54 protein-coding genes (1 of these 54 cut by a window edge) are annotated in these 54,595 nt (G+C 74.4%); 26 read left to right on the top strand and 28 right to left on the bottom strand.

The genetic code is table 11. The annotated features are described in order from the left end of the window. Positions 1–286 carry the end of a hypothetical protein gene (locus tag ACZ4V6_RS11025; protein WP_467825060.1) on the top strand. 1,673 nt of this gene lie to the left of the window's left edge, so 286 of the gene's 1,959 nt are visible here — the last part of the coding sequence; its start codon lies off the left edge, out of view; its stop codon occupies positions 284–286. 44 nt (positions 287–330) lie between these two features. On the opposite strand, the gene ACZ4V6_RS11020 is transcribed toward ACZ4V6_RS11025, so the two are convergent. The 4 genes from ACZ4V6_RS11020 to ACZ4V6_RS11005 all read right to left on the bottom strand — a co-directional run bounded on the left by ACZ4V6_RS11020 (position 331) and on the right by ACZ4V6_RS11005 (position 5,371). After that, positions 331–2,280 (bottom strand): SMI1/KNR4 family protein, encoded by a 1,950-nt coding sequence (locus ACZ4V6_RS11020; RefSeq protein WP_467825058.1) that lies wholly within the window; start codon positions 2,278–2,280, stop codon positions 331–333. A gap of 70 nt (positions 2,281–2,350) precedes the next feature. After that, the gene (locus tag ACZ4V6_RS11015) at positions 2,351–3,850 is read right to left on the bottom strand and encodes a tripartite tricarboxylate transporter permease (RefSeq protein ID WP_467825055.1); all 1,500 of its coding nucleotides are present in this window, start codon (positions 3,848–3,850) and stop codon (positions 2,351–2,353) included. 1 nt (position 3,851) lies between these two features. After that, a complete protein-coding gene (locus tag ACZ4V6_RS11010) occupies positions 3,852–4,388 on the bottom strand; it encodes a tripartite tricarboxylate transporter TctB family protein (protein ID WP_467825052.1) in 537 nt (178 codons plus the stop codon). Further along, complete coding sequence (locus ACZ4V6_RS11005) at positions 4,385–5,371, bottom strand: Bug family tripartite tricarboxylate transporter substrate binding protein (RefSeq protein ID WP_467825620.1); 987 nt, start codon at positions 5,369–5,371, stop codon at positions 4,385–4,387. Before ACZ4V6_RS11005 ends, ACZ4V6_RS11010 begins: the two co-directional genes overlap by 4 nt. A gap of 290 nt (positions 5,372–5,661) precedes the next feature. Here ACZ4V6_RS11005 and ACZ4V6_RS11000 point away from each other — a divergent pair, with 290 nt between their 5' ends. Both ACZ4V6_RS11000 and ACZ4V6_RS10995 read left to right on the top strand, forming a co-directional pair. After that, a complete protein-coding gene (locus tag ACZ4V6_RS11000) occupies positions 5,662–7,323 on the top strand; it encodes a sensor histidine kinase (protein ID WP_467825049.1) in 1,662 nt (553 codons plus the stop codon). Next, the gene (locus ACZ4V6_RS10995) at positions 7,320–8,081 is read left to right on the top strand and encodes a response regulator (protein ID WP_467825047.1); all 762 of its coding nucleotides are present in this window, start codon (positions 7,320–7,322) and stop codon (positions 8,079–8,081) included. Before ACZ4V6_RS11000 ends, ACZ4V6_RS10995 begins: the two co-directional genes overlap by 4 nt. On the opposite strand, the gene ACZ4V6_RS10990 is transcribed toward ACZ4V6_RS10995, so the two are convergent. Beyond that, entirely contained in the window at positions 8,044–8,634 is a 591-nt protein-coding gene (locus ACZ4V6_RS10990) for a TetR/AcrR family transcriptional regulator (RefSeq protein ID WP_467825044.1), read from the bottom strand. The genes ACZ4V6_RS10995 and ACZ4V6_RS10990 overlap by 38 nt on opposite strands. 210 nt (positions 8,635–8,844) lie before the next feature. On the opposite strand from ACZ4V6_RS10990, the gene ACZ4V6_RS10985 reads away from it, so the two are divergent. Genes ACZ4V6_RS10985 through ACZ4V6_RS10970 form a run of 4 tightly spaced genes read left to right on the top strand, consistent with a single transcriptional unit; the run spans position 8,845 to position 13,679 of the window. Beyond that, complete coding sequence (locus ACZ4V6_RS10985) at positions 8,845–9,423, top strand: 2Fe-2S iron-sulfur cluster-binding protein (RefSeq protein WP_467825041.1); 579 nt, start codon at positions 8,845–8,847, stop codon at positions 9,421–9,423. Continuing rightward, positions 9,420–10,412 carry an FAD binding domain-containing protein gene (locus tag ACZ4V6_RS10980; protein ID WP_467825039.1) on the top strand — a complete coding sequence of 331 codons (993 nt, stop codon included), beginning with the start codon at positions 9,420–9,422 and terminating at the stop codon, positions 10,410–10,412. Before ACZ4V6_RS10985 ends, ACZ4V6_RS10980 begins: the two co-directional genes overlap by 4 nt. Next, positions 10,409–12,556 carry a xanthine dehydrogenase family protein molybdopterin-binding subunit gene (locus tag ACZ4V6_RS10975; protein WP_467825036.1) on the top strand — a complete coding sequence of 716 codons (2,148 nt, stop codon included), beginning with the start codon at positions 10,409–10,411 and terminating at the stop codon, positions 12,554–12,556. Before ACZ4V6_RS10980 ends, ACZ4V6_RS10975 begins: the two co-directional genes overlap by 4 nt. Then, the gene (locus tag ACZ4V6_RS10970) at positions 12,549–13,679 is read left to right on the top strand and encodes an XdhC family protein (protein WP_467825034.1); all 1,131 of its coding nucleotides are present in this window, start codon (positions 12,549–12,551) and stop codon (positions 13,677–13,679) included. The genes ACZ4V6_RS10975 and ACZ4V6_RS10970 overlap by 8 nt, the downstream gene beginning before the upstream one ends. Positions 13,680–13,779: 100 nt before the next feature. Here the strand turns inward: ACZ4V6_RS10970 and ACZ4V6_RS10965 are convergent, their stop codons facing one another. The 4 genes from ACZ4V6_RS10965 to ACZ4V6_RS10950 all read right to left on the bottom strand — a co-directional run bounded on the left by ACZ4V6_RS10965 (position 13,780) and on the right by ACZ4V6_RS10950 (position 18,461). After that, entirely contained in the window at positions 13,780–15,555 is a 1,776-nt protein-coding gene (locus ACZ4V6_RS10965) for a glycoside hydrolase family 15 protein (RefSeq protein ID WP_467825031.1), read from the bottom strand. Positions 15,556–15,638: 83 nt separating this feature from the next. Beyond that, positions 15,639–16,427, bottom strand: a complete 789-nt coding sequence (locus tag ACZ4V6_RS10960; protein WP_467825029.1) for a polysaccharide deacetylase family protein — start codon at positions 16,425–16,427, stop codon at positions 15,639–15,641. 239 nt (positions 16,428–16,666) lie between these two features. Beyond that, positions 16,667–17,593, bottom strand: a complete 927-nt coding sequence (locus ACZ4V6_RS10955; protein ID WP_467825026.1) for a DMT family transporter — start codon at positions 17,591–17,593, stop codon at positions 16,667–16,669. Positions 17,594–17,609: 16 nt separating this feature from the next. Continuing rightward, complete coding sequence (locus ACZ4V6_RS10950; RefSeq protein ID WP_467825023.1) at positions 17,610–18,461, bottom strand: SDR family NAD(P)-dependent oxidoreductase; 852 nt, start codon at positions 18,459–18,461, stop codon at positions 17,610–17,612. A 255-nt stretch (positions 18,462–18,716) separates the two neighbouring features. On the opposite strand from ACZ4V6_RS10950, the gene ACZ4V6_RS10945 reads away from it, so the two are divergent. From ACZ4V6_RS10945 to ACZ4V6_RS10935, 3 genes are all read left to right on the top strand, one after another. Further along, complete coding sequence (locus tag ACZ4V6_RS10945; protein WP_467825618.1) at positions 18,717–19,787, top strand: MGDG synthase family glycosyltransferase; 1,071 nt, start codon at positions 18,717–18,719, stop codon at positions 19,785–19,787. Between the two features lie 93 nt (positions 19,788–19,880). After that, complete coding sequence (locus ACZ4V6_RS10940) at positions 19,881–20,267, top strand: DUF2267 domain-containing protein (protein WP_467825020.1); 387 nt, start codon at positions 19,881–19,883, stop codon at positions 20,265–20,267. 126 nt (positions 20,268–20,393) lie between these two features. Continuing rightward, on the top strand, positions 20,394–20,885 hold the full coding sequence (locus tag ACZ4V6_RS10935) for a DUF1360 domain-containing protein (protein ID WP_467825018.1): 492 nt from the start codon (positions 20,394–20,396) through the stop codon (positions 20,883–20,885). Positions 20,886–20,911: 26 nt separating this feature from the next. Here the strand turns inward: ACZ4V6_RS10935 and ACZ4V6_RS10930 are convergent, their stop codons facing one another. After that, positions 20,912–21,310: a DUF5997 family protein gene (locus ACZ4V6_RS10930; RefSeq protein WP_077800918.1), complete on the bottom strand. Its 399-nt coding sequence runs from the start codon at positions 21,308–21,310 to the stop codon at positions 20,912–20,914. 58 nt (positions 21,311–21,368) lie between these two features. On the opposite strand from ACZ4V6_RS10930, the gene ACZ4V6_RS10925 reads away from it, so the two are divergent. Beyond that, a complete protein-coding gene (locus tag ACZ4V6_RS10925; protein WP_467825016.1) occupies positions 21,369–22,145 on the top strand; it encodes a LysR family substrate-binding domain-containing protein in 777 nt (258 codons plus the stop codon). A gap of 24 nt (positions 22,146–22,169) precedes the next feature. Here ACZ4V6_RS10925 and ACZ4V6_RS10920 read toward each other — a convergent pair whose 3' ends face one another. From ACZ4V6_RS10920 to ACZ4V6_RS10910, 3 genes are all read right to left on the bottom strand, one after another. After that, positions 22,170–22,910, bottom strand: a complete 741-nt coding sequence (locus tag ACZ4V6_RS10920; protein ID WP_467825015.1) for a DUF4142 domain-containing protein — start codon at positions 22,908–22,910, stop codon at positions 22,170–22,172. 559 nt (positions 22,911–23,469) lie between these two features. After that, positions 23,470–24,165: an HAD family hydrolase gene (locus tag ACZ4V6_RS10915; protein WP_467825013.1), complete on the bottom strand. Its 696-nt coding sequence runs from the start codon at positions 24,163–24,165 to the stop codon at positions 23,470–23,472. Positions 24,166–24,184: 19 nt separating this feature from the next. Beyond that, entirely contained in the window at positions 24,185–24,661 is a 477-nt protein-coding gene (locus tag ACZ4V6_RS10910) for an Lrp/AsnC family transcriptional regulator (RefSeq protein ID WP_467825010.1), read from the bottom strand. Between the two features lie 207 nt (positions 24,662–24,868). Between ACZ4V6_RS10910 and ACZ4V6_RS10905 the strand changes: the two genes are divergently transcribed. After that, positions 24,869–26,359: an FUSC family protein gene (locus tag ACZ4V6_RS10905; RefSeq protein ID WP_467825007.1), complete on the top strand. Its 1,491-nt coding sequence runs from the start codon at positions 24,869–24,871 to the stop codon at positions 26,357–26,359. Positions 26,360–26,486: 127 nt separating this feature from the next. Further along, positions 26,487–27,521, top strand: a complete 1,035-nt coding sequence (locus tag ACZ4V6_RS10900) for a lactonase family protein (RefSeq protein WP_467825005.1) — start codon at positions 26,487–26,489, stop codon at positions 27,519–27,521. Positions 27,522–27,617: 96 nt separating this feature from the next. On the opposite strand, the gene ACZ4V6_RS10895 is transcribed toward ACZ4V6_RS10900, so the two are convergent. Together ACZ4V6_RS10895 and ACZ4V6_RS10890 are read right to left on the bottom strand one after the other, a co-directional pair. Further along, positions 27,618–28,541 (bottom strand): sirohydrochlorin chelatase, encoded by a 924-nt coding sequence (locus ACZ4V6_RS10895; RefSeq protein ID WP_467825002.1) that lies wholly within the window; start codon positions 28,539–28,541, stop codon positions 27,618–27,620. A gap of 137 nt (positions 28,542–28,678) precedes the next feature. Further along, complete coding sequence (locus tag ACZ4V6_RS10890) at positions 28,679–29,683, bottom strand: N-acetylglucosamine kinase (protein WP_467824999.1); 1,005 nt, start codon at positions 29,681–29,683, stop codon at positions 28,679–28,681. Positions 29,684–29,836: 153 nt separating this feature from the next. Here ACZ4V6_RS10890 and ACZ4V6_RS10885 point away from each other — a divergent pair, with 153 nt between their 5' ends. Next, a complete protein-coding gene (locus ACZ4V6_RS10885) occupies positions 29,837–30,514 on the top strand; it encodes a uracil-DNA glycosylase (protein ID WP_189231322.1) in 678 nt (225 codons plus the stop codon). Positions 30,515–30,750: 236 nt separating this feature from the next. Here ACZ4V6_RS10885 and ACZ4V6_RS10880 read toward each other — a convergent pair whose 3' ends face one another. Further along, complete coding sequence (locus tag ACZ4V6_RS10880) at positions 30,751–31,905, bottom strand: WD40/YVTN/BNR-like repeat-containing protein (RefSeq protein ID WP_467824996.1); 1,155 nt, start codon at positions 31,903–31,905, stop codon at positions 30,751–30,753. A gap of 81 nt (positions 31,906–31,986) precedes the next feature. After that, entirely contained in the window at positions 31,987–33,675 is a 1,689-nt protein-coding gene (locus ACZ4V6_RS10875; protein WP_467824994.1) for an acyl-CoA dehydrogenase family protein, read from the bottom strand. A 74-nt stretch (positions 33,676–33,749) separates the two neighbouring features. Here ACZ4V6_RS10875 and ACZ4V6_RS10870 point away from each other — a divergent pair, with 74 nt between their 5' ends. Beyond that, positions 33,750–34,508, top strand: a complete 759-nt coding sequence (locus ACZ4V6_RS10870; protein WP_467824992.1) for a PaaX family transcriptional regulator C-terminal domain-containing protein — start codon at positions 33,750–33,752, stop codon at positions 34,506–34,508. A gap of 46 nt (positions 34,509–34,554) precedes the next feature. Here ACZ4V6_RS10870 and ACZ4V6_RS10865 read toward each other — a convergent pair whose 3' ends face one another. Continuing rightward, a complete protein-coding gene (locus ACZ4V6_RS10865; protein WP_467824989.1) occupies positions 34,555–35,634 on the bottom strand; it encodes an NADH:flavin oxidoreductase/NADH oxidase in 1,080 nt (359 codons plus the stop codon). A 152-nt stretch (positions 35,635–35,786) separates the two neighbouring features. Here ACZ4V6_RS10865 and ACZ4V6_RS10860 point away from each other — a divergent pair, with 152 nt between their 5' ends. Further along, a complete protein-coding gene (locus ACZ4V6_RS10860; RefSeq protein WP_467824987.1) occupies positions 35,787–36,146 on the top strand; it encodes an ArsR/SmtB family transcription factor in 360 nt (119 codons plus the stop codon). Positions 36,147–36,303: 157 nt separating this feature from the next. Then, a complete protein-coding gene (locus ACZ4V6_RS10855) occupies positions 36,304–36,759 on the top strand; it encodes a DUF6214 family protein (RefSeq protein ID WP_467824984.1) in 456 nt (151 codons plus the stop codon). 22 nt (positions 36,760–36,781) lie between these two features. Here ACZ4V6_RS10855 and ACZ4V6_RS10850 read toward each other — a convergent pair whose 3' ends face one another. Next, positions 36,782–37,438, bottom strand: a complete 657-nt coding sequence (locus ACZ4V6_RS10850; RefSeq protein WP_467824981.1) for a DUF305 domain-containing protein — start codon at positions 37,436–37,438, stop codon at positions 36,782–36,784. Positions 37,439–37,644: 206 nt separating this feature from the next. Between ACZ4V6_RS10850 and ACZ4V6_RS10845 the strand changes: the two genes are divergently transcribed. Next, on the top strand, positions 37,645–39,147 hold the full coding sequence (locus ACZ4V6_RS10845; RefSeq protein WP_467824978.1) for an LVIVD repeat-containing protein: 1,503 nt from the start codon (positions 37,645–37,647) through the stop codon (positions 39,145–39,147). Here the strand turns inward: ACZ4V6_RS10845 and ACZ4V6_RS10840 are convergent. Both ACZ4V6_RS10840 and ACZ4V6_RS10835 read right to left on the bottom strand, forming a co-directional pair. Beyond that, entirely contained in the window at positions 39,135–39,851 is a 717-nt protein-coding gene (locus ACZ4V6_RS10840) for a TetR/AcrR family transcriptional regulator (protein ID WP_467824976.1), read from the bottom strand. The genes ACZ4V6_RS10845 and ACZ4V6_RS10840 overlap by 13 nt on opposite strands. Positions 39,852–40,039: 188 nt before the next feature. Continuing rightward, on the bottom strand, positions 40,040–41,242 hold the full coding sequence (locus tag ACZ4V6_RS10835; protein WP_467824973.1) for an erythromycin esterase family protein: 1,203 nt from the start codon (positions 41,240–41,242) through the stop codon (positions 40,040–40,042). A 58-nt stretch (positions 41,243–41,300) separates the two neighbouring features. On the opposite strand from ACZ4V6_RS10835, the gene ACZ4V6_RS10830 reads away from it, so the two are divergent. Next, positions 41,301–42,032 carry a TioE family transcriptional regulator gene (locus ACZ4V6_RS10830; RefSeq protein ID WP_467824971.1) on the top strand — a complete coding sequence of 244 codons (732 nt, stop codon included), beginning with the start codon at positions 41,301–41,303 and terminating at the stop codon, positions 42,030–42,032. Between the two features lie 13 nt (positions 42,033–42,045). Here the strand turns inward: ACZ4V6_RS10830 and ACZ4V6_RS10825 are convergent, their stop codons facing one another. From ACZ4V6_RS10825 to ACZ4V6_RS10815, 3 genes are all read right to left on the bottom strand, one after another. Further along, positions 42,046–42,672, bottom strand: coding sequence for an HAD-IA family hydrolase (locus ACZ4V6_RS10825; RefSeq protein ID WP_467825616.1), 627 nt, complete (start codon positions 42,670–42,672; stop codon positions 42,046–42,048). A gap of 110 nt (positions 42,673–42,782) precedes the next feature. After that, entirely contained in the window at positions 42,783–43,454 is a 672-nt protein-coding gene (locus tag ACZ4V6_RS10820) for a phosphatase PAP2 family protein (protein WP_467824969.1), read from the bottom strand. Between the two features lie 369 nt (positions 43,455–43,823). Beyond that, positions 43,824–44,384 (bottom strand): DUF5134 domain-containing protein, encoded by a 561-nt coding sequence (locus ACZ4V6_RS10815; protein WP_467824966.1) that lies wholly within the window; start codon positions 44,382–44,384, stop codon positions 43,824–43,826. Between the two features lie 187 nt (positions 44,385–44,571). On the opposite strand from ACZ4V6_RS10815, the gene ACZ4V6_RS10810 reads away from it, so the two are divergent. Together ACZ4V6_RS10810 and ACZ4V6_RS10805 are read left to right on the top strand one after the other, a co-directional pair. Continuing rightward, on the top strand, positions 44,572–46,269 hold the full coding sequence (locus ACZ4V6_RS10810; RefSeq protein WP_467824963.1) for an FUSC family protein: 1,698 nt from the start codon (positions 44,572–44,574) through the stop codon (positions 46,267–46,269). Then, positions 46,266–46,841, top strand: coding sequence for a MarR family winged helix-turn-helix transcriptional regulator (locus ACZ4V6_RS10805; protein WP_467824961.1), 576 nt, complete (start codon positions 46,266–46,268; stop codon positions 46,839–46,841). Before ACZ4V6_RS10810 ends, ACZ4V6_RS10805 begins: the two co-directional genes overlap by 4 nt. Positions 46,842–46,870: 29 nt before the next feature. On the opposite strand, the gene ACZ4V6_RS10800 is transcribed toward ACZ4V6_RS10805, so the two are convergent. Next, complete coding sequence (locus tag ACZ4V6_RS10800) at positions 46,871–47,635, bottom strand: VOC family protein (RefSeq protein WP_467824958.1); 765 nt, start codon at positions 47,633–47,635, stop codon at positions 46,871–46,873. Positions 47,636–47,735: 100 nt separating this feature from the next. Next, positions 47,736–48,128 carry a VOC family protein gene (locus tag ACZ4V6_RS10795; protein WP_467824955.1) on the bottom strand — a complete coding sequence of 131 codons (393 nt, stop codon included), beginning with the start codon at positions 48,126–48,128 and terminating at the stop codon, positions 47,736–47,738. Between the two features lie 76 nt (positions 48,129–48,204). On the opposite strand from ACZ4V6_RS10795, the gene ACZ4V6_RS10790 reads away from it, so the two are divergent. Next, positions 48,205–48,744: a GNAT family N-acetyltransferase gene (locus ACZ4V6_RS10790; protein WP_467824952.1), complete on the top strand. Its 540-nt coding sequence runs from the start codon at positions 48,205–48,207 to the stop codon at positions 48,742–48,744. A 31-nt stretch (positions 48,745–48,775) separates the two neighbouring features. Here the strand turns inward: ACZ4V6_RS10790 and ACZ4V6_RS10785 are convergent, their stop codons facing one another. Further along, positions 48,776–49,459 (bottom strand): glycerophosphodiester phosphodiesterase, encoded by a 684-nt coding sequence (locus tag ACZ4V6_RS10785; protein WP_467824949.1) that lies wholly within the window; start codon positions 49,457–49,459, stop codon positions 48,776–48,778. A 228-nt stretch (positions 49,460–49,687) separates the two neighbouring features. Here ACZ4V6_RS10785 and ACZ4V6_RS10780 point away from each other — a divergent pair, with 228 nt between their 5' ends. From ACZ4V6_RS10780 to ACZ4V6_RS10765, 4 genes are all read left to right on the top strand, one after another. Beyond that, positions 49,688–51,085 (top strand): DUF6421 family protein, encoded by a 1,398-nt coding sequence (locus tag ACZ4V6_RS10780; protein ID WP_467824947.1) that lies wholly within the window; start codon positions 49,688–49,690, stop codon positions 51,083–51,085. A 59-nt stretch (positions 51,086–51,144) separates the two neighbouring features. Continuing rightward, entirely contained in the window at positions 51,145–51,891 is a 747-nt protein-coding gene (locus tag ACZ4V6_RS10775; protein ID WP_467824945.1) for an SDR family NAD(P)-dependent oxidoreductase, read from the top strand. Next, positions 51,888–52,958 carry a threonine aldolase family protein gene (locus ACZ4V6_RS10770; RefSeq protein ID WP_467824943.1) on the top strand — a complete coding sequence of 357 codons (1,071 nt, stop codon included), beginning with the start codon at positions 51,888–51,890 and terminating at the stop codon, positions 52,956–52,958. Before ACZ4V6_RS10775 ends, ACZ4V6_RS10770 begins: the two co-directional genes overlap by 4 nt. Positions 52,959–53,042: 84 nt before the next feature. Further along, complete coding sequence (locus tag ACZ4V6_RS10765) at positions 53,043–53,615, top strand: transglutaminase-like domain-containing protein (RefSeq protein ID WP_467824940.1); 573 nt, start codon at positions 53,043–53,045, stop codon at positions 53,613–53,615. Between the two features lie 10 nt (positions 53,616–53,625). Here ACZ4V6_RS10765 and ACZ4V6_RS10760 read toward each other — a convergent pair whose 3' ends face one another. Next, on the bottom strand, positions 53,626–54,354 hold the full coding sequence (locus ACZ4V6_RS10760) for a lysophospholipid acyltransferase family protein (protein ID WP_467824937.1): 729 nt from the start codon (positions 54,352–54,354) through the stop codon (positions 53,626–53,628). Positions 54,355–54,595 lie beyond the last annotated feature (241 nt).

Below are 54,595 nucleotides of genomic sequence, written 5' to 3'. Positions count from 1 at the left end.
GGACGACCCCCTCGCCACCGCCCTGGAACAGGCCCTCGCCGCCCTCGCCGAGGCCGCCCACCACGGTCTGAAGAACCTGACCGCCACCGACCACGACGTCCTCGAATCAGCAGCCGCCCTCCTGCACCGAACCGGCTTCCACACCACCGCGGACGAGGTCTCCGCTGTGACGACCACCCTCCGCGCCCACGGCCCGGCCCCCGCCACTTCTCACTGGCACACCGCCGTCATCCGCCTCGCCACAACCCTGGAACTCCACCGGACCGGCCCGTACGCATCGCCGTGACGGGAGACGACGGTCCGGCGGTGAGGCGGCCGTCGTCGCGGTGATCACGTCGTGGTCGCGGGACCCGCGCCCCGTCCGGCGGATTCACCGGGCCGCGTGCGCGGTCCGACGCGGACCGTGGCGTACGCGTACGCCTCGCCCTGTCGCGGCGCGCGGTTCCAGGAGCGGGTGGTCAGTTCGGGCAGGACCCCCTCGGCCAGGGCGAGCCGGGGGAGGGCGAGGCCGAACTCGGCCTCCACGGCGGCCAGCAGGCGCTGTTCGTGTGCGTCCTCGCCGACGCCGTCGAGGATCCGTCGCGGATCGAGCGTCCCGGGGACCGGTCCCGAGCGCTCGACGTCGGCGCCCCGCAGCGTGAACGCGTACAGCTCCTCGCCGTGCCGGGCGACCGACAGGTGGAACACCGACAGGCCGCCGGGCCGGGCCCTGCGCGCCCACAGCACCACCGCGCGCCCGCCGCGCGAGGCGGCCGCGGCCGGGGAGACGAAGAAGTTCCCGACGGGCGACGTGCGCGGAGCCGTGTCGAAGCCGAACGCCCACCCGGTGCCCGTCCGGCCCACCGACACCACGGCCCGGTCCTCCCACGGCGCCAGGTCCTTTCGCGGCCGGGCGCCGTGCGGGGCCCACGGGTCCCTGCGGCCGGGCGGAGCGGTCAGGCCCGCGCACCCGTCCTCCCCGATCAGGGAGGGCAGCGCCTCCGGTTCCGCGCCCTCCACCCACAGGCACCGGTAGGAGTCGTGCGGCGGGTTCCACCGGGGCGTGTCCGCGAGCCAGCGCAGTCCGGGCGGGTCCAGGTCCGGCACCGGGTCCGGCAGGGTGCCCGACCGGCCGGCGCGGGGCGTGGCCAGCAGTTCCCTGCCGCGCTCCGGTGTCACCACCGGCCCCAGCACGGGATCCGCGAGCAGTCCGAGCGGCGCCAGCAGGTCCGGTCCCGGCGGCGACCACGACGGCAGTGCGGCGCGGATCACCCGCCAGGCTCCGTCCGTGTCCCCCCACCTCGCCGCCTCCCGTGCCTCGGCCACCGCGCGGCCGAAGTCCCCGTCCGGCGCGTAGCGGAAGGAGCGGTCGCGCACCTGGGCGAGGACCGCGTCGGCGGCGGCCTGTACGGCCGCGTCGGCCTCGGTGCCCAGCACCAGCCGGTCGGCGAAGGTACCGTGACGGTGCTGTGCCAGGTGGGCGGTGGCCATCACCGGCACCAGCTCGTCCGTGTAGCGCGGATCGGCCACGAGGGTGCCGAAGCCGTGACCGTGGCCCCCGCGCGAGAGTGTCTCGATCTGCCGCGACAGGCCCCACGCGGACGGCCGCCCGTAACGCGACGCCTCGGTCAGCAGCTCGAGGGCGCTTTCCCACCGCCCGCCCAGGGCTTCCTGCCGGGCGCGCTCGACATCGGCGTCCAGGGCGCGTGTGGTGGCGTTCACGAAGTCCGGACGGCCCGCGCGGTCCGCGTGGAAGTCCCGGTACGCCTCTTCCATGTAGGCGCGGAACGACGGGTACCGGTCCGGGAGCTCGCCGCTCCACCCCTTGTACACGTACAGCGCCCACTCGCCGTCCTCGTCGGTGTCGCCCGGGTCCAGCAGGGCGTACGACATGTCCGAGTCGGTCTCCAGCCGGAGCGCTCGTTCCCACATCCCGGCCAGCGTCACCTCCCGTTCGGTCGAACGCTCGGTCAGGGACCGGCGGTAGATCTCGGTCATGCCGAACGGATCCCCGAACCAGCCGATCTCGTGGACCTTGCCCAGCCGGTGGATCGACGCCGTGCCGTCGACGCGCCAGCCGTTGCTGACCTCGAGGAAGCCCCGGTAGGACGGAGGCAACCGGGTGCCCAGGCGTTCCTCGGCCGCGGCGATCTCCTCCCGCGACGCGGGCGGTGCGGCGAGGGCCATGTCGGCGAGGGCGACACCGCCCTCCTCCATGTCCTCCAGGTCGTCCTCGCCGGGTATCCACTCCTCTTGCCAACGGCCCAGGAACTCATGCCAGTCGAAGCGGCTCTCGTTCATGGGCCGAGTGTGGCACCCGCCTCTGACAAGGGGCCCGCACCCGCCTGCGGCAGCGGGCCGGCCGACGCCGTCAGGCCTCGGCCCGCTCCCGCTTGCGCACCACTACCCGCCGCAGCAGCGGCCACGCCAGCAGCAGCACGATCACCCCGTACACCGTCACCGCGAACGGCGTGTTCACCAGTCCCGTGGCGCTGCCGTCGCTGATCTGCAGGGCACGGCGCAGCTGCTGCTCGGCGTTGGGGCCGAGGATGACGCCGATCACGGCCGGCAGGACCGGCAGCCCGTAGCGCCGCATGCCGAAGCCGACCAGGCCGATGACCAGCAGGATCACCAGGTCGACGACCTCGCCCCCGACGGCGTACGCGCCGACCGCCGCGAAGAACATGATCCCCGCGTAGAGGTAGGGCCGCGGGATGCGCAGCAGCTTGGCCCACACCGGTGCCAGCGGCAGGTTGAGCGCGAGCAGGAGCACCATGCCGACGAAGAGGGAGGCGATCAGGCCCCACACCAGCTCGGGCTCGCGCTCGAAGAGGAGCGGGCCGGGCTGGATGCCGTACTGCTGGAAGGCGGCCAGCATGACCGCGGCGACGGCCGTGGTCGGCAGCCCCAGGGTCAGCATGGACACCAGCGTGCCCGCCGCCGAGGCCGACGCCGCCGACTCGGGGCCGGCCACGCCCTCGATGGCGCCCTTGCCCCACTCGTCCTTGTGCCTGGACAGGCGCTTCTCCGTCACGTACGACAGGAACGTGGGGATCTCCGCGCCGCCCGCCGGGATCGCGCCGAACGGGAAGCCGATGAACGGGCCGCGCAGCCACGACTTCCACGTGCGCCGCACGTCGCCGCGACCGAGCCAGGGCCGTCCCACCGGGATCGGCTCCGCCGCCCCGCGCCGCAGATGCGCCGCCACCCACAGCGCCTCGCCGATCGCGAAGAGACCGACCGCGACGATCACCACGTCGATGCCGTCGGCGAGTTGCAGCGAACCGAAGGTCAGCCGCTGCTGGCCGGTCATCTGGTCCAGGCCCACCAGACCGATCGTCAGTCCGATCAGCAGGGACGCCAGGCCCCTGATCCGGGACGAGCCCAGCACCGAGGTCACCGCGATGAACGCCAGCACCATGATGGCGAAGTAGTCCGGCGCGCCGATGTCCACCGCCAGGTCGGCCACCGTCGGCGCCAGCGCCACCAGCAGGGTCGTGCCGATCATGCCGCCCGCGAAGTGACCGATGGCGGCGGCGGCCAGCGCCTGGGCGCCCCGCCCCGCCTTGGCCATGGGGTTGCCCTCCATGGCCGCGACCACCGCGGCGCTCTCGCCGGGGGTGTTGAGCAGGATGGAGGTCGTCGAACCGCCGAACATCGCGCCGTAGTAGATGCCCGCGAACATGATGAACGCGGCGACCGGGTCGAGGCCGTACGTCACCGGCAGCAGCAGTGCCACGGCCATCGCGGGGCCGATGCCGGGCAGTACGCCGATGGCCGTGCCGAGCAGGACGCCCAGGGCGGCCCACAGCAGGTTGACCGGGGTGAGGGCCGTGCCGAAGCCGTCCAGGAGGGAGTCGAGGGCGTTCATGTCACAGCACTCCCATCAGCGGACCGCCGGGCAGCGGCACTCCGAGAAGCTTGTCGAAGACGACGTAGGTGATCAGGGACAGCACCGCGGCGATCAGCGGATCGCGGTCGACGCGCCGGCTGCCGAGCGCGAAGGCGGCGCCCCAGAACAGCAGCGCGCCCGCGACGGGGAAGCCGGCCGGCTCGATCAGCACGGCCGCGCCGAGGAAGATCCCGGCGAGCAGCAGCACCGTGCGCCAGTCGGCCGGTTCGGACAGGTCGACGTCCTCGCCGCCCTCCGCCTCGCCCCGGCCGCCGCGCAGGACGTCCACGGCGAGCAGCGCGGCGATCACCAGCAGGCCCGCGCCGACGACGACGGGGACCGTCCTCGGGCCGACCGGCCCCCGCTGGGTGAGGTCGACGTCCATGGTCAGCGCGTCGGTCAGCACCAAGGCGCCGAGCGCCAGCAGCAGCGCGCACACGCCCAGTTCGGAGTGGTCGCGCAGCCACGAACGCCGCTCGGCGGCCGGCTCGGTGGACGCTTCGGTCCGCGTCGTCACAGTCCCAGCTCCTTCAGCACCGACACCACGCGCTTGTCCTGGGCGTCCAGGAACGCGCCGAACTCCTCTCCCGTCAGGAAGGCGTCGTCCCAGCCGTTCTGCTCCAGGGACTTCTTCCACTCGGGGGAGCCGTGCAGTTCCTCGACCAGGCGGGTCAGCTTGCTCCGCTCCGCGTCGGTCAGGCCGGGCGGGGCCACGATGCCGCGCCAGTTGGTGAAGTCCACGTCGTAGCCGGACTCCTTCAGCGTCGGGGCGTCCTCGAGGTCGTCCACCCGCTCGGGGCCCGTCACCGCGAGCACCCTCAGCTCGCCCGCCTTGATCTGGTCCAGGTACTCGCCGACGCCGGAGACCCCGAAACCGACCTTGTTGCCGAGGATCGAGGCGAGCAGCTCACCGCCCCCGTCGAAGGGGATGTAGTTGACCGACCTGGGGGAGATCCCGGCGGCCCGCGCCATCAGCATCGGCGCGAGGTGGTCGGGCCCGCCCGGGGAGGAGCCACCACCGACGGGGATCTTGCCCGGGTCCTTCTTCCAGGCGGTGATCAGCTCGTCGATCGTCCGGTACGGGGAGTCCTTGCCGACCACGACGACGTCCTGCTCCTCGGTGAGCCGTGCGATCGGCGTGGTGTCGGCGAGGGTCTTCGGCGCGTGGTTGGAGCGGGCGGCGCCCACGACGCCGAGGCCCATGGACATGGCGAGCTTGCCGTTGCCGTGCTCGCTCACCAGCCGGCTCAGACCCACGGTGCCGCCCGCGCCGGGCAGGTTGAACACCTCGATGTTGTGGGTGAGTCCGGCGTCCTCGGCGTTCTTCGCGGCGGTGCGGGCGGTGATGTCGTAGCCGCCGCCCGGCGTGTTGGGGACCATGAAGCGCAGGCCGGGGATCTGGGTGCCGGTCCCGGACTCGCTGCCCGTCGAGAGCAGCGGGGGACCGGCGAGGACGAGCACGGCGGCCCCGAGCAGAGCGAGGGGGGTGCGCAGGCGCACGAATGCCACCACCTGTCGGTTGGGTAGGTCGGTACGGGGAGCCCTGTGGGGGAGGGTGACGTGGGCCACATGGTGCCCGCGGTCCGGCGGTGTGTCCTCCTTGCGGAACCAAGGGAGGTTGTGGTCTTTGCGGTCGCCGGGGCGCGGCGACGGCCCGCGTCACCGGGACATCGCCGGTTCGTTGCGAAGACGGCACACCCCTTTCCTTCACCGCAGGTGGACGCCATGATGGCGACCCGGCACCCCGCCCCCGACGCCCCCTGCCCCCGCCAGCCGAGATCGAGTACGCCGTGGCCCCCACCTTCCGCCGTCACACCCTCGCGGGCGAGATGCTGGTCCTCCAGCTCGCCATCGTCGTGGTGGTGCTGCTCGCGGTGGCCGCCGTCTCGCTCGCCCAGTCGAAGGCCACGTTCAACCGGGTCGAGGGCCGTCGCGTCGCCGCCCTGGCCGAGCAACTGGCCGCCACCCCGCTGGTGCGCAGCCGGCTGCTGCGCCCCGTGCCGCAGGAGGCCCTCGCCCCGCTGGTGAACTCCACGCGGACCCAGTCCGGCGTCACCTCGGTCACGGTGGCCGACGCCGGCGGCCGCATCGTCAGCTCCACCGACCCGACGGTGGTCGGCGCCCGGTTGCCGCTCGCCGACGACGCCGTCGGGGGACGCGGCTGGTCGGGGGCGCTGACGCTGGGCGGCAGCCGGGAACTCGTCGCGCAGGTGCCGGTGCTCGGCGACACCCCGGAAACCCTCGGCCTGCACCTCGGCACGGTGATGGTCGGCGAGGCCGACCCCACGGTGTGGCAGCGGCTCGGCGGCGCCTCCTCCTACCTCCTGGCCTACCTCGGTGTCGCCAGCGGCCTCGGCGTGGCCGGCTCCTGGCTGCTCGCCCGGCGCGTCAAACGGCAGACCCTCGGCCTGGAGCCCCGCGAGATCGCCGGGCTCGCCGAACACCGCGAGGCGATGCTCTACGGCATCGCCGAGGGCGTGGTCGCCCTCGATCCGCAGCACCGGCTCACCCTGGTCAACGAGACGGGCCGGCGCCTGCTCGGCCTGCCCGAGGACTGCGTGGGCCGGAGCCTGGACGGCCTGGGCGTCGACGGGCGCCTGCTGGACGTCCTGACCGGTGCCGCGGCGGACGCGGCCGGACGGCACGACGCGGACGTGCGGCGTGACGAGGTCGTCGTCCGCCACGGCCGGATCCTGGTGATGAACCGCATGACCGTCACCAAGGACGGCCGCCCGCTCGGCTCGGTCACCACCCTGCGCGACCGCACCGAACTGGCCCGCCTGGAAAGGGAGATCGGCGCCTTCCGCAGCACCTCCGAGCTGCTGCGCGCCCAGGCCCACGAGTTCGCCAACCAGCTGCACACCATCTCCGGGCTGATCCAGATCGGCGAGCAGGACGAGGTGGTGCGCTACATCCGGGCGCTCAACCGGCGCCGCCAGTGCCTCGACGTCACCCTCAGCCGCCGGGTCCGCGACACCGCCGTCGCCGCACTGCTGACGGCGAAGTCCTCCCTGGCGGCCGAGCGGAAGGTCGCCCTGCGCGTCTCCGAGCGCACCGCCCTGGGCCGGCTCGCTCCCGAGGACGCCGCCGACGTGGCGACCGTGGTCGGCAACCTCGTCGACAACGCGGTGGACGCCGCCGCGTCGCACGGCGACGACGCCGCCTGGGTCGAGGTCGAACTCAGGCAGGACGCCACCGGCGTGGAGATCGTGGTCCGCGACTCGGGGCCCGGAGTGGCCCCCGCGCTGGCCCGCGAGGTCTTCTCGCACGGCTTCACCACCAAGGCCGCCCGGCAGGGCGAGCGCGGCATCGGCCTGGCGCTGACCCGGCTCGTCTGCGAACGGCACGGCGGCGAGATCTCGGTGACCAACACCTGCGAAGGGGCCGTGTTCACGGCACGCATGACGGTCGGCCACCTCACCGACGCGGTGGCGGAAGGAGCAGCACCATGAAGGGGACGGGCGGCACCGGCGGAGCGGGGGCCACGACCGGCGCGATCGGGGTGCTCGTCGTCGACGACGACTTCATGGTGGCCCGGGTCCACCGCGCCTTCGTCGAACGCGTCGAGCACTTCCGGGTCGTCGGAGTCGCCGGTACCGGCGAACAGGCCCTCGCCGCCGTCGACGAACTCCGCCCCGACCTGGTCCTGCTCGATCTGTACCTGCCCGACCTCTTCGGCCTGGACGTCGTCGCCCGGCTGCGCGCGGCGGGCCACGACTGCGACGTCATGGTCATCAGCGCGGCCCGGGAGGCGGACGCGGTGCGCGGCGCGGTCCGCCAGGGCGTCGTCGACTACCTGCTCAAGCCGTTCGACTTCGAGGACCTGCGGGTCCGGCTGGAGCGCTACGCCGGCCGGCGGGGCCGGCTGCTCGGCACCGTCGTGCGCAGCCAGGCCGACGTCGACCGCGCGCTGGCCGGGGCGGCGGCACCGGCCGCCGCGGTCCCGGCGCTGCCCAAGGGCATGAGCGCGGAGACCGCCGAACTGGTCGAACGCACGCTCCGCGAGGCCGACGGCACGCTGTCCGCCAGCGAGTGCGCGGCGCTGACCGGCGTCTCCCGGGTCAGTGCCCGCCGCTACCTGGAGTACTTCCACACCGTCGGCAGCGCGGACGTCTCGCTGCGCTACGGCGTGGCCGGCCGCCCCGAGCGCCGCTACCGCTTCCGGGACGCGGTCACCGGCGTGGCGCTCCCGCGCGCAGCCCGTCCATGACGAAGTCCAGGAACCGGGTGGCCCGCGGCTGCCAGTCCTCGCCGGGGTCGATCAGCCACAGACCGCCGATGACGAGGAAGAAGTCGTCCGCGGAGAAGCCGGGCCGGATGGTGCCGGCCTCCTCGTTGGCGCGGAGCAGGAGGCCGGCCGCGTCCATGACGGGGGTGGGATGCGGCTTCTGCGGGCTCCCGGGCGCGCTGGTGACCAGCCGGATCGCGTCCGCCAGGCCGGCCTTGGTCATGGCGAACCCGGCGAGACGGTCCATCCACTCGCGCAGGGCCCGGTCGGGCTCGCGGGTGGCCAGCAGTCGGGGCGCGGCATCGGCCACCTGCTGCATCTCGTAGCGGTAGACCTCCAGGACGAGCGCCTCGCGGTTGGGGAAGTTGCGGTAGAAGGTGCCCTGTCCGACGCCCGCCTTCTTCGCGATGGCGCTCAGCGGCGCGTCCGCGCAGCGCGTCAGTTCCTCCGTGGCCACGTGCAGGATCCGCTCGCGGTTGCGCTGGGCGTCCGAGCGCAGGGGAGCGTCCGGCCTGTCCCTCTTCGCCTGCGGCACCCGTCCTCCTCCCGGGTCCGTGGCCGAAACCCGTCCTTGATAAGCGGACAGCTGTCCGTTACGTTTTCGGTGAGCGGACAGGTGTCCGGTTACCTGCCCACTTTAGCGGCGGACGCGGCCTCGCGGGACCGGCCGGTGACCTCCGCCCATCGATGAATCCACGCCTACAGCCCGTTTTCCCTGTCACCAGACACCAAAGAAGGCTGACCAATGGCCCCAGCGCCCTCGTCGACGTCCAGTGCCATCACCCTGAACATCAACGGCGAGAAGCACCAGCTGACCGTCGACCACCGCACCACCCTGCTCGACGCCCTGCGCGAGCGCCTCGACCTGACCGGCACCAAGAAGGGCTGCGACCAGGGGCAGTGCGGCGCCTGCACCGTCCTGGTCGACGGGCGTCGCGCCGTCTCCTGCCTCAACCTCGCCGTCGCGGCCGAGGGGCGCGAGATCACCACCATCGAAGGCATGGCCGAGGGCGACCGGCTGCATCCGGTGCAGCAGGCATTCCTCGACCTCGACGGCTACCAGTGCGGCTACTGCACGCCCGGCCAGATCTGCTCGGCCGTCGCCGTCATCGAGGAGCACGCGGCCGGCTGGCCGAGCGCCGTCACCGGCGACGTGCGGCCCGAGGCCGGACCGCCACCCCTGTCGCCCGAGGAGATCCGCGAGCGGATGAGCGGCAACCTGTGCCGCTGCGGCGCCTACGTCTCGATCGTCCGGGCCGTCGCGCGCGCCGCCGAGGCCCACGGGAAGACCGCGGCCGAGAACGCCGAGGAGGCCGCCGCATGAGGGAATTCGGTTACCGGCGCGCCGACGACGTCCCCGGGGCCGTGGCGCTGCTCGCCGCCGACCCCGACGCCCGGTTCCTCGGCGGCGGCACCAACCTCGTCGACCTGATGAAGACCGGCGTCGAACGCCCCGCCCTGCTCGTCGACGTCCGCGAACTGCCCCTGGACGGCATCGAACCGACCGCCGACGGCGGCCTGCGCATCGGCGCCACCGTCACCAACAGCGACCTCGCCGCGCACCCCGAAGTCCGCCGCCGCTACCCGGCGTTGACCCAGGCCGTCCTGGCCGGCGCCTCCGGGCAGCTGCGCAACATGGCCACCGTCGGCGGGAACCTGCTCCAGCGCACCCGCTGCGGCTACTTCACCGACGTGAGCAAGCCCTGCAACAAGCGCGTCCCCGGCAGCGGTTGCCCGGCGATCACCGGCGAGCACCACAACCACGCCGTGCTGGGCGCCTCCGACCACTGCGTGGCCGTGCACCCCTCGGACATGGGCGTCGCCCTCACCGCCTTCGACGCGGTCGTCACCTACGAAACCGCCGACGGACCGGGAGAGTCGCCGCTCGTCGACTTCTACCTCCCCGTCGGCGACACCCCGCACCGCGAGACCGCCCTGCCGCCCGGCGCACTGATCACCGGCGTCACGCTGCCGCCCGCGCCCGTCGCCGCCCGCTCCCGCTACCGCAAGGTGCGCGAGCGTGCCTCGTACGCCTTCGCCGTCGGCTCGGTCGCCGCCGCGCTCGACGTCGAGGACGGCGTCGTCCGCGAGGCCCGGCTCGCCCTCGGCGCCGTCGCCTCCCGCCCCTGGCGGGCCCGCGCGGCCGAGGCCGTGCTGACCGGCGCGCCCGCCGGCGGGGACACCTTCGCCGCCGCCGCGGACGCCGAACTGGCCGCGGCGCGTCCCCTGCCCGACAACGCGTACAAGGTGACCCTCATGCGCAACCTCGTGGTCGCCGTGCTCACCGAACTCGCCGAGGAGGCCACCCGATGACCACCGCCACGACCGGCCGTACACCGGTGCGGGGCGCCGTCGGCACCGCCCACACGCGCGTCGAGGGACGGGACAAGGTCACCGGCGCGGCCCGCTACGCCGGCGAGATCCCCTTCGCCGGCCTCGCCCACGGCTGGCTGGTGCTCTCCACCGTCACACGCGGCCGCATCCGCTCCCTCGGCACGGACGCCGTCCTCGGCATGCCGGGCGTGCTGGCCGTCCTGCACCACGGCAACGCCCCGCGCCTCGACACCGAGTACGTCGGCATGCTGGGCGTCCCGGACCCGACCGCGGCCGTCTTCCAGCACGACCGGGTGCCGCACGCCGGATGGCCCGTCGCCCTCGTCGTCGCCGAGACGCCCGAACAGGCCAGGGAGGCCGCCGAGGCCCTCGCCGTGACCTACGACGAGGAACCGCACGACACCGTCCTGCGCGCCGACCACCCCGACGCCCACCCCGCGGACGGGCACATGCCGGCGGAGACGGAGAAGGGCGACCTGGACGCCGCCCTCGCCGCGTCCGCCGTCGTCCTGGACGCCGAGTACACCACCCCCGAAGAGCACCACAGCATGATGGAGCCGCACGCGGCGACCGCGCTCTGGGACGGCGGACGGCTCGAGGTCGTCGACTCCAACCAGGGCACCACCTGGGTGCAGAGCGAACTCGCGAAGATGTTCTCCCTCGACGAGTCCGCGGTGCGGGTGCGCTCCGAGCACGTCGGCGGCGGCTTCGGCAGCAAGGGCCTGCGTGCCCACCAGGTGTCCGCCGTGATGGCCGCGACCGTCCTCCGGCGCCCGGTGCGCGTCGTCATGACCCGGCGCCAGATGTTCTCGCTGGCCGGGTACCGCAGCCCCACCGCCCAGCGCGTCAGGCTCGGCGCCGACGCCGACGGCCGGCTCCGCGCCCTGGAGCACCGCTCGCTGAACCAGACGTCCACGGTGTACGAGTTCGTCGAGCCCGGCGCCGGCGTGGCCCGGGTGATGTACGACGCCGACGCCCACCGCACCGCCAACCACGTCGCACGCCTCGACGTGCCGTCCCCCACCTACATGCGGGCGCCGGGCGAGGCGCCGGGGTCGTTCGCGATCGAGTCGGCGCTCGACGAACTCGCCGAGCGCTGCGGCGTCGACCCGATCGAGCTGCGCCTGCGCAACGAGCCCGAGGCGGGGCCGGTCTCCGGGCACCCGTTCAGCAGCCGCAACCTCGCCGCCTGCTTCCGCGAGGGCGCCCGGAGGTTCGGTTGGGCCGACCGCGACCCGCGCCCCGGCGTGCGCCGTGACGGGCGCTGGCTGCTGGGCACCGGCACGGCCGCCGCCTCCTTCCCCGCCGGCGCCGGGCCCTCCACGGCCCTGGTGACCGCGGAGGCCGACGGCACCTTCACCGTGCGGATCGCCGCCGCCGACATCGGCACGGGCGCCCGCACCGCCCTCACCCTGATCGCCGCCGACGCGCTGGAGGTCGCGCCGGAGCGGGTCCGCGTCCGCATCGGGGACAGCGACTTCGGGCCGGCGATGATCGCCGGCGGTTCCATGGGCACCCGCTCCTGGGCCTGGGCGATCACGGCCGCCGTCGCGGAACTGCGCGAGCGGCTCGCCCTCGGCACCGACATCCCGCCCGAGGGCATCACCGTGCGCTCCGACACCACCGCCGCCCTCGGCGCCCTCGCGCAGAAGGAGCGGCACTCCTTCGGGGCGCAGTTCGCCGAGGTCGCCGTCGATCCCGCCACCGGCGAGGTACGGGTGCGGCGCATGCTCGGCATCTTCGCCGCGGGCCGGATCGTCAACCCGCTCACCGCCCGCAACCAGCTCGTCGGCGGCATGGTCTGGGGCCTCTCCATGGCCCTGCACGAGGAAGCGGTCCGGGACCGGTCCACCGGCGGCCTCTACAGCCCCGACCTCGCCGGCTACCACGTCGCCACGCACGCCGACGTCGCGGACATCGAGGCGGACTGGGTGGAGGACCCCGACCCCGACGACCCGGTCGGCATCAAGGGCGTCGGCGAGATCGGCATCGTGGGCGCCGCCGCGGCCGTCGCCAACGCCGTCTGGCACGCGACGGGCGTCCGCCACCGGCACCTGCCGATCCGGCCCGACCGCGTGCTGACGGGAGCGGCACCCGTGGACGGGGGAGCGGCGGATGCTTGACATCGCCGGCGAGCTGCACGGATGGATCGAGGAGGGCCGGGACTTCGCCGTCGCCACCGTCGTCTCCGTCGGCGGCAGCGCGCCGCGCGGTCCGGGCGCGGCCCTCGCCGTCGACAGCGAGGGCCGGGCGCTCGGCTCGGTCTCCGGTGGCTGTGTGGAGGGCGCGGTGTACGACCTGTGCGCCGAGGCCCTCCGCGACGGGGAGACGGTGCGCCAACGGTTCGGCTACAGCGACGAGGACGCCTTCGCGGTCGGCCTGACCTGCGGCGGGGTCATCGAGGTGATGGTCACACCGGTCACCGTCGGCTCGCCGTCACGGGCGGTGTTCCGGGCGGCGCTGTCGGCCGCCGTCCGGGACGAGCCCGTCGCCCTGACCCGGGTCGTCCAGGGTCCGGCCGCCTTCCTCGGACGGGCGCTGCTCGTCCGCACCGACGGCTCGCACGAGGGCGGGCTCGGCGGACGGCCCGAGCTGGACCGCACGGCGGTGACCGAGACCCGGGCGCTGCTGGACGCGGGACGCACCGGCACGGTCGCCCTGTCGGAGGACGGCTCGCACTGCCCCGGGGGACTCACCCTGCTCGTCGAGTCCCGGACGCCGCCGCCCCGCATGATCGTCTTCGGCGCGGTCGACTTCGCCGCGGCGCTGGTGCGCGCCGGCAAGTTCCTCGGCCACCACGTGACCGTGTGCGACGCCCGGCCCGTCTTCGCCACCCCGGCCCGCTTCCCGGAGGCCGACGAGGTCGTCGTCGACTGGCCGCACCGCTATCTGCGGAGCACCCCCACCGACGGGCGAACGGTGCTGTGCGTGCTCACCCACGACGCCAAGTTCGACGTGCCGCTGCTGACCCAGGCCCTGCGCATGCCGGTCGCGTACGTGGGCGCGATGGGCTCGCGGCGCACCCACGAGGACCGGGAACGGCGGCTGCGCGACGCCGGTCTGGGCGAACGCGAGCTGGCCCGGCTGCGGTCGCCCATCGGACTGGACCTCGGCGCCCGGACGCCCGAGGAGACGGCCCTGTCCATCGCGGCGGAGATCGTCGCCGCCCGGCGCGGCGGGACGGGCCTGCCGCTGACCGGCGGGGCGGCGCCCATCCACCGCGACCTGTCGGGGGCGGCCGCCTGAGGCGGTCGGGGACGGCTTCCCGGGCCCGGGGCCGGGGCGGCGTCCGAAGAGAGGAGAGGGGGCGCGGCCGACGCCCGGAGGACGAGCGCCGGCGTCCGGCTCAGGGCAGTGCCGACACATCGGCCAGGCGGACCGCCGACTCCAGCATCGTCGCGTGCACGAACGCCTGGGGGAGGTTGCCGCGCAGCTGACGTTGGCGCACGTCGTACTCCTCGGCGAACAGTCCGGGTGGTCCGCAGGCCGCCCGGGTCCGCTCGAACCAGCGGAACGCGCCGACGCGGTCACCGTACCGGTGGCAGGCGAGCGCCATGGCGAACCCGCACAGCAGGAAGGCGCCCTCCGCCTCGCCGAGCGGCACGCCCGGGTGCTCGAAGCGGTACAGGTACCCGTCCTCGGAGAGCCGTTCCTCGATGTACGCGCGGGTGGCCGCCCCGTCGTCGTCGCCGAAGGCGCAGCCGCGCGCCATCGGCACCAGCAGCGCGGCCTCCGGACCGTCGTCGTCCTCGGCCCGGCGCCAGCGGCCGTCGGTCCGCAGGCACCGGCGCCGGGTCTCGCGCAGCACGGCGTCCGCGAGATCGTCGCAGCGCCGCCCCGCGCCGCCGGGCAGCACCCGCGCCGTCCGCCGCAGCCCGCACACCACGCTCAGCCGGGAGTGGGTCCACCACCGGTCCTCCAGCTCCCACAGCCCGGCGTCCGGCCGCAGCCACTGCCGCTCCACGACGTCCACGGTGAGGGCCGCGGCGCGCTCCGCGTCCTCGGTCAACCGGTCGTGCGCGGCCGCCGCGGCGAAGAGCTGGAGCGCCTCCCCGAAGGTGTCCAGCTGGAACTGGACCCCCGCGTCGTTGCCGACGAGGTCGCTGCCGCCGGGGTAGCCCGGCAGCCGCAGGGAGCGTTCCCCGCCGACCGGCCTGCCGTCGACCGTGTAGGCGGGACGGGCCTTGTCGCCGTCCTCGAGGATGCGTTCGGCGACGAAGCGCACGGCGTCGTCGACCAGCGGGTGGGGTCCGTGCGCGGCGACGGCGAGACCGGCGTAGCACTGGTCGCGCAGCCACGCGAAGCGGTAGTCGTAGGTGCGCCCGCTGTTGGCCCGCTCCGGCAGGGAGGTGGTGGCGGCGGCGACCATGCCGCCGGAGACGCTGGTCAGCCCGCGCAGCACGGCGTACGCGTGCCGGGCGTCGCGCGGCGCGGCCAGCGGCGAGCAGTCCGGGACCGCACGCCGCCACTCCCGTTCCGTGGCCCGCCACAGCGCGTCCGCGTCGAGCGGTTGCGTCTCCGGCCCCTCGGACAGCTCCAGCACGAGGTCGTGCGACTCGCCCTCGCGCAGCGAGAACTCGCCGGCCAGCCCCTCGCCGGGCCGCCAGACGGCGTCCGGCGCACCAAAGAGCCGCATCCGCAGCGCCTCGGCCTCAGCCGCCCACACCCCGTCCTCCCGGCGGGGGTCCGCCATCCGGCCGGTACCGAAGCCCGGCCGCGCGTCCAGCACCAGGCGCAGCCGCGGCCGGCCCCGCACCGCCCGCATCCGGCGCAGCAGCACCAGACGGTCCGTGCGGGCGGGCATGGCCAGCGCCTCGCGGCACTCCACCACGCTGTCGGAGGTCACCCAGCGGCTGACCCGGATGAGCGTGCCCTCCTCGTAGGAGCCGCCCCAGACGTGCCGCGGGTCCACCGGTTCGACCGTGAAGTGCCCCGGACCGCCGATGAGCCCGGAGAACACCGCGTCGTCGTGCCAGCGCGGGGCGCACAGCCACACGATCCGGCCCTGCGGGTCCACGACCGCGCCCCGCTCGCCGTCGGCGATCACCGCGTACTCCCGCAGCGCCCACGGGGGACTGGACGGTCCCGGGGCCTGCTCGGCCCGGCCGGCACGGTGTTCCATGACGTTACGACTGTCCCGGAGCCGTGGACCGAAACGATGCCGCCGCCGAGGCCACCGGGACGCCGCGTCGGCGCACCGGCGGTTCACACGGGTGCCGCGGCGGGCACGCCACGGCGGTGCCGGGCCCCGCCCACCCCGTGCTCGGCCAGCGGCCCCACGGTCAGGCCCCGCGCACGGCAGTCGGCGACGAGGCCGGGAAGGGCGCCGAGGGCCGCCCGCCAGCTGCCGGGGGCGGAGGCGTGGTCGGTGTCGTGCAGGAGGACCGTGCCGCCGCCGCCCAGGTCCGCCGCGACGGCCGCCCGCACGGAGTCCGGCGTCGCGTCGTGCCGCCAGTCCTTGCCCCACGCCGTCCACAGGACCGGGCGCAGTCCCGCGTGCCGGGCGGCGGCCCAGCGGCCGGAGGTGAGGATGCCGTAGGGCGGCCGGTACCAGTGCGGTGCGCGGCCGGTGGCGTCGCCGATCGCGCCCGCCGCCCGCTCCAGCTCGCGGGCGTCGCGCCCCGGCGACGGCAGCCAGGGCCGGTCGTGGGACCAGCCGTGGACGGCGATCTCGTGGCCCCGCAGCACCAGCTCGCGAGCGGTCGCGGGGTACCGGGCGACGTTCTCGCCCAGGACGAAGAACGTCGCGCGCACCCCGAGCCCCTCCAGCGCGTCCAGGAAGCGGGGCGTGGACGCCGGGTCGGGACCGTCGTCGAAGGTGAGGGCGACGTGGCCGGGCCGGCCCAGTCCGGCCAGTGCGGGGAACCAGCGCCGGCGCAGCTTCGGCAGCCAGGTCGCGGCCGGACCGATGTGGGCCAGCGCGGCGACGGCCGGCACGGCGACCGCCGGCGCCACGGCGTACGCCATCCGCCCGGATCCGCCTCGTTCCCTCATCGGCCCCGCCTCCTGCTCCGCCGGAAAATCCCCGTCGCCCGTCGCCCGTCGTCGGGCGTCCGGGGTGCTCCGAGCCTCGCGCGACGTCGTCCGCCGCCCTTTCCGCCCGTCCTGTTCCTCGCCCGTCCGAATCCCCCGTGATCCCCGCCTGAGGCGCTGGGCGGTCTTCGGCCGCCCCTGCCGGTGAGCGGGGCCCTCCCACCGGACGTCCGGGTCATGGTGCGCCGCGGACCCGGTGGTCACGACTCCTGCCGCTCCTGTCGCCGGCGCCCTCCACCCGGCCCGTCGCGCGCCGCCGGCGCGGTGTCCCAGGCGCCCTGCACCGACGGCGCCCGGGCCAGTCCGACACTGCCGAGGCCGATCAGCGCCACGCCGATCAGCTCGGGCAGCACCCGCACCCCGAGGGCGATCTCCTCACCGAACAGGGCCCAGCCGATGGCGACGCTGGTCAGCGCGTCCCCGAGGGTGAGCGCGGGCTGCGACGCGGCGAGGGTCCCGGCCCGCAGCGCGCTCTGCAGGAGGAGGAAGCTGATCACGCCGACGACTCCCGTGGCGTACAGCGGCCACTGCGTCAGCACGGCGCCCAGCCCCTGGGAGAACCGCCCGGTGACCTCCTTCAGCAACGCCGCCGTCCCGCCGAACGCCACCGCGGAAGCCGACCCGAACAGGGCGGCGCGGGGCGCCCCGTGCACCAGCCGGCCGGCGACGGCGAAGCCCGTCACCACGCAGAACAGCGCCAGGAGTGCCCAGGGCCAGCGGCCCGGGACCGCGGTGGCGTCCCCCGCCGACGGGGACGCGGCCCCCAGGAACAGCGCCAGCCCCACGGCCAGGGCCACGAACGCCAGCCAGGTCCGCCGGTCGGGCCGCCGGTGGAAGACCATGCTGCCGACGACCAGGGTGAACATCAGCTCGCTGGCCATCAGCGGCTGGACGACGGCCAGGCTGCCCACCGCCAGCGCGGCCGCCTGCAGCACCGTCGTCAGGGCGAGCAGCGCCGCGCCGCCCACCCAGTACGGGTCGCGTATCAGCCGCAGCAGCGAGCGCACCACCGTGTGGCCGGCGCCGGCCCGGTGCTCGTCCTGTGCCGCGGCCCGGCGCTGCAGCACCGACGCCGCAGCGTTGGACAGCGCCGCGAACAGGGCGAGGACGACGGTGAGGACACTCACCGCGGCGGGCTCCCGCTCATCCGAACCGGGAGGCCATCCGCCGGTACAGCCCGGGCGCCGTGCCCCGGACCCGGCACGGCAACCGCAGCCAGCCGGGCACGTACACCTCGTCCCGGCCCCGGGCCACCGCCTTGCGCACCGCGTCGGCGACCCGCTCCGCCGGCACCGGCCGCGGCCTGGACCGCCGGTAGGGCGCGCCGCGGCGTTCGAAGAAGGGCGTGTCGACGACCCCGGGTATCACATGGGTCACTCCCACCCCGGTGCCCCGCACCTCGTACCGCAGCGCGTCGGCGAAGGCGCCCAGCGCGGCCTTGGCGGCGGAGTACACCGCCTCGCCGCGCACCCCCACGCAGCCCGCCAGCGACCCGATGAGCACCACGCGCCCCGAGCCCGCCTCGATCATGCCGGGCAGCACCAGCCGCACCAGCCGCAGCGTGGCCAGGACGTCGATGGCGAAGACCTCGTCGATGGTGTGCGGCGGCATGTCGCGGAACTCCCCGGCCAAACCCACCCCGGCACCGGCCACCAGGAGGTCCACCGGGCCCGCTGTGGCCAGGGCGAAGTCGGCGAGCTGCCGGTCGGCGCCGGGCAGGGTGAGGTCCGCGGCGAAGGCGGTGGCCGACGCGGCCCGGGCCACCTCGCGCAGCCGGGACGGGTCGCGCCCGCTGAGCACCAGCCGCCAGTCGCCCTCGTCGGCGAGCCGCCGGGCGACGGCCGCGCCGATGCCGGAGGAGGCCCCCGTCACCAGCGCCGTGCGCGTGCGCGTGCCCCGCTCGCCGACGGGCGGCCGGGACCTCGCCCGGTCCGCACCGGGTGCGGCACTCCGCGGTCCGGGGGCGGACCGGGTGCGGGAGAACGCATCGACCATGGGGACCACCTTGGCTCGGGGCGGACACCGGGAGGTGATCGACCGGGTGGCCGGGACCCCCGGCGTCCGACCGGACGGGCGGTCATGGAGTATCCCCGGAGGAAGATCCGAAACGCCCGTTCATGTCATGGTTTGGAACACTCTGGGTGGGCAACCTGAAGCGCCGTGCATCCTCCCAGCTCATCCGCGTCCCGCCGGACCGCACCCCCGCGCACCCCCCAGGACGCCGGACGTCTGCTGCTGGTCAGCGCGAGCATGGGCGCCGGGCACGACACGGTCGCCGCGGAACTGGCCCGCCGGATCCGGGAACGCGGGGGCGACGCACTGGTCGTCGACGTCCTCGCACTCCTGCCGTGCGGCCTCGGCCGCGCCCTGCGGCTCTTCTACCGGGGGTCGGTACGGCACTTCCCCTGGGCGTACGCCGCCCTGTACCGCCTGTTCCTGCGCCCCGGCGGCGGGCGCCGGCCCGGCGGGACGCCCCTGGCCCGGCTCGCCGGCTCCCGGCTGCGGGAGCTGGCCGGCCGCACGGGCGCGGACGTGGTGGTCCCCGTCTTCCACCTCGGCGCCCAGCTGACCGGTCATCTGCGCGCCCGCGGCCTGCTGCCCGTGCCCAGCGTCGTGCTCGTGACCGACTTCGTCGTCCACCGGCAGTGGCTCCACCCCGGCAACGACCACTGTCTGTGCCTCACGGACGACGCGGCGCGCCAGGTGCGGCGGACCACCGGCACACCCGCCGGGGCCTGCGGCCCGGTGGTGGCCCCCGAGTTCTTCGCCGACGCGCCCGGGGCGGACGGGTGGCGCCGGCTGTTCGACCGGCACGGCCCCGGGCGGCCCCCCGTCGTGCTGTCCGCCGGCGCCTGGGGGGTCGGCTCGCGTCTGGCCGCCACCGTGCGGCTGCTGTCGGAGCACGGCTTCCTCCCGGTCGTGCTCTGCGGGGACAACGGGGGGCTGCGCCGTGAGCTGTCCGGCGTTCCCGGTGCGCTCGTCCTCGGCTGGGTGACGGACATGCCCGGCCTGCTGCACGCCGCCCGGGCCCTGGTCGACAACGCCGCGGGGCAGACCGCCGTCCAGGCACTCGCCGCCGGACTGCCGGTCGTGGGGCACCGTCCGATACCGGGCCACGGCGCGGACGGCGTGCGCCGGATGGCCGAGCTGGGCGTCTCGGAGACGGCTGAGGACGACGCCGCGCTGCTCGGGGCGCTGCGACGGCTGACCGCCCCTGGTCCTGCCCGGCGGGAGCGGATCGCCGCCGGGCGCGCGCTGTTCCGGGACGACGCCCTGACCCGGGTGACCGCCGTCGCCGACGCGTTGCGCGCACGCCGGTGAACCGGACCGCGCCCGGTGGCCCCGCGTCCGTTTCCCCCGCCCCGGCAGGGGGCACCCGGGCCCGGGCGAGAACCGGCGGAAGGAGGCGGCGCCGTGCGGCTCGACGAGTTCCTGACCCGGGTCCGTGACCGCGGGGAGTACCACAGCGAGGAAGAGGCCGAGCAGGTCACCACGGCCGTGCTGTGGGTGATCGCGTCCCGGATCGCGCCGGAGGAGGCCGCAGCCCTGGCCGCGCACCTGCCGGCACCCCTGGACGACGCGCTGCGACTGGAACGGGGACGCCCCGAGGCCTTCGGCCGCGAGGAGTTCCTGCGACGCGTGGCCCAGCAGACCGGCGCCCGGCCGCGCACCGCGGAGTGGGACGCGGGCGCGGTGCTCTCCACGCTCGCCGAAGCGGTGCCCGGCGATCGCGCGGACCGCCTCCGCGGCGCGCTGCCCGCTGACTGCGCGGACCTCTTCGGCGGCCCCGGGACGGGCTGACCGCCGCACCCGCGTTCGCGTCGGGCGCGGCGGCCCGCGTCAGGCGTTGGAGCCGGCCGGAACGGGGCACCCGGCCACCGGTCGACGAGGCGGCCCCGATGGCGGGCGCCCGAAGGGAAGGCATCCATGACGGACGGTGAGCAGCGCTACGGCGCCGACGACGACACCCCCCTCGCGGGATACGCGACGCTCGCGACGACCTTCGCGACCGCTGTCGGAGCACTCGCCGCGGTGGCGTGGCGCCGTGGGGTCCGGCTGCCCGACACCGTCCCGCCCTGGGACGTGGCCCTGCTGGGGACGGCGACCTTCAAGGCGTCCCGGCTGCTGACCAAGGACAAGGTCACGAGCTTCGTGCGGGCGCCGTTCACCCGCCGGGACCGCGAGGGCGAGGCCAACGAGGTGATGGACGCCCCGCGTGGCGGCGGGCTGCGCCGCGCCGTCGGAGACCTGGTCTCCTGCCCGTTCTGCACCTCGGCCTGGGTGGCCGGCGGGCTGGTCGGCACCTACGCGGTCGCGCCCCGGGCCGGCCGCATGCTGAGCGCGGGCCTGAGCGCCGTCGCGCTGTCGGACTGGCTGCAGTACGCGTGGAGCCTGACGGAGCAGAAGGCCGAGGGCTGAACCCGGGGAACCGTGCCCCCGGACGGTCAGCCGCGCTCGGCGCGTGCGGCGCGCTCCGCGTGGAGCTGCTTCACGCGGGCGGCCTCCTTGCGGACGTCGGCCTGGACGGCCTGCTCCCGCTCCAGCCACTCGGGACGCTCCTGCTTCAACGCGTCGATCTGCGCCGTGGTCAGCGGTTCTTCGACCCCGCCGCGGCGCAGGCCCGCGATGGACACGCCCAGCTTGGCCGCCACCACCGGCCGCGGGTGCGGCCCGTCGCGCCGCAGCTCGCGCAGCCACTGCGGCGGGTCGGCCTGCAGCGCGTTCAGCTCGGCGCGCGTGACGACGCCCTCCCGGAACTCGGCGGGTGTGGCCTCGAGGTACACACCCAGCTTCTTCGCCGCGGTCGCGGGCTTCATGGTCTGGGTGTTCTGGTGCGACGTCATGGTGCCAAGGGTATCGAGCATGTGAACGGCTCCCGACCACGCCCGGTAACCTGGCCGGGTGACAGGCTCGGAAGACCCCCCCTCGTTCCGGCTCGCCTACGTCCCGGGGGTGACGCCCGACAAATGGGTGCGCATCTGGAACGAGCGGCTGCCGGACGTCCCGCTGTCCCTGACCCAGGTCTTTGCCGCCGAGGCGGGCGGGGTGCTGCTGGGCGGCGACGCGGACGCCGGACTGGTGCGGCTGCCCGTCGACCGGACCGTCCTCAGCGCGATCCCCCTCTACACCGAGACCACGGTCGTGGTGATCCCCAAGGACCACCTGGTGACCGCGGCCGACGAGGTGACCGTCGAGGACCTGGCCGACGAGATCGTGCTGCACCCCCTCGACGACGTGCTCGGCTGGGAGCGGCCGCCCGGCCGGCCCGCGCTCGAGCGCCCGGCCACCACCGCGGACGCCGTGGAACTGGTGGCGGCCGGCATCGGCGTCCTCGTCGTCCCCCTGTCGCTGGCCCGGCTGCACCACCGCAAGGACCTCACGTACCGGCCGGTCACCGACGCCCCCGGATCGGGCGTGGCCCTGTCGTGGCCCGAGGACGCGCACACCGACCTGGTGGAGGAGTTCATCGGGATCGTCCGGGGCCGGACCGTCAACAGCACCCGGGGCCGGCGCTCCGAACCGCCCGGCGCGAAGGACGAACGCACCGGCACGGCGTCTGCGCGGCGCAAACCGGCGGCGGCGAAGAAGCAGGCCGGCGGCAAGCAGGCCGGCGGCGCGCGGCGCGGCTCCGGCGGCGGTGCCAAGGGCGGGCGACGGGGCAGACCCCGCGGGCGGTGAGCCGCACCGCGGCGCCCGCCCACCTCAGCGGACCGTCGGCGCGGGCGTCGGAGCCGTCGTGCCGACGTCCAGCCCGGGCGGCTCGGTGAGGGACAGCACCGGCTCGCCCGGCTGCGGGGCCGGTGGGGTGAGCTGGACCTTCGGCAGGCCCGGCGGGGCCGACTGCTGGAAGTTGACCTGGTCGAAGTTGACCAGGCCGGTCCTCTCCAGCACGGTGATGTGATCGAGGACGGTGTCGTTGGCCTGGTCGGCCAGCTGCCGCACCAGGGAGTTCTTGGTGTTGGCGCGGATCTTGGCGATCACCGGGAAGATCTGGCCGTGCGTGATGCGCATGATGTTGACCGCGGTGGTGTCGAACTGCTTGCCCGTGGTCCCGCTCACGGTCGACACGAACTGCTGCTGTTGCGGGGACGCCAGGTTGGGCAGGGTGATGCCCAGTTCGGGAGCGATCCGGCGGCAGGTCGCGTCGAGCCGCGAGTGACCGGTGACCAGGTGCTCGCCGGCCTCCCTCATCTCCGGTGTCGTCCCCCGCTCCATGGCCAGCAGCCCGAGCGGGTGCTCCCACAGCCCGGCGGCGCGCACCTTCACCACGAAGTCCCGGTCGGCCTCGGTGAGCGGCCCGTACCGCGTCTCGGCGACGACGCGGGCCTGGTCGCCGCCCGCGTTCTGCACGCCGAGCACGGCCGGGTAGGCGAGCGCGGTGAGGGTGAGGACCAGGGCACCGGCCACGAAGGCCGTCCCCGCCGTGGTGCGCGTGATGCGCATCGTGCCTCCTGGGGCGACGACAGGCTCGGACACCGGGAGGTACGGATGCGGACCGCGCCCTGATCAGCGCCGCGGGCAAAACCCGCGCGCGACGGATGTGTTCTGCGTCTCGTCTGCCGCCGTCACCACACGTACGACGCCTTCCGCGCGGCCCCACCACCCGCTCGCCCTCGTCGCGTCCGAGCAGCCCGGCGCCCACCCAGGTGTCCGCCGTGCTCCGTACGTGGGCCACCGGGGCGCCCTTGCCGCCTCCAGCGCGAACGGCCGCACGGACCAGGCCTCCGGCGCCACGAGGGTGGCGGGCGCGGCCGGGGCCCGGGGCGCGGCGCCGGACCGGCCGCTCGCCGCGTGGGCCGTGCCGGGCGTCGCCGCGGCGAGCGCGGAGGCGAGCAGGAGGGTCCGCCGGGAGAGGGACGCTGCCATGTGCTCATCGTTTCTCCGGTCGTCACGGGGGGAGGACGCGCTGTCCGGGGTTGTTCGCTATGGCGGTCGACGTTCGAAAGATCGCCCGGAAGACGGACGAGGGGTACGGGAGCGTCAGCGGTACCGGCGAGTACGGTCAGGAGGGCCGTGCCTCGCGTGCGAGCCAGTCGTACGCCGCCCACGCCGTGAACTCCGCCTGCCCGCCCCGCAGCAACAGCCCGGCGGTGGCGAACTCCGGGGCATCGGCCTGTGCGGCGACGTACGGGAGGGCGATGCAGCGCATGCCGGCGGCGTGCGCGGCGGCGGCCCCCGGGGCGGCGTCCTCGAGGACCACGCAGTCGGCCGGGGAGGTCCCGAGCCGACGGGCCGCCTCCAGGAAGACGTCGGGGGCGGGCTTGCCGTGCGCGACCTCGTCGGCCGAGACGACGGTGTGCAGGTACGCGTCCAGTCCGGTGCACGACAGGATCGCCTCGATGGCCCGCGGCGAGGAACCCGAGGCCACGGCGAGCGGCACCCCCTCGCCCGCGAGCAGCTCGACGAACTTCCGCATCTCGGGGTAGGCGCGCGTGGAGGTGCGGGCCAGCTCCAGGTAGCGGCGGTTCTTGGCGGCGAGCAGCTCCTCGACCGGAGCGCGCAGCCCGTACCGCCGCTTCCAGTCGGCGACCGTCTCCCGGGTGCTGATGCCCACGTACTCCTCGTGGTCGGCCCAGGTGAAGTCCGGGACGCCGTGCTCGGCGAGGGTCTGCCGGCCCGCCTCGTAGTAGTTCGGCTCGCTGTCCACGAGGGTTCCGTCGAGATCGAAGACGACCGAGATGCCGCCGAGAGTGCTCATGGGTCCAGGATGCCAAGGCTCATTTCCGCGCCGTGCGCCCGATCGACTCCACCAGCGGCAGCAGCCGGTGCGGGACGCGCTCGCGCAGGGCGACCTCGCTGCGGGTGCGGACCACGCCGGGCAGGCTGATCAGCTTCTGGATCACGTCCTCCAGGTGCGCGTTGTCCCGGGCCACCACCCGGGTCAGCAGGTCGCCGCCGCCCGTGATGGAGAAGGCCTCGACGATCTCCGGCACGGCGGCCAGCGCCTCGCCCACCTCGTCCAGATGGCCCTGGGTGACCTCGATGTGCACGAACGCGAGCACGGGATGGCCCAGTGCGGCGGGGGAGAGGGACGGCGCGGTGCCGGTGATCACGCCGTCGCGCTCCAGCCGGTCCAGCCGGGCCTGGAGCGTCCCCCGGGCGACCCCGAGGAGGCGTGCGTACTCGCGCACGCTGGTGCGCGGCTGCTCCAGCAGCAGCCGCAGGATGCGGGTGTCGAGTGCGTCGACGGCCATGGTGACCCGGTTCCTCTCGTCGGCCAATGGTCCTTGAATGGCCGTGGAAAGACCCTGATCACTGTACCAATGGATCAATCCTCGGGGAGGCAGTTGAGCCACTGGTGGAAAGGATGCTGATATGGAGGGGTCGATGGCGCTGCGGATCCCGCGGCGCCTTTTTCATGCCGGTGATGTCCGGGCCAGTGTGCGAGGGGGCGGTAATCAGTGCTGAAGAGGGTGTTCGTGAGCCCGGACCCGGGGCGGGCGCGGCTGCGCTTCGCCGCGCGGGCCGTCGTCGGCATCGGCCTGGCCGTCGTCGTCTGCGGCCTGGCCGGCGTCTCCCTCGTGGGCGCCGTCGTCGGCGGGCTCGCCGCGCTGCTCGCCCTGTTCACCGTCACCGACGCCACCGTGCGCGGCCAGGCGGTCACCACCGCGCTGCTGCCGGTGGCGGGGCTGCCCGTGCTGACCGCCGCGGCCGGACTGCACGGCCACCCCGTGGCCCGCGACCTCGCCTTCCTCGCCGTGGTCGGCGCGGGCGTGTACGCCCGGCGCTGGGGCCCGCGCGGCCACAGCCTCGGCGTGTTCGCGTTCATGACCTTCTTCATCGCCCAGTTCCTGCACGCGACCCCGGACCGGCTCCCCGAGATGCACGCCGCCGTGCTGCTGTCCGTGGCGACCGCTGCGGCGGTCCGCTTCGGCCTGTGGTGCTACGAGCGCCGCCTGCCCCCGGCCGTCGTGCCCGCCCCGCCCGCCGGCACCGGTCTCGCCCGCATCACCACGCGCCAGGCCGTCCAGGCCACCGTCGGCGCGGGCTTCGCGCTGGTCGTGGGCCAGCTGGTGTCCGGCGACCGCTGGTACTGGGCCGTCGGCGCCACCTGGTGGGTCTTCGTCAACACCACCTCGCGCGGCGAGACCCTGGTCCGCGGCTTCCGGCGGGTGCTCGGCACGGTCGTCGGCATCGGCCTCGGCTTCCTCGTCGCCGTCCCCGTCGCCGGGTCCGCGGTGCCCACGGCCGTCCTCGCCGCCGCCTGTGTCTTCGGCATCTTCTACACCGCCGCGGTGTCCTACACCTGGATGATGCTCTGCGTGACGGTGCTCGCCGAGCTGCTCTACGGCCTCCTCGGCGTCCTCAGCCCGGGGCTGCTCGCCCTGCGGATCGCGGAGACCGGCGTCGGCGCGCTCGGCGCCGTGCTCGCGGTGCTCCTCGTCCTGCCCGTCACCACCCACGCCGTCACCGACGCCTGGATCCAGCGAGCCCTGCGCTGTGTCCACGCCTGCACCGCCGAGGCCGCGGCCCGTCTCGCCGGCACGGAGGGCGCCGACCCGGCGCCCCGCGTGGCCGAGCTGGAGCAGCTGCTCGGCCGGGTCCGGCTCTCGGTCGCCCCACTCGTGCACCCGCTCAATCCCATGCGCGGGCGCAAGCGCCGCGCCCGGCGCGTGCTCGCCCTGCTCGACGACTGCGCCCGGGAGATCCGCGGGCTGGTCGCCGTCGCCGCCGACCCGGAGGCCTCGCACGACGCCCGCCTGGCCGCCGCCTGCTGGCGTGTCGAGACCGCGGTCGAGGCGCTCACCGGCGGCGGGGCCGTCCCCGCCCACCAGGAATGGCCGCTCACCGCCGAACCGGCCCTGGCCCACCTCCACGGCCTGGAGCGCGCCCTGGCCGAACTCGCCGCCCCCCTGCGCGGCCCGTCCGGCTCCCCGCTGGTCGGCGCCTGACCCGACGCGATCCTGCCACCCATTTGGTCTAGACCGCGCGTGACCGACTGCTACCGTCGCTCCAGGGCGACGATCAGTCGGCGCCCGACGCGGTGCCCGACGGGGCACGGGACGAGAGGGGTCAGCGGTGGCGGACGGCGGCAGGCGGCAGCGGCGGGCGTTCATCGGGTCGTTCACGGCGGCCGGGGGTCCCGGGATCGTGACGGCGGCCGTCACCCCCGGCGAGGGCGCGCTGACGGTGCTGAACAGCGTCAACAGCGTTCCCGACCCCTCCTACCTGGCCCTCGCCCCCGACGGCGGCACGCTCTACGCGGTCAGCGAGACCGCCGAGGGGGCCGTGGCCGCGTACCGCGTCGGCGGGGACAAGCCCGATCCGGCCGGGCGGCCGGTGCCCGTCGGAGGCGACGGACCGACCCACCTCAGCCTGTTCGCCGGACACGTCCTGACCGCCAACTACGGATCCGGGAGCGTCAGCGCCGTGCCGGTCCGCTCCGACGGCACCCTCGCCCGGTCCGCGTCCGGCGTGCTCCGCCACACCGGCTCCGGCCCGCACGCCCAGCGCCAGCAGGGACCGCACGCCCACCAGGTGCAGCCCGACCCCAGCGGGCGGTGGGCCGTCAGCGTGGACCTCGGCACCGACTCGGTGCGCGTGTGCACCCTGACGGACGGCGCCCTCGCCGTCCACCGGGAGATCGCGCTGCGCCCCGGCTCGGGGCCCCGGCACCTGGCCTTCCACCCGGACGGCACCCACGCCTACGTGGCCAACGAACTCGCCCCGACCGTCACCGTCTGCCGCTGGGACGCCGCCGACGGCACGCTGCGGCCGCTCGCCGAGGTTCCGGCGCTCCCCGGCGTCCCGGCCGGCGACGCCTACCCGTCGGGCATCGTCGCCTCGCCCGACGGCCGCTTCGTGTGGACCGCGACCCGCGGGGAGGACGCGCTGTCGGTGTTCGCCGTCGAACCCGACGGGCTCCGGCTGACCGCCACCGTCCCGTGCGGCGGCCACTGGCCACGGGCGATCACCGTGTCGGACGGTTTCCTCTACGCGGCCAACGAGCGCTCCGGGGACGTCACCTGGTTCGCCCTCGACCCGGCGACGGGGCTGCCCCGCCGTGCCGGGTCCCTCGCGGTTCCGGCTGCCTCCTGCGTGGTCTTCGGCTGACGCCGCGCCGCCGCGGGGAACGGCGAAGGGCCCGCCCCCGTACCGGGGCGGGCCCTTCCGGCCGTACGGACCGTGGTCGTGCGGGTGCCGTCCGCCTCAGCGGACCGGCGCGCCCTGCGGCTGCTGCGGCGAGATGCCCAGCGCCGTCGTGTACTTCGCCAGCGTCAGCTTGCCGATCGCCGGGTAGGGGCCGAGCGGCTCGGCGGTGGAGCAGCCCGCCTCCTTCGCCGCCTCCTCCAGCAGGGCCGCGTCGATCTCCGGGCCGATCAGGTACGGCGCGAGCGCCAGCTGCTGCGAGCCCGCGGACCGCAGCTGCTCGGCCACGGACGCGATCGAGCCCTCCTGGTCCAGCGCCGCCGCCATCACCGGCACGGCGAGGCGCGCGGCCAGCAGCATGCCCGTGATCCCGGCCGCCTGCACGGCCTCGTCACCCCCGACGGACGCGAGGACGATGCCGTCCGCGGCCGTCGCCACGGTGAACAGACGGGCCCGGTCGGCGCGGGCCAGCCCGGCCTCGGAGAGCCGCACGTGCAGCGCCTCGGCCAGCAGCGGGTGCGGGCCGAGCACGTCGGTCAGCTCGGCCGCGATCCGGCTGTCCATGACCGCCTGCCGGATCCGGCGCAGCAGCGCGCCGTCCGGGCCGGCGAGCAACGGCACGACGACGGCGACGGGGCCCTCGGGCTCCTTCACCTCGAGACCGGCGGCGCGCGCCAGCTCGTAGCGGGCCGTGCGTTCCTCGCCGGACCGCACCAGCACCGCCGACAGCGACAGGAACTCCTCGTCGTCGCCGTCGAGGTAGCCGATGCGGGCGTCGACGCCGGGCAGCTCGGAGCGGGCGATGCTCACGATCTCCTCGGCGAGGCCCCGGGTGGCGCCACTGGGCGTGCCCGGCACCGCGAGGACGAGCGCGGGCGCGCCCTCGGGAGCCACCAGAGGCTCGGGTCGGCGGTGCCGCCCGGGCTGTCGGGGGCGCGGCATTCGTACTGGCAGGCCGGACGCGGGCCCAGTGGGGGAGCTCATGGCGCCGCATGTTACTGGTTTCCCGGGCCACCCTGTTCGGGGAGGGTGCGGGTGAGCGGTATCCGTCCGGTTTTGTCTGATGAGTGATGTACGGATCGGACGACATCGGTACGATTCCCCATCCCGAGGGGCTGTTGTCAGCCGTCCGGAACCGTCGTCACGAACAGCATGCGTTCATCACCCGGAAGGCTGAGGGAGCCCGCCGCCAGGTCGGTCGCGATGCGCACGGAACCGTGCAGCGGATCACCCTCGGCCGCCACCCGCCGCGCGTGCGGCAGCCGCTTCTCCAGCTCCTCCCCGAGCGGTACGACCAAGGGGTCGCCCATCTTCAGCAGGCCGCCGGTGACGGCGATCAGGGGCTCGCCCCGGGACGGGCAGACCGCGGCGGCCGAGTCGGCCATGTGCCGGGCGGCGGCGCGCAGGACGCCCCGGGCGACGGAGTCGCCGTCCGCGCAGGCCGCCACCTCGGGCGCGAAGGAGGCGAGCACGGCGGGACGGTCGGTGCGCGGATACAGCTTGCCGGGCAGTCCCGTGACCGGCCCGAACCGCTCCTCGGCGCGGGCCAGCAGCGGCGCGGAGCCGCCCTCCCGCCCGTCGTGGGCGCGCAACGCCGCCTCCAGGCCGGCCCGTCCGATCCAGGCGCCGCCGCCGCAGTCGCCGAGCAGATGCCCCCAGCCGTCCGCCCGGCGCCAGCGGGTCAGGTCGGTGCCGGTCGCGATCAGACCCGTGCCGGCGGCCACCACGGCTCCGGCGCGGGGGCCGAGGGCGCCCGCGTAGGCGGTGACGGCGTCGGCGACGAGCGCGACCGTGCGCACACCCAGCTCCCGGCCCAGGGCGCCGGGCAGTTCGGCGCGCAGGGCGTCGCCCAGGGTCGCGAGCCCGGCGGCCCCGACCACCACGGTGCCGATCCGGTCCACGCCGGCCTCTTCGGCCAGTGCCCGGGCCATGGGCACCAGCTGGTCCAGCAGGTGCCCGGGTTCGATGCCGCGCACCCCGGTGCGCACGGGCTCCCGCGACGCACGCCGCCCCAGCGGACCGCGTCCGCCCTCGCCGGCGGTGCCGACGACGACGCGGAGCCCGGAACCACCGGAGTCCACGGCCAGGAAACCGGAACCGGCCGCCGTGCCGGGCGCAGGACGCACCGCGTTCCTCCCTCTCCGATGACCGGCCGGGTGAGCCGTGCGACCGCCGGCCGACGCTGACGAGGAGGAAGAGTAGCGCCCGGTGACGCGGTGGACCCAGGGGGCCGGTCCGCCGGTCCGGACCGTCGGCGTCGGCCAGTAGAGTGAGGCAGCGTGGCACCACGACCGTTGCATGAACTTGTCGAAGCCGGCTGGGCGAAGGCCCTGGACCCGGTCGCCGGACGTATCGCGGGCATGGGCGACTTCCTGCGCGCCGAGGTGGCGGCGGGCCGGACGTATCTCCCGTCGGGGGCGAACGTCCTGCGGGCGTTCCAGCAGCCCTTCGACGACGTACGGGTCCTGATCGTCGGTCAGGACCCCTATCCGACGCCGGGGATGGCGATCGGCCTGAGCTTCGCGGTCTCGCCGGAGGTGCGGTCGCTGCCGGGCAGCCTGGAGAACATCTACCGGGAGATGCACACGGACCTGGGCCTGCCCCGGCCCTCCAACGGTGACCTGACCCCGTGGACCCGTCAGGGCGTGCTGCTGCTGAACCGGGCGCTGACCACGGCCCCGCGCAAGCCGGGGGCCCATCGCGGCAAGGGCTGGGAGGAGGTCACGGAGCAGGCCATCCGTGCCCTCGCCGCGCGCGGCAAGCCGCTGGTGTCCATCCTGTGGGGACGCGACGCACGCAATCTGCGCCCCCTGCTCGACGGCTATCCGGCGATCGAGTCGGCGCACCCCTCGCCGATGTCCGCGGACCGCGGATTCTTCGGCTCCCGCCCGTTCAGCCGGGCCAACGACCTCCTGGCGCAGCAGGGGGCCGAGCCGGTGGACTGGCGCCTGCCGTGACGGTCCGCGGTCAGGCGGGCCGTGGTCGGGCCGTCTCCGCGCCGTACGCGGGTCCGCTCGCCGCCGGGGCCGCGCCCACGGCCCCGGTTCGGACATGACGATCCGCAGGTCTCCGGTGGCCGGCGGAAGCGAGCGCTCGTACACGACGCCGCGGATCGCGGCCGGCAGGGGATGACCCGGCCCGGCCGGCCCGTCACCCGGACCTCCTCCCCGGCCGGAGCGCGGGGGCGGTGAGGTCACCCGACGACCGCGGCCCGCACGCACAGGACGTCCGGCAGGTGGGAGGCCAGCTGCCGCCAGCTGTCGCCGTCGTCCGCCGACGCGAACACCTCGCCGTTGCGGTTGCCGAAGTACACGCCGGCCTGCTCGGCGTCGTCGGTGCTCATCGCGTCGCGCAGCACCGTGCCGTAGTGGTCCTCCTGCGGCAGCCCCGCCGTCAGCGGCTCCCAGCTCCTGCCCGCGTCGGTCGTGCGGAACACCCGGCAGCGGCGATCGGCCGGGACGCGGTCCGCGTCGGCGTTGATCGGGAACACGTACGCGGTGTCGCCGCGGTGCGGGTGGGCGGCCACCGCGAAACCGAACGTGGACGGCAGCCCCTCGCCGATGTCCGTCCAGTGGGCGCCCGCGTCGTCGCTGCGGTACACGCCCCAGTGGTTCTGCAGGTAGAGCCGGTCCGGGGTGGCCGCGTCCCGCGCGACCTTGTGCACGCACTGGCCGAACTCCGGGTTCGGGTCGGGCAGGAACACCGCGGAGACGCCCGAGTTGGACGGAGTCCAGTTCGCGCCGCCGTCGGTGGTGCGGAAGACGCCCGCGGTCGAGACGGCGACCGTCACCGAGCCCGGGTCGCGCCGGTCGGTGAGGACGGTGTGCAGTCCCTCACCGCCGCCGCCCGGCACCCACCGCGACCGTGTGGGGTGTTCCCACAGGGGGCGGACCAGCTCGAAACTCTCCCCGCGGTCCTCCGACCGGTACAGCGCGGCCGGTTCCGTGCCCGCGTACACGACGTCCGGCTCCGCGGCGGACGGGTGCAGCTGCCACACGCGCTCCAGCGAAGCACCCGTGTCCTTGGGGAACCTGACGGCCGGCCGCGCCGGTTCCGTCCAGGTCCGGCCCAGGTCGTCGGAGTGGAACACCGACGGACCCCAGTGCGCGCTGTCGCCGCCGGCCAGCAGACGCGGGGTGCCGCCGCGTGTGTCGACGGCGACCGAGTAGACGGCCTGCGCGTTGAAGTGGGGACTCTCGTCGAACTCCCAGGCGCCGTTGTGCCGGCGCCCGATGAACAGGCCCTTGCGGGTGCCCACGGCGAGCAGTACCTCGGTCATGCCGATCACCTCCGCGGCGTCACCGTCGACGCCTTCGTCCCGGACACCGGCCAGTCTGCACCCGGCCACTGACAGTCACCCCTGGAAAGGGCGTCGCCGCAGGTCGCAGCGGTGGTGTCGGGACCGGCGAGGAGTCCGGAGGCGCGCCGCTCAGTCCTCGCCCGGCAGCGCCCGCCCCAGGATGCCTCCGAGGTCGGCCCCGTCCGGCAGCGTGCCGAAGGCGTGTCCCCAGTCGCCGCCCAGCCGGCTCGCGCAGAAGGCGTCGGCGACGGCGGACGGGGCGTGCCGGACGAGGAGGGACGCCTGGAGGGTGAGGGCCATCAGCTCCACCAGGCGGCGGGCCCCGCTCTCGGACGCCGTGGTCAGCCCCGCCTCCAGCCGGGCCACGGCCGAGTCCAGCCGGGCGTCCGCCCCGCGCGCGAGGGACAGTTCCCCGAAGAGGGCGTGCGCGGTCCGGGGCGAGCGGCCGAGCGCGCGCAGCACGTCGAGGGCGTTGACGTTCCCCGAGCCCTCCCAGATCGACAGCAGCGGCGCCTCGCGGTAGTGGCGGGGCATGCCCGAATCCTCCACGTAACCGTTGCCGCCCAGGCACTCCAGGGCCTCCGCGGTGAACGCGGGGCCCCGCTTGGTCACCCAGTACTTGCCGACGGCGGTGGCGATCCGCCGGAACGCCGCCTCCCCGGCGTCCCCGCGCGCCGCCCGGTCGGCGGCGCCGGCCAGCCGCAGGGTCAGCGTCGTCGCGGCCTCCGACTCCAGCGCCAGATCGGCCAGGACGTTGCGCATCAGCGGCTGGTCGACGAGCCGGGCGCCGAAGGCGCTGCGGTGCCGTACGTGGTGACCGGCCTCGACGAGCGTCTTGCGCATCAGCGTCGCCGACGACATCACGCAGTCCAGCCGGGTGCAGTTGACCATCTCGATGATCGTCTTGACGCCCTGGCCCTCGGGACCCACCAGCCAGGCGACCGTCCCGTCGAACTCGGGCTCCGAGGAGGCGTTGGACCGGTTGCCGAGCTTGTCCTTCAGGCGCTGGACGCGGAAGGTGTTGCGGGTGCCGTCGGGCAGCACGCGCGGCACCAGGAAGCAGGAGAGCCCGCCGGGCGCCTGGGCCAGCACGAGGAACACGTCGCACATCGGCGCCGACGTGAACCACTTGTGCCCGCGCAGCGTGTAGACGCCGGGTTCGGCGGTCGGCGTGGCCGCCGTGGTGTTGGTCCGGACGTCCGAGCCGCCCTGCTTCTCGGTCATCCCCATGCCGGCCAGCAGGCCGCGCTTCTCCGTGGGCGTGCGCAGCCCCGGCTCGTACTCCCGGCTGGTCAGCAGCGGTTCGTAGACCTTCGCCAGCTCCGGCTGCCGGCGCAGCGCGGGGACCGCCGCGTACGTCATCGACGTCGGACAGCCGTGCCCCGCCTCCGTGTGCCCCCACACCAGTCCGCCCGCCGTCCGCGCGACGTGGGCGCCCGGCCGGTCGTCCGCCCAGGCCGACGCGGCGAGGCCCTCGCCGACCGCCACCCGCATCAGGTGGTGCCAGCTCGGGTGGTACTCGACCTCGTCGATCCGGTTGCCGTACCGGTCGTGGGTGCGCAGCACGGGCTCGTGGCGGTTGGCCAGCTCGCCCCACTCCTGCGCCTGGACGCTGCCGGCCCGCAGCCCGAGCCGCCGAAGCTCCTGCTCGGCCCACCCCGCGCCCTCCCGCCGCAGCCCCTCCAGCAGGGCCGCGTCCTCGCAGGCGTCGTACGGCGCCAGGGGAGGGGGCTGGTTGGTGACCTCGTGCGTGGCGTACCCCTGCGGGCCGCCCGCGGTCCCCCCGGACTCGTACGGCTCCTGCGCGCGTGTCGTCATGACCCGAGTGTTGCACTGTCCTCACGGTCGCAGCAATAGTGCAACACTCCGGGCGCGGCACGTACAGTACGTGCGTGTCCCCGCCGATCGACGACCCCGCGCCCTTTGACGAGCCGGTGCCGCGTCCGCTGTCGGCGCGGTCGGTCGTGCTGAGCCTGCTGCTCGGTACGCATCCCCCCGAGCTTCCGGTCAGGGACCTGGTGCGGCTCGTGGAGCGCTTCGACGTCGGCGGGTCCACCGCGCGGGCGGCGCTGAGCCGGATGGTGAGCGCGGGGGACCTGCGGCGCACCGGCACCGGCTACCGGCTGAGCGAGCGGCTCCTCGAACGCCAGCGGCGCCAGGACGAGGCGGTACGCCCGCGCACGCGCGCGTGGGACGGCGACTGGGAGATGGTCGTGATCACCGCGACCGGACGCGGTCCCGCCCGGCGCGCGGAACTGCGCGCCCGGCTCGCCGCGCTGCGCCTGGCCGAGCTGCGCGAGGGGGTGTGGCTGCGTCCCGCCAACCTGAGCCGCCCGCTGCCCGGCGACCTCGACGCGGTGGCCGAGCGGTGCACCGCCCGCCCCGCGCGGCCGGCCCGCGAGCTGGCCGCGGAGCTGTGGCCGCTGGACCCCTGGGCCACGACGGCCCGGGCCCTGCTCACCCGTGTCGAGGGGGCACGGCGGCCGGCCGACCGGCTCACCGCCTTCGCGGCCGTCGTACGGCATCTGCTCGCCGACCCGGTCCTGCCGCCGGAACTCCTGCCGCCCCGCTGGCCGGGCGCGGCCCTGCGCGACGCCTACACGGCCTACCAGCGGGAACAGGCGGGACGGGTCCGGTCGGACGGCTCCTGAGCCCCGCCGGCGCGGACGGCCGGCGCGGCCCCGTGCGGGGGTCGCCTCACACGGCCCAGCCGTACTGGTCCGGCACCCGCACCTCGCCGCCCAGCTCCCGCGCCGCCCGCTGCGCCCACGACGGGTCGCGCAGCAGCTCGCGGCCGAGCAGCACCGCGTCGGCCTCGCCGTTGGCGAGGATCTTCTCCGCCTGCTCGACGTCGGTGATCAGACCGACGGCGGCGACCGGCAGCGAGGTCTCCGCCTTCACGCGCGCGGCGAACGGAACCTGGTAGCCGGGCCCGGTCGGGATGTCCGCCCGGGCGGCGTTGCCACCGGTCGACACGTCGAGGAGGTCGACGCCGTGGGCCTGGAGGTCGCGGGCGAGGCGGACGGTGTCGTCCGGCGTCCAGCCGTCCCCGTCCAGCCAGTCGGTCGCGGAGACGCGGAAGAACAGCGGCTTGTCCTCGGGCCACACCGCGCGTACGGCGTCGACGACCTCGAGGGCGAAGCGGGTGCGGTTCTCGTAGGAGCCGCCGTAGCCGTCGGTGCGGTGGTTGGAGTGGGGCGAGAGGAACTCGTGGATCAGGTACCCGTGGGCGCCGTGGATCTCGACGACCTCGAACCCGGCCGCGAGGGCCCGGCGGGCGGCGTCCGCGAACCGGCCCACGATCTCCTGGATCTGCGCCCCCGTCAGTTCGGCCGGCACCGGGTGCCGCTCGTCGAAGGCCAGCGCGCTGGGTGCCAGCGGCTGCCAGCCGTGCGCGTCCGGACCCACCGGCGCACCGCCCTTCCAGGGCCGGTCGGTCGAGGCCTTGCGGCCGGCGTGGGCGAGCTGGACGGCGGGGACCGTGCCGTGCGCGCGGAGGAAGTCCGTGATCCGGCGGAAGGCCCCGGCCTGGGCGTCGTTCCACAGGCCGAGGTCCTGCGGGGAGATGCGGCCCTCCGGTGAGACGGCCGTGGCCTCGACGACGATCAGGGCGGTGCCGCCCGTCGCGCGTGCGCCGTAGTGCGCGAAGTGCCAGTCGCCGGGAACGCCCGCCGACGGGCCCTCCGGCGCGGCCGAGTACTGGCACATCGGAGGCATCCACACCCGGTGGGGAATGGTGACGTCGCGCAGCTTCAGGGGCTGGAAGAGGGCGCTCATGGGGGCTGCTCCATCTGTCGCGGTGCGGGGAACGTCTCGTACGGTAACTCTCGTAGTACGGCAGATGTCAAACTACGGCGGCCTTCGTACAATGAGAACCCCTCCCGCATCGCTCCCGAGCGGTGGGACCTCCCGGACGAACTGGAGCCGCCGTGACCCCCGCCACCGCCGTCAGCAGCCGTGACCTGCCGCATCCGGCGCGCGCGGAGATCCGGCTGGAGGGCGTGCTGCACGCCCTGTCCGATCCGATGCGGCTGCGGATCGTGCGGGATCTCGCCGCCGGCAGCGACGAACTCTTCTCCTGTTCGTACTTCGACCTGCCCGTCACCAAGTCGACCACCACCCACCACTTCCGCGTGCTGCGCGAGAGCGGGGTGATCCGGCAGACCTACCGGGGCACGGCCAAGATGAACGGGCTGCGCAGGGACGACCTGGAAGCCCTCTTCCCCGGGCTCCTCGACGTCCTCCTGGCCGCGGCCGACCGCCAGGCCGCCCGTCTCGGCGCCGGCTGACCGCACGCGGATGCGCTGACGGGGTGCCGCCCGAGGGGGCGGGCGCGTGTGTCGTCCGTTCGGGATGTGATCGTGCGGTTACGTTGCGGTGGTGCTCGAAGCATCCTTTGTTGATCGTTCTCTTCAGCTTTCCGATCGCTGTCCGGACGACGGTGAGGTGTCCGTGCGGCACACATGGGCGGTGCGGGAGGGGGGCGCGACCACGTCGTGGTTCGACGTCCGCTGGACGTTCGCCGACGGCGCCCGCATCGACGCGCTCGCCGTGCTCCGCGACGACGGGGTCCGCGTCGAGGACGTACGGGCCGAACCGGCCCTGTCCCTCGACGACCTGTCCGTGCTCGCCGAGTGGCTGGAGAACCCGCTCTTCGAGGCCTGTGTGCGGCCCTCCGCGGCCCGCCCCCCGGCCGTGCCGCGACGGACCCGTCCCGCCGGGCCGGGCGGCGGGGAGGAGCGCCGGCTCGTCGCGCGGGAGTACCGGGCGGCCCGGGAGGAGGGCGCCGACCCGGTCCTCGCGGTGATGCGCGCGACCGGGCACAGCCGGAGCAGGTCGCTCAGGCTGATCGGCCGGGCGCGCGACGAAGGCCTGTTGCCCCCTCGCCGCGCACGACGCTGAACACCCGCCCGCCGACGAGCCGTCAGAGCATCCCGCGCATCCGCACGATCTCGCTCGTCTGCTGGGCGACCACGTCGTCGGCCATCTCCTCGATCTGCACGTTGTTGCCCTGCGACTTCACGTCCGTGGCCATGGTGATCGCCCCCTCGTGATGGGTGATCATCAGGGTGAGGAAGAGCCGGTCGAAGGCCTTGCCGTCCGCCGCGCGCAACTGTCCGAGCTGTGCCTCGGTCGCCATTCCCGGCATCGCGGCATGGTCGTGCCCGCCGCCCGTCTCCCGTTGGCCGTGGGACGTCAGCCAGCCCTTCATCGCCGTGATCTCCGGTCCCTGCGCGGCGGAGATGCGTTCGGCGAGTTTCTTCACCTGCCCGGACCCGGCGTGCTCCGGCGCGAGTCCGGTCATCTCCAGCGCCTGGGCGTGGTGCCGGATCATCATCCGCGCGTAGGCGACGTCCGCCGAGTTGGGGGAGTCGTCGTCGGTGCGCTGCCGCTCGGCCTCCTCGGCCGAGAGCGTCCGGTTGGCCCCGCCGGGCTCGCCCGGAACGATCACCGAAGGCCCGGCCGCCGCCGACGACTCGGTCTCCGGAGCGGAGTCGCAGGCCCCGAGCCCGAGCGCGGCCAGTGCGGTCAGCGACGCCGTGACGAGCGATGCGCGGATCGGCGTGGGACGGATGGGCACGACAACCTCCTGTGGCCGGGGCGCCCCTCCGGGGGAGGGGCGCGGAACACCTCACGGGCGCGATGACCGTCCTAGCACGCCTTCGCGCGCCGCCGATCGGGGAACTTCATTACGTGTTTGTTGACCCCTGTTGGTATGTGCATGGCGAAGACGATACTGCGGGATGCGCGAACCGTTCCGACGGGAACGGACGCAGGGAGGAAACAGTGATCCTGTTGAGCGACCCGCGAACGCGGCGCAGACGCCTGGGAGCCGCGGCAGCCGCCGCCGGACTCGTGGCCGCGCTGCTCACGACCGTCCCGGCCGCGGCGACCCCCGACCCGGGGGACGGTGCGGCCACGTCGAAGGAAGTGTCCTCGAGCGCGCGCGCCGAGGCGCGCGACGCCATCGCGAGCGGCGAGATACCCGGCCAGGACGAGATCGTCCACTCCGGCAACATCCGGCACCTGGCCAACATCCCGAAGGACGCGCTGCCCGGCTTCAACACCGACCTGGCCTTCCAGGGCAAGTACGCCTTCGCCGGCAACTACGACGGCTTCCGCATCTTCGACATCAGCAACCCGAAGAAGCCGAGGACCGTCGCCCAGGTCCTGTGCCCGGGAGCGCAGAACGACGTCTCGGTCTCCGGCGACCTGCTGTTCCTGTCGACCGACTCCTCGCGCAGCGACAGCAGTTGCAACAGCACCACCCAGCCCGCGACGGAGAAGTCGTCCTGGGAGGGCATGAAGGTCTTCGACATCAGCGACAAGCGCAACCCGAAGTACGTCGCCGCCGTCGAGACCGCCTGCGGCTCGCACACCCACACGCTGGTGCCCGAGCGCAGGAACGTCTACGTGTACGTCTCCTCGTACTCGCCGAACGCGGCCTACCCCGACTGCCGGCCGCCGCACGACGGCATCTCGGTCATCAAGGTGCCGCGCGACGCACCCGAGCGGGCGGCGGTCGTGAACTTCCCGGTGCTGTTCCCGGGCGAGGGTCCCGACGGCGGCGGCAACCCGGGCGGTCCCACCAACCCGGGCGTCTCCAAGACCACCGGCTGCCACGACCTGACGGTCCTGCCCTCGAAGGACCTGGCCGCGGGCGCCTGCATGGGCGACGGCATCCTGTTCTCCATCGAGGACCCCGAGCACCCGAAGGTCATCGACCGGGTCCAGGACAACGTCAACTTCGCCTTCTGGCACTCGGCGACCTTCAACCAGAAGGCGGACAAGGTCGTCTTCACCGACGAGCTGGGCGGGGGCGGCGCGCCCACCTGCAACGCGAAGATCGGCCCGAACCGCGGCGCCGACGGCATCTACGACATCGTCGGCAAGGGCGACCACCGCAAGCTGGTCTTCCGCAGCTACTTCAAGATCCCCCGTCACCAGGCGGACACCGAGAACTGCGTCGCCCACAACGGCTCGCTGATCCCGGTCGAGGGCAAGGACCTCATGGTCCAGGCCTGGTACCAGGGCGGCGTCTCCGTGTGGGACTTCACCGACTCCTCCCGCCCGAAGGAGATCGCCTACTTCGAGCGCGGCCCGCTGAGCACCGACTCGCTCGCCACGGCCGGATCGTGGTCGGCGTACTACTACAACGGCCACATCTACTCGAACGACATCGCCAAGGGCTTCGACGTCCTGAAGCTCAGCGACCGGCGCACCGACCCGGCCCAGCGGGTCCACCTGCGCGAGCTCAACGTGCAGACGCAGCCGGACTACTTCGACTGATCCGTCGAATCCGTCCGTCCCGCCGGACCGGCCGGCGGCGGGCACCCGGGTGCCGCGCCGGTCGCGAAGAACCGCGACAGATCCGTGTCGCACGTCCCGCCGGGCGCCCCGGCGTCCGGCGGGACACCCAGTTCCCAGTCCAGCCGGTAGCGCTCGAACAGCTCGGCGCGCAGCACCGGCACGGGCATCGGCGCCCCGGGCACCAGGGCGGCGAAGACGGCGCCCATCAGCAGCGCGCGCAGCATCGGATAGTCGCTGTCGACGTCCCGGGAGCCGTGCCGGGCCGCGGTGTCCCGCAGCAGTTCGGCCAGCCGCCGCTGCTCGGGGCACGGCACGAACCCCTCGGCCTGGAGCAGGCCCGCCATGTGCTGGCGCATCAGCACCGGCCGGTCCCGGGCGAGCCCCAGGATCGCGTCGATGGCCCGCGCCATCCGCTCCCGGCCCTCGGCGGTGCGCGGCTCGCGCTCCAGGGCCTCCTCGAGCGTGCGGTGCATCAGCCGGTGCACCGCGGACTGCACCAGCTGGCGCTTGCCGGGGAAGTAGTACGAGACCAGACCGCGTGCCGACCCCGCCCGGTCGGCGATGTCGCCGAGCGTGGTCGCGTCGTACCCGTGCTCTCCGACCAGCTCCACCGCGGCCTGCAGGAGCCGCTCCTTCGAACGCCTCCGCAACTCTTCATTGACCGAGGCGCTGCGCGGGGACATGCTGTACTCCTGCGTTGACTGGCTGCCAGCCAACTATACTCGGCGCAGGCGGACCGGCCCTCGGCGGGGTCCGTCCGGCTACCGTCTGTCCTGGGCGACACGGGGGATCGTCCAGGACGGGCGGTCACATCGATGGTTGCCTTGGGCTACGGCGTCCCCGGTTCCCGTGGCGGCGCGTCACCGCGCCGTCAGCTCCGCGGGACGTCCTTGACGAACACGATGCCGTCGCTGCCCGCCAGGTGGGCCGGGTCGAGCGGGGCGTAGCCGAACCAGGGGGACACGCGGGGCGCGGGCGGGGCGTCGCCGAGGGCGCCGGCCAGCCGCGAGGCGTCCACGACGCAGCGGTCCCGGGGGAGGGCGTACAGGAGTCCTTCGACGGTGTCCGGCGGCGGCGTGTCCACCCCCCGGTGCCGGATCGTGCCGAGGGCCGTGGCCACGAAGGCGTACTCCTCACCGAGCCGGGCGCCCACCAGCGCCCCGGCGCTCCACCACTCCACCGGCCCCTCCCACATCCGCACCGTGCTCTTCTCCCGCTGGAGGTGGGAGTTGTGGGCGTGGACGAGTGCCGGGCCCCGTTCGGCGAGCGCGAGGAGGTTGTGGGCCATCATCTGCGCCCGCACGGCCAGCAGGCGGGACATGCGGGCCGGGGAGGCGTCGGCCATCCAGCGGTGGTAGCGCAGCAGGCCGGTCGCCGTGCGCGCGTACAGGCACGCCCGGTCCCAGTCGTCCCGCGCGGCCGCCGTGCTCAGCTGCGGCATCTGCGTGTCGAGCAGCGCCGCCAGGTCGTCCGCCAGCAGCCGCAGCCGGACGGCCTCGGCCGACCGGCCCACGGACCTGGCCGGGTCCGTCATCGCGGCGGGATCGGTCCACCGCTCGTCGGCGCCGAGCAGGCGGTCGAGCGTCTCCCCGGTGCAGGGGAGCAGGTCCGCGTCCACCCGGGCCGCGAGGAAGCCGTGGAGGGCGGTGAGGGCCTGCCGCGGGCTCGCGGCACCGGTGATCTCCAGCGGACCGTCGAAACCGGCGAAGCGGATCCGCTCGGACACGGGCCGGCCGTCGTTGTGGGCGCGCATCCAGCGCACGAGCTCGCGGTTGGCCGCGGACGCGCCCCATCCGTGACTGATCCCGTGCTCCACGACCTCGTCCAGGGAGCCGGTGCCCGATGTGACGTAGTCGTCCACGGCCAGGGCCGCCATGCAGTCGCTCTCGATCGCGACCGTCCGGTAGCCCTCCTCCTCGACGAGCTGCCGGAACAGCTCGTTGCGCAGGCGGAGCAGGGCGTCCTCGCCGTGGGTGGGCTCGCCCAGCGCGAGGAGCCGCGGCCCGGCCGGGAGCAGCCCCATGAGGGCGGCGGCCTCGACGGCATGGACGCCGTCCTTGATGTCAGTAGCCATGGATTCCACCGTATCGTTGAACCTTCGGTGGAGACTTTCGCGCGATATCTTCGGCTCCATGGGGCGAAACCTTCAAAACGGTGAGCGGCTCAGGCCGGTCGATCTCGCGCGTGGGCACGGTCTGTCCACCCAGGCGATCAGGAACTACGAGGAGGCGGGCATCCTCCCGGCCGCCGCACGCACGCCCCACGGCCACCGCACCTACACCCCGCTGCACGCGGCGGCCCTGCGCGCGTTCCTGGCCCTGGTGCCCGGCCACGGCCACCGGACGGCGACGTCGATCATGCGGGCCGTGAACCGGGGCGCGGACGACGAGGCGTTCCGCCTCGTCGACGAGAGCCACGCCCAGCTCCTCGGCGACCGGCGGACCCTCCGGGCCGTGGAGGGCGCCCTGCGCGACCTGGAGTCCGCCCCTGTGCCCGGGCCCGCGGCGGTGTCCGGGCCCGGCGGCACGTTCATCGGGCCGCTGGCACGCAAGCTCGGGATCCGGCCCGCGACGCTGCGCAAGTGGGAGCGCGCCGGGCTGGTGCGCCCGCGCCGCGACCCGCGGACCGGCTACCGCGTCTTCGACGAGGCCGACGTACGGGACGCCCGGCTGGCCCACCAGCTCAGGCGGGGCGGCTACCTGCTGGAGCAGATCGCCCCGCTGATCGCCCAGGTGCGGGCGGCCGGCGGTCTGGAGCCGCTGGAGGGCGCGCTGGGCGACTGGCACGGCCGGCTGTCCGCCCGCGGGAGGGCGATGCTGACCGGAGCCGCCGAGCTGGACGCGTACCTGCGCAGGCGCGGATGAGACCCCGGGCGGATCAGCGCACCGGGGCCGGCACCGCCCGCAGCGCGTCGGGCCGTTCGGCCACCGGCAGGTGGTCCACGAAGTGCACGCCGCATCCGAGGGCCGCCGCACCGCCGTCCACCCGCCGGTCGTCGCCGACCATCAGCGTCCGCTCCGGCTCGACGCCGAGTTCCGCGCAGGCGAGCGCGAACAGCCGGGGATCGGGCTTGCGGATGCCGTGCTCGTACGACAGGACGTACGTGTCGACGTACCGGTCGAGGCCGTGCTCGCGGAAGACCGGGCGCAGGTCCCAGCCGATGGTGCTGACCACTCCCACGGCGACCCCCTGCTCGCGCAGCGCGCCCAGCACCTCGGCGGCGTCGGGACAGGGGCTCCACGCCTCCGGCGTCATGTGCCGGTCGTACAGCGCGTCGTGCAGCCCGGGATCGGGCAGCGGCACCTGGCGGGACAGCCCGGTGTACGCCGCCCGGTGCGACGCGGAGCTCTCGTCCCGGACCTCCCGCACCCCGGCGAGTTCCTCGGGCACCCGCAGCGGAGGCGTTCCGCCCGGCAGCGCGCCGGCCGCCCGGAGCGCCCGGGCGGTCTTCGCCGGCTCGGGGCCGGACAGCACCGCATCCCGGGCTTCCAGCACCACGCGCAGTCAGGTGTCGGTGGATCCGACGCGGAAGAGGATCCCGGAGAAGTCGAACAGGACGGCGGCCAGGGGCGGATCCCAAGGGGCCGCGCGGCGCCGGCGCACCGCCCCCGTGCTCACCGCACCCACCGGCCGTGGGCGAACACGGCGACGGCCACCACCAGCGCGCCCAGGAGCCACCCCCCGACGACGTCCGTCGTCCAGTGGACGCCCAGCCACACCCGGGTCACGCCGACGCCGGCCACGGAGACCACCGCCGCTGTCAGCGCGGCCAGGCGCGGACCGCGGGCGGCGCCGTGGTGGTGGAGCAGCCACACCAGCAGACCGCACACGAAGGCGGCGGTCATGGCGTGGCCCGAGGGAAAGGCCGCGAAGTGCGCGGAGTCCACGGGATCGGGCCAGACGGGGCGGGCGCGGTCCACCGCGGCCTTCAGGAGCTGTTGCAGCAGGCTGCCCAGCGCACAGGCCGCCGCCAGCCACACGGCCGTCCGCCGGTCCCCACGCCCCCACCACAGCCACACCACCACCCCCGCGCACAGCAGGCGCATCGTCCACGGGTCCCACACCCAGTCGGTGAGGACGCGCATGACGTGCGTGACGCCCGTCTCGTCGACCGCCCAGCGGTGTGTGGTCCGCGAGACGGCCTCGTCCCAGCCGGTCAACGGGCGCCATTCCGCGGCGACCAGGACGATCAGCACCATGGAGGACAGGGCCAGGGCCCAGGCCGTGCGGACGACCGCACGCTGCTGCGGCGGACGGGGCGGGGATGCGACGGGCGGCGAGTGCATGCTGCGATACTCGCCGACACGGGGTGCGGGAGGCCACCTTCTCCCGTAAGTGTCCGCCCGGTCCGAGGAGTTGCGCACCCGCTGGGGCGCGCGACGTCCGCCGCCACGGAACCGGCACCGAGCGACTCCGCCCCCGCCGTCGCCGGGCTCACCCTCGCCCGCGAATCCCCCGGCCCGGCCGCCGGACCGGTCTCGGCCCGGCCGCCCGCGCCGCCGAGCCCGGTCCCCCTCCGAAGAGCCGGACACCGCGAGGATCCGGTCCGGCCCCCGGGAAGGAACCGCGGCGGCCTTGGTGGGGCAGGCCCGAGAGCGGCAGGCCGCGGACATCAGGGGTGCGGACGCTGCGGGGGTCCCGCGGGCGCCGGGCGTTCACATGGTCAGCAGCATGCCCAGCATCGCGATCCCCATCGACAGCCGGCACGCCCGTGCCAGCTCCGGCCGGTCGCCCCACCCGGCCGCCGGGCCGCCGCCGGCCACGGTCGCGACGGGTATCAGACGCACGCCGGTCAGCAGCACGTACCCGGTGAAGTAGAGCAGCAGCGCCCCGGTCAGCAGCGGGACCCCGGAACCGCCGTGCCCGTGGCCGTGCCCGTGCGCGCCGGCGGGGGTGCCCGCCATCACCACCGCCATGTAGACCATGGCCGCGGCCCCGACGAGATGGTGCAGGTGGTGCCGGGACGAGCGGGCCGCCCACAGCGCGCGCAGCCCGGCGCCGCCGAACACCACCGCGTAGGCGGGCCACGCCCACGGGGGCGGGGTGAACACCGCCGCGGGCACGGCCATGGCGGCCATGCCGAATCCCATGAGGGCCTCACCGCCGGCCGCGCGGCGCTGCTCCTCGACGTCGCTGCGCATCCGCAGCAGGCAGTAGGCCCCGGTCGCCGCGCACAGCGCGACCAGCAGCCAGCCGGACGATGCCGGTCCGTGCACACGCACCTCCCCGCTCGACGCTCGACGGTCGGTCAAGGCCTGCCCGGGCGACGCGGTGCGCACGCGAGCGCAAGGGAGTGCACAGGGGGCATTCGGCGGAGCACGGAGGGTCGGGGCAGGTCACAGGCGGGCGTGTGTGACCGGAGAGTCATCTTTCACTAGTAAAACACCTGTTAAACTACATTCCATGAGCAGTGCGACCCCCACCCCCGGCGCCTCACTCGGCCGCCGCCTGTCCCTGACCGGCGTGCTGCGGCTGCGCCGTCCCTCCGAGATCTGGTTCAAGCCCGCCCTCAGCTCGGTCGCCGCCATCGCCCCGCCCAACCTGATCCTGCTGGCGCTCGGCCGGCTCGACCTCGCGATGTACACGATGGCCGGCTCCCTGTGCGCGCTCTACGCCCACAACCGCCCCTACGCCGCCCGGGCCCGCACCCTGGCGTGGGTGGTGCTCGGCATGCTCGGCGGCGTCGCCGTCGCCCTGGTCGCCGCCTCGCTCACCCGCAACGCCGTCGTCCTCGTCACCGTCGGCGCCCTCCTGGCCGCCGTGCAGAAGACGCTGTGCGACGCCACCCGCGTCGGCCCGCCGGGCAACGTGGTCCTCACCTTCATCAGCTCCGCCTCCCTCTTCGTCCCGCAGACCCTCGGCCAGGTCCCCGGCCACCTGGCGCTGGGCGCCGCGGCCGGCGCCTGGGCCTGGCTCGTCGGCATGGCGCCCGCCCTGGTCCGCCCGCACGGCCCCGAACGCCGCGCCACCGCCCAGGCCCTGAACGCCGCCGCCGCGTACGCCGACACCCGCGGCACCGGCGACGGCCGCGCCCCGGCCCGCGCCGCCGGGTACGCCGCCGTCCAGGCCGCCTGGCAGACCCTGCTCTCCCTGCCCGCCACCGGCGCCCGCGCCACCACCCGGCACGCCCTGGAGCGCCTCGTCGTCCGCGCCGAGGTCGCGCTCGCCGCACCCGCCGACGCGGATCCGGAGCGGCTGCGCGGCTGGGCCCGCGCCCTGCGCGGCACCGGGCGCATACCCCGCACCGCCGACCCCCGCGCCGACGCCTCGGCCACCGAGGAACTGCTGGGCGTGGACGCCGAGCTCGCCGCCCGCCCCGCGCCCCTGTGGCAGCGGCTCGGCCCGCTCGCCCCCATCGCCGTGCGCACCGCCCTCGGCTGCGCGCTGGCCGGCTACGCCTCCCTGGCGCTCGGCATCGGCCGCCCCTACTGGGCGCTGGTCACCGCCGCCGCCCTCTACCAGGCCAACCTGACCCTGACCTGGGGCCGGGCCGTCCAGCGCGTCGTCGGCAACCTCGCCGGAGTACTGCTGTTCGCCGCCGTCGCGCCGCTCGCCCACCTGGGGCAGATCCTCCTCGTCCTGCTCTGCCTCGCCCTCAACTTCGGCGCCGAGGCCCTCATCACCCGCAACTACTGGCTCGGCACCGTCTGCGTGACCCCGATGGCCCTGCTCATCACCGAGTTCCCCGGCTACCAGGCGCCCGGCGAGCTGATCACCGAACGGGTGGTGGACACCCTCGTCGGCGCCCTGGTGGGCTTCCTCGCGGCCGTCGTCGTCACCAACCGGCGCGCCGGCGACCGCGTCGAGCGGGCGGTGACCGCCGGCGACCGCGCCCGCGAGCACGCCGCCCGCCTCCTCACGGAGCCCGAGCCCGCGCCCGGCGCCCTGGACGCGGCCCGCCGTGGCCTGGCCGCCGCCCTGACCGACCTGCGCGCCACGGCCGACGCCGCGGCCGGCGAGTGGTGGCAGCGCGCCCTGCCCCAGGAGAGGGTCGTGCTCGCCGAGCAGGCCGGACACCGTACGCTCGCCGCAACGGTGCGACGCCAGGCAGCGCGTGCGGACCGGGACACGGGCACGAGAACGGAGGGCGTACGGCCATGACCGCAATCGACGGGGGCCCGGCGACCGGGAGCAGCGCGACCGGCGGACCGGGCGGACCGGGCGGACCAGGAGGGGACACCGTCGCCGCCGTCGTCCGGCAGTGGCGGGCCGTCCACCCCGACCTCGACACCGGCCCCATGGAGATCATCGGCCGCATCAACCGCTGTGCCGCCCTCCTCCAGCAGGCCGAGGACGCCCCACTGCGCCGGGCGGGCCTCAGTCGCGCCGAGTTCGACCTGCTCGGCGCGCTGCGCCGCACCGGACACGAGCTGACCCCCGGTGAGCTGGCCCGCGAGACCTTCTCCTCCGGCGCGGCCGTCACCAAGCGCCTCAAGCAGCTCACCGAGCGCGCTCTGGTGGAGCGGCGCGGCGACACCCGCGACCGCCGGGTCGCCCACGTCCGCCTCACCGACGCCGGACGCGATCTGGTCGACGGCCTGCTGCCCGAGCAGCTCGCCTACGAGTCGGCCGTCCTGTCCGGCGTCGACGCGTCCGAGCTGGACGACCTGGCCGCGCTCCTCGGGGCGCTGCTGGGCCGGCTGGAGGGCCGCCTGGACGCGCTGCGGATCTGACGCCCCGTGCGGTGGTGCCGTGGCCCGGCTCAGCGCTCGTCGCCCGCCCGGTACACGCCGAACATCGCGCCCTGCGGGTCCCGGAGCACCGCGATGCGCGGCCCGTCGGGCAGGGAGGTGGGCTCCATGAGCACGGTGCCGTCGCTGTCGGTCGTGTCGATCGCGGCGGTGTTCACGTCCGCCACGGCGAAGTACGGCAGCCAGTGCGCCGGTACCTCGTGCGGGAACTTCTCGTCCATCGTCACCATGCCGCCGAAGTCCGCGCCGTCGACCGACCACCGGGGATAGCGCGCGGACGTGGTGACGCTCCAGCCGAACACGGTGGTGTAGAAGTCCGCCGCCCGGCCGGGCTCCCGGGTCAGCAGTTCCACCCAGCCCAGCGAGCCGGGCGCGTTGAACAGCCCGGCGCCCGGGAAGGTTCCGGCCTGCCACAGCTGGAACACCGCGCCGGCCGGGTCGACGGCCACCGCGGATCGGCCCGCGTCGAACACGTCCACCGGGCCCTGCGGCACCGCCCCGCCCGCCGCGGTCACCCACCGCACGGCGGCGTCCGCGTCGGCCACGGCGAACGAGACGTTCCACGCGACGGGCTGCGCCCGCCGGCCCAAGGGCGTCAGCCCGGCGACGGCCGCGCCGTCGAGACGGGCGATCGTGCAACCATCCGCCTGCTGCCGGGGATCCGTCTCGGGGCGCCAGCCGAACAGCTTCGTGTAGAACCGCTCGGCCGCTTCCAGGTCACTGGTACCCAGCTCCGCCCAGCAGGGCCCGCCGGTCACCGGTTCGTGGAGCTTCATCGCGTCGGGGTCCTTCCGCCGGGCCGCAGACCGTTCCCTCCCCCCAGCACGCTAAGGCCGGGCGGGGGCCGCGGCCATCCGGCGCCCGCCGCCCCGGTGCTCAGATCCCGGGCCGGTAGCGCAGCGGATGGTCCGCCGGCACCTCCACCAGCACGATCCGCGTGCCGTCCGGGTCCTCGATCCACATCTCGACCAGCCCCCACGGCTCCCTGACCGGCGGCCGGACGATCTCGACGCCCCTCGCCCGCAGCTCCGCCTCGGCCGCCGAGGCGTCCTCGACCTGGAGCCACAGCGCGAGCGCGGGGGACGGGGGCGCCTCGGAACGGCCCGAGACCTCCAGGAAACCGCCGCCGAGGAAGTACACGGTGCCCCGCTCGGGCCCGGTGCCGAACTCGCGGTGGACGGCGAGGCCGAGCTGCTCGCCGTAGAAGGCGCGGGACCGGTCGGGGTCGGTGGGACGGAGCAGGATCCGGCTGCTGAGTACATGCACCATGCGTCCGGAGCCTAACGGGAGCGTTACGCTCATCGGTGCCCGCGCCTCGCCCGAGAACGAACCGGAGAGACACCCCATGGACACCGCCACCGGCCGACTGACCTTCCGCGACGCCACCGACGCCGACGTGGACGCGCTCGTCGCGCTCGTGGAGTCCGCGTACCGGGGCGAGTCCAGCCGGGCCGGGTGGACCACCGAGGCGGACATCCTCCAGGGACAGCGCACCGACCCCGAGGGCGTGCTGGAGGTCGTCAAGTCGCCGGACAGCCGCCTGCTGACGGTCGAGCGGGACGGCGTGATCGTGGCCTGCTGCCAGCTCGAGCACCGCGGTGAGCACGCCTACTTCGGGATGTTCGCCGTCAGCCCGGCGCTCCAGGGCGAAGGGCTCGGCAAGAAGGTCATCGCGGAGGCGGAGCGGCAGGCCCGCGAGGTGTGGGGCGTGACGGAGATGCACATGACCGTGATCTCCGTGCGCGAGGACCTCATCGCCTGGTACGAGCGCCGCGGCTACCGCCGCACGGGGGAGACGACCCCCTTCCCCTACGGCGACGAGCGCTTCGGCATCCCGCAGCGGGACGACCTGTGCTTCGAGCTGCTGGTCAAGCCGCTGACCTGAGACCCACCCCGTGACGCCCGGCCCATGGCGTTCACGCCGTGAAGCGGCCGGTGCGTTTGATCTCCGGGTAGTCGGTCGTCGCGCCGTCCAGCCCCAGGGCGCGCACCAGCCGCAGATGGTCCTGGGTGTTCACCGTCCAGGAGAAGACCCTGAGGCCCGCCTCGCGGGCCCGTTCCACGACCTCCAGCGTGATCCGGTTGATGTCCAGGCACAGGGTGGCGGCGCCGGCCTCGACGGCGCGGTCCACCACTTCGGGCCCGTAGTACTGCGCGACCAGGGCGGTCCGCACCCCCGGCACGAGCCGGGCGATCTCGACGACGGCCTCGTCGTGGAACGAGATCACCTCGACCCGGTCCACAAGATCGCGCCGGCGCATCACCTCGGCCAGCGTCCGCGCCGCCGCCACGTCCTTGATCTCGGCCTGCAACGGCACCGAGACGGCGTCCAGGACCTCCTCGAAGACCGGGACCCGCTCCCCGCGGCCCGCGTCCAGCGCGCGCAGTTCCCCGAGTGTCCTGTCGGCGATCGCGCCGGTACCGTCGGTGGTGCGGTCCACGTCCGCGTCGTGCATGACGACGAGCGCGCCGTCCTTGCTCAGGTGCAGGTCCAGTTCGACGACGTCGAGGCCGGCCCGCTCGGCGGCGACGAAGGAACGCAGGGTGTTCTCGGGCTCGACGCCCATGACTCCGCGGTGACCGATGGTGAGGAAGTTCAAGGCTCGACTCGCTTCCGTCGACGTCGGCGATGGCAGGGCGGCGGTCCGACGGCCCTGCGGAACCGTTTCCCCTTTGCCACGCGTGGTATACGGACTTCGGTGTCCCGCAGGAAGAAATGCGGTGTGGGGTGGGGTGGGGCAGGATAATTTACGGAGGTGCCCCTTGCTGGGAGAAACCTCGTGTGCATACGGTGTCCTGACGCAAGCTTCTCCCGTGGAGGATGGGACATGACGGAAATTCTTGTGCAGGTGGGTGCGGAGGAGAAGGTTCCTCCGGTGAGCAGGGTGGTGGAGCACCCGGCGTGGCCCGTGCTCAAGGATGCCGTGGAGCGGATCCGGCCATGGCAGTCCAAGGACGGGTCGATCGACTTCGACGCCGAGGGCGCCCCGGAGCGCGCCGCCGCCGAGGACGCCGTGCGCCGCGTCGTCGAGGCCGTGCGAGAGCTGTCCCCGCTGCTCCCGCACGACCGCGCGTACCACGAGGCGCTGGTGAAGGACCTCGGCCGCTGGGCCGACGGCGGTTTCCAGGTGCCCGACTTCCTCGACTCCCTGCTGGCCTTCCAGCCGGCCGCGGACCGCAGGGACGGCCTCCAGCACCTGGTCGTCTTCCCGATGTACACGCAGAACGGCAACCCGGACCGCAACCTCGAGGCGGTCGTGCTGCGCATGGTCTGGCCCGACTGGCTGGCCGAACTGGAGCGCACCCGCTACGACAACCCGCTGTTCTGCGGCATCACCTTCGAGGACTTCACGGCCGGCTACGACACCAACTCGGCCGTCCTCTTCCCGGAGACCATCGCCGTGCGCGAGGCGCCGGAACGTTTCTCCTGGGGCGGCATCTTCTGCGACCGTGAGGCCGCCCGCTTCCGCCGCGTCACCGACGCCGCCGTGGACATCCTCGGCCTCGAACTGCCCGAGGACATCGCCGCCATGGTCCACGACCAGAAGCGCTGCGAGGAGGCGTTCGTCCTGTGGGACATGGTCCACGACCGTACCCACAGCCACGGCGACCTGCCCTTCGACCCGTTCATGATCAAGCAGCGCCAGCCGTTCTGGATGTACGGCCTGGAGGAGCTGCGCTGCGACCTCACCGCCTTCAAGGAGGCCGTGAAGCTGGAGGCGGACGGCGTCCCGCAGGCCCGCGACGTGCAGTACGCGGTGCTCTTCGACCGCATGTTCCGCTTCCCGGTCACCGGCGAGCGCGTGCGCAACTACGACGGTCTCGGCGGCCAGCTCCTCTTCGCCTACCTGCACAAGCACGACGTCGTCCGCTGGACGGACAACAAGCTCTTCATCGACTGGCAGCGCGCCCCGCAGGTCACCAACCAGCTGTGCGCCGAGATCGAGACGCTCTACCGCGACGGCATCGACCGCCCCAAGCTCGTCCACTGGTTCGCCGGCTACGAGCTGGTCTCCGCCTACCTCGCCCCGCACCCGGGCTCGAAGTGGGCCAAGGGCCCCGACGCCCTGGACCTGACCCAGCCGCCGCGCAAACTCGTCGACGACGTGCTTCCGGACGAGTTCCCGCTCAGCATGTTCTACGAGGCGCTGTCCAGGAAACTGAAGAACGTGATCGCCTCCACCAAGGGCATCACGGCCGACGACGCCGAGCGGGTCGCCGCGTGAGCGACGGCACGGGCGCGCGGGAACAGGCTCAGCAGGCACGGGCTCGGGAGGCGAGGACCATGGGGAACGGGGCGCTCGACGGCGCGGTGATCGCGGTGGCCGGAGCGGGCGGACCCGCCGGACGGGCCGCGCTGCTGCGGCTCGCCGAGGCGGGCGCGACCGTCGTCGGCTCGGACAACGACCCTCAGCGGCTGGCGGAGGCGGTGGACGCGGCGCGCTACGCGCACGGCGGCGCCACGGTCACCGGTGAGACGGTCGACCTGCTCGACCTCGACTCCACCCGGGCCTGGGCCGACCGCATCGAGAAGGACTTCGGCCACGTCGACGGCCTGGTCCACCTCGTCGGCGGCTGGCGCGGCAGCCAGACCTTCACCAAGACCGACCTCGGCGACTGGGACCTGCTGGAGAAGCTGCTGGTGCGCACCGTGCAGCACACCTCCCTCGCCTTCCACGAGGCGCTCCAGCGCAGCGACCGCGGCCGCTACGTCCTGATCAGCGCCGCGGGCGCGTCGCAGCCGACCGCGGGCAACGCCGCCTACTCGGCCGCCAAGGCCGCCGCCGAGGCGTGGACACTGGCCATGGCGGACTACTTCCGCAAGGCGGGGGGCGAGCAGGGGCCGACCTCCGCGGCTGCGATCCTGGTGGTCAAGGCGTTGGTGCACGACGCGATGCGCGCCGAGCGCCCCAACGCGAAGTTCGCGGGTTTCACGGACGTCGGGGACCTGGCCGAGGCGGTCGCCGGAGTCTGGGAGAAGCCCGCCGCGGAAGTGAACGGAAACCGTCTGTGGCTGACCGACAAGCCGTGAACCCACCGAAGACCGACGCGCGTCGTCATCACGACCCCGGGACCCGCGGATTCGCCAGCGACAACTACGCCGGCGCCCACCCGGAGGTGCTCGCCGCCCTGGCCCTGGCCAACGGCGGGCACCAGGTCGCGTACGGCGAGGACGACTACACGGCGAACCTCCAGCGGGTGATCCGCAGCCACTTCGGGCCGACGGCCGAGGCCTTCCCGGTCTTCAACGGCACCGGTGCCAACGTCGTCGCGCTCCAGGCGGTCACCGACCGCTGGGGCGCGGTGATCTGCGCCGAGAGCGCGCACATCAACGTCGACGAGTGCGGGGCGCCGGAACGGGTCGGCGGCCTGAAGCTGCTCACCGTGCCGACCCCCGACGGCAAGCTCACCCCCGAGCTGATCGACCGGCAGGCGTACGGCTGGGACGACGAGCACCGCGCGATGCCGCAGGTCGTCTCCCTCACCCAGAGCACCGAACTCGGCACCCTCTACACGCCCGACGAGATCCGGGCCGTCTGCGAGCACGCCCACGCGCACGGCATGAAGGTGCACCTGGACGGTTCCCGGATAGCCAACGCGGCCGCCTCCCTGGACGTGCCCATGCGCACGTTCACCAACGCGGTCGGCGTCGACCTCCTCTCGCTCGGCGGCACCAAGAACGGCGCCCTGTTCGGCGAGGCGGTCGTGGTCCTGAACCCCGACGCCGTGCGCCACATGAAGCACCTGCGCAAGCTGTCCATGCAGCTGGCGTCCAAGATGCGCTTCGTCTCGGTGCAGCTGGAGGCCCTGCTCGCCAAGGACCTGTGGCTGCGCAACGCCCGGCACGCCAACGAGATGGCCCAGCGTCTGGCCGAGGGCGTACGCGCCGTGCACGGCGTGGAGATCCTCCACCCCGTGCAGGCCAACGCGGTCTTCGCCCGGCTCCCGCACGAGGTGAGCGAGCGCCTGCAGAAGCGGTTCCGCTTCTACTTCTGGGACGAGGCCGCGGGCGACGTGCGCTGGATGTGCGCCTTCGACACCACGGAGGACGACGTGGACGCGTTCGTCGCCGCGCTCAAGGAGGAGACGGCGCGCTAGGAGACACCGCCATTGATGCATAGGTATGCGGTCACCTGAAAAGTCATTGACTGACGGGTGATCGCGTTCCTATGCTCTGGCGTCATGGAGCTCATCCAGAAGACCCCTGACCTGTCCGCCTACTTGGCTGCCGACGAGGTCATCGACCATGACCACCCGTATGTGCGGGAGGTGGCCGGACGCCTCGCGAAGGAGGCGGAAGACTCGTATTCCTATGCGCGGCTGGCGTTCGAGTTCGTGCGCGACACCATCCCGCACTCGCAGGACGCCGGCGACCCGCGCGTCACCTGGCGCGCCTCCGACGTCCTGGAGCAGCGCACCGGCATCTGCTACGCCAAGGCGCACGCGCTGACGGCGCTGCTGCGCGCCGAGGACATCCCGACCGCCCTGTGCTACCAGCGCTTCGACGTGGTGCACGGACTGGTCGCCGTACGGTTCGACGGGGCCTGGCACCGCCAGGACCCGCGCGGCAACAAACCCGGCGTGGGCGCCCGGTTCTCCCTGGGGCGGGAACAGCTGGCCTTCGTGCCGGACTTCGAGGCCGGCGAGGCGGACTATCCGGAGCTGTACGCGGCCCCGCACCCGGCCGTGCTGGCCGCCCTGCGGGCGGCCACCGACCGCGCGCACCTCTGGGCGACGCTCCCCGCTGCCCTCTGACGCACCGGGCTCAGTGGGCCTCGGCCGTGCGCAGCTGCTCGGGCGTCGGCGCCGTGCCCCCGAGGTGGGCCGGCATCCACCAGGTGTCGTCGGCGCCCCTGGGGCGCACCGGGTAGGCGCGCTGGGCGGCCTCCAGGAGTTCCTGGACGCGCTCGCGCAGACGGCGGGTGAGGGCGCCCGCGTACTGGTCGCGGGGGGCCTCCATCGCCTCGCCGACCCGGATGGTGACCGGGGTGTGGCTGCGCTTGAAGTTGCGCGGGTGCCCCTTGGTCCACAGCCGCTGCGTGCCCCACACCGCCATGGGCACCAGCGGCACGCCCGCCTCCTGGGCCAGGCGCGCGGCGCCCGACTTGAAGCTCTTGAGCGTGAACGACTCGGAGATCGTCGCCTCCGGGAAGACCCCGATGATCTCACCCGACCGCAGCGAGTCCAGGGCGTGCGCGTAGGCGGCCTCGCCCTGCTTGCGGTCCACCGGGATGTGCTTCATGCCGCGCATCAGCGGACCGGAGATCCGGTGCCGGAAGACCGACTCCTTCGCCATGAACCGGACCAGCCGCTTCTGCGGAAGCGCCGCCAGGCCGTTGAAGATGAAGTCCAGGTAGCTGATGTGGTTGCTCACCAGCACTGCGCCGCCCGAGCGCGGGATGTTCTCCGACCCACGGCAGTCGATCTTGAGGTCCCACACCTTGAACATGGTGCGGGCGAGACCGATGACCGGGCGGTAGACGAGTTCTGCCATGGGCGGGTCGGACCCTTCCTTGTCTGCCTGGGAAGGGGGCTCCCAGTCGAAAGTTACGCAGCCGTAGGTTTACGGCCTGTCGAGATCGTGCCCCAAGAACGGCCGGGGTACCAGCCCTGGTGCCCGGGCGTGGCGAGATCCTCATCACGTCATCGGCCGCCGTGTGGCCGGAACGCGTCGGCGGACCGGGAATCTTCGCCCGCCCCCGGACGCTGGACCTGGGGGCGACCGGACCGGGACG

Source organism: Streptomyces sp. NPDC029152 (genome assembly GCF_055564355.1).
Note: the sequence above shows the minus strand (reverse complement) of the source record. Positions and strands in the feature narration are given on the sequence as shown.

What these genes read in the sequence shown, in the direction of transcription:
- ACZ4V6_RS11020 (WP_467825058.1), bottom strand. Translation starts at nt 2,280, where the DNA reads ATGAACGAGAGCCGCTTCGACTGGCATGAGTTCCTGGGCCGTTGGCAA.
- ACZ4V6_RS11015 (WP_467825055.1), bottom strand. Translation starts at nt 3,850, where the DNA reads ATGAACGCCCTCGACTCCCTCCTGGACGGCTTCGGCACGGCCCTCACC.
- ACZ4V6_RS10995 (WP_467825047.1), top strand. Translation starts at nt 7,320, where the DNA reads ATGAAGGGGACGGGCGGCACCGGCGGAGCGGGGGCCACGACCGGCGCG.
- ACZ4V6_RS10985 (WP_467825041.1), top strand. Translation starts at nt 8,845, where the DNA reads ATGGCCCCAGCGCCCTCGTCGACGTCCAGTGCCATCACCCTGAACATC.
- ACZ4V6_RS10980 (WP_467825039.1), top strand. Translation starts at nt 9,420, where the DNA reads ATGAGGGAATTCGGTTACCGGCGCGCCGACGACGTCCCCGGGGCCGTG.
- ACZ4V6_RS10975 (WP_467825036.1), top strand. Translation starts at nt 10,409, where the DNA reads ATGACCACCGCCACGACCGGCCGTACACCGGTGCGGGGCGCCGTCGGC.
- ACZ4V6_RS10970 (WP_467825034.1), top strand. Translation starts at nt 12,549, where the DNA reads ATGCTTGACATCGCCGGCGAGCTGCACGGATGGATCGAGGAGGGCCGG.
- ACZ4V6_RS10965 (WP_467825031.1), bottom strand. Translation starts at nt 15,555, where the DNA reads ATGGAACACCGTGCCGGCCGGGCCGAGCAGGCCCCGGGACCGTCCAGT.
- ACZ4V6_RS10960 (WP_467825029.1), bottom strand. Translation starts at nt 16,427, where the DNA reads ATGAGGGAACGAGGCGGATCCGGGCGGATGGCGTACGCCGTGGCGCCG.
- ACZ4V6_RS10950 (WP_467825023.1), bottom strand. Translation starts at nt 18,461, where the DNA reads ATGGTCGATGCGTTCTCCCGCACCCGGTCCGCCCCCGGACCGCGGAGT.
- ACZ4V6_RS10945 (WP_467825618.1), top strand. Translation starts at nt 18,717, where the DNA reads ATGGGCGCCGGGCACGACACGGTCGCCGCGGAACTGGCCCGCCGGATC.
- ACZ4V6_RS10935 (WP_467825018.1), top strand. Translation starts at nt 20,394, where the DNA reads ATGACGGACGGTGAGCAGCGCTACGGCGCCGACGACGACACCCCCCTC.
- ACZ4V6_RS10930 (WP_077800918.1), bottom strand. Translation starts at nt 21,310, where the DNA reads ATGACGTCGCACCAGAACACCCAGACCATGAAGCCCGCGACCGCGGCG.
- ACZ4V6_RS10920 (WP_467825015.1), bottom strand. Translation starts at nt 22,910, where the DNA reads ATGCGCATCACGCGCACCACGGCGGGGACGGCCTTCGTGGCCGGTGCC.
- ACZ4V6_RS10915 (WP_467825013.1), bottom strand. Translation starts at nt 24,165, where the DNA reads ATGAGCACTCTCGGCGGCATCTCGGTCGTCTTCGATCTCGACGGAACC.
- ACZ4V6_RS10910 (WP_467825010.1), bottom strand. Translation starts at nt 24,661, where the DNA reads ATGGCCGTCGACGCACTCGACACCCGCATCCTGCGGCTGCTGCTGGAG.
- ACZ4V6_RS10895 (WP_467825002.1), bottom strand. Translation starts at nt 28,541, where the DNA reads ATGAGCTCCCCCACTGGGCCCGCGTCCGGCCTGCCAGTACGAATGCCG.
- ACZ4V6_RS10875 (WP_467824994.1), bottom strand. Translation starts at nt 33,675, where the DNA reads ATGACGACACGCGCGCAGGAGCCGTACGAGTCCGGGGGGACCGCGGGC.
- ACZ4V6_RS10865 (WP_467824989.1), bottom strand. Translation starts at nt 35,634, where the DNA reads ATGAGCGCCCTCTTCCAGCCCCTGAAGCTGCGCGACGTCACCATTCCC.
- ACZ4V6_RS10840 (WP_467824976.1), bottom strand. Translation starts at nt 39,851, where the DNA reads ATGTCCCCGCGCAGCGCCTCGGTCAATGAAGAGTTGCGGAGGCGTTCG.
- ACZ4V6_RS10835 (WP_467824973.1), bottom strand. Translation starts at nt 41,242, where the DNA reads ATGGCTACTGACATCAAGGACGGCGTCCATGCCGTCGAGGCCGCCGCC.
- ACZ4V6_RS10830 (WP_467824971.1), top strand. Translation starts at nt 41,301, where the DNA reads ATGGGGCGAAACCTTCAAAACGGTGAGCGGCTCAGGCCGGTCGATCTC.
- ACZ4V6_RS10820 (WP_467824969.1), bottom strand. Translation starts at nt 43,454, where the DNA reads ATGCACTCGCCGCCCGTCGCATCCCCGCCCCGTCCGCCGCAGCAGCGT.
- ACZ4V6_RS10810 (WP_467824963.1), top strand. Translation starts at nt 44,572, where the DNA reads ATGAGCAGTGCGACCCCCACCCCCGGCGCCTCACTCGGCCGCCGCCTG.
- ACZ4V6_RS10805 (WP_467824961.1), top strand. Translation starts at nt 46,266, where the DNA reads ATGACCGCAATCGACGGGGGCCCGGCGACCGGGAGCAGCGCGACCGGC.
- ACZ4V6_RS10800 (WP_467824958.1), bottom strand. Translation starts at nt 47,635, where the DNA reads ATGAAGCTCCACGAACCGGTGACCGGCGGGCCCTGCTGGGCGGAGCTG.
- ACZ4V6_RS10795 (WP_467824955.1), bottom strand. Translation starts at nt 48,128, where the DNA reads ATGGTGCATGTACTCAGCAGCCGGATCCTGCTCCGTCCCACCGACCCC.
- ACZ4V6_RS10790 (WP_467824952.1), top strand. Translation starts at nt 48,205, where the DNA reads ATGGACACCGCCACCGGCCGACTGACCTTCCGCGACGCCACCGACGCC.
- ACZ4V6_RS10780 (WP_467824947.1), top strand. Translation starts at nt 49,688, where the DNA reads ATGACGGAAATTCTTGTGCAGGTGGGTGCGGAGGAGAAGGTTCCTCCG.
- ACZ4V6_RS10775 (WP_467824945.1), top strand. Translation starts at nt 51,145, where the DNA reads ATGGGGAACGGGGCGCTCGACGGCGCGGTGATCGCGGTGGCCGGAGCG.
- ACZ4V6_RS10765 (WP_467824940.1), top strand. Translation starts at nt 53,043, where the DNA reads ATGGAGCTCATCCAGAAGACCCCTGACCTGTCCGCCTACTTGGCTGCC.
- ACZ4V6_RS10760 (WP_467824937.1), bottom strand. Translation starts at nt 54,354, where the DNA reads ATGGCAGAACTCGTCTACCGCCCGGTCATCGGTCTCGCCCGCACCATG.